Origin of the sequence: Amycolatopsis sp. CA-126428 (assembly GCF_002904335.1) — a bacterium.
Taxonomy (GTDB): domain Bacteria; phylum Actinomycetota; class Actinomycetes; order Mycobacteriales; family Pseudonocardiaceae; genus Amycolatopsis.
Genome location: NZ_PPHF01000157.1, coordinates 56,403 through 112,374, shown reverse-complemented (window position 1 = coordinate 112,374; position 55,972 = coordinate 56,403). Strand labels below are relative to the sequence as shown.

The 55,972-nt window shown below is 71.3% G+C and carries 58 protein-coding genes (2 of these 58 only partly in view); 15 read left to right on the top strand and 43 right to left on the bottom strand.

The window, feature by feature from the left end; genetic code table 11:
- Both C2L58_RS40415 and C2L58_RS40410 read right to left on the bottom strand, forming a co-directional pair.
- On the bottom strand, window positions 1-125 hold the beginning of the coding sequence (locus tag C2L58_RS40415; RefSeq protein ID WP_103342899.1) for a CaiB/BaiF CoA transferase family protein. 1,012 nt of this gene lie to the left of the window's left edge; only the first 125 of its 1,137 coding nucleotides appear in the window; the start codon lies at window positions 123-125; the stop codon falls past the left edge of the window.
- 11 nt (window positions 126-136) lie between these two features.
- Entirely contained in the window at window positions 137-1,288 is a 1,152-nt protein-coding gene (locus tag C2L58_RS40410; protein ID WP_103342898.1) for an acyl-CoA dehydrogenase family protein, read from the bottom strand.
- Between the two features lie 95 nt (window positions 1,289-1,383).
- Between C2L58_RS40410 and C2L58_RS40405 the strand changes: the two genes are divergently transcribed.
- The 3 genes from C2L58_RS40405 to C2L58_RS40395 all read left to right on the top strand — a co-directional run bounded on the left by C2L58_RS40405 (window position 1,384) and on the right by C2L58_RS40395 (window position 4,696).
- Window positions 1,384-2,001 carry a TetR/AcrR family transcriptional regulator gene (locus C2L58_RS40405; RefSeq protein WP_103342897.1) on the top strand — a complete coding sequence of 206 codons (618 nt, stop codon included), beginning with the start codon at window positions 1,384-1,386 and terminating at the stop codon, window positions 1,999-2,001.
- An 84-nt stretch (window positions 2,002-2,085) separates the two neighbouring features.
- Window positions 2,086-2,982 (top strand): hypothetical protein, encoded by an 897-nt coding sequence (locus C2L58_RS40400; protein WP_103342896.1) that lies wholly within the window; start codon window positions 2,086-2,088, stop codon window positions 2,980-2,982.
- Between the two features lie 103 nt (window positions 2,983-3,085).
- A complete protein-coding gene (locus C2L58_RS40395; protein ID WP_103342895.1) occupies window positions 3,086-4,696 on the top strand; it encodes a succinic semialdehyde dehydrogenase in 1,611 nt (536 codons plus the stop codon).
- A 116-nt stretch (window positions 4,697-4,812) separates the two neighbouring features.
- Here the strand turns inward: C2L58_RS40395 and C2L58_RS40390 are convergent, their stop codons facing one another.
- The 8 genes from C2L58_RS40390 to C2L58_RS40355 form a co-directional block, all read right to left on the bottom strand.
- The gene (locus C2L58_RS40390) at window positions 4,813-7,851 is read right to left on the bottom strand and encodes a helix-turn-helix transcriptional regulator (RefSeq protein ID WP_103342894.1); all 3,039 of its coding nucleotides are present in this window, start codon (window positions 7,849-7,851) and stop codon (window positions 4,813-4,815) included.
- A 60-nt stretch (window positions 7,852-7,911) separates the two neighbouring features.
- Window positions 7,912-8,112: a hypothetical protein gene (locus C2L58_RS40385; protein ID WP_103342893.1), complete on the bottom strand. Its 201-nt coding sequence runs from the start codon at window positions 8,110-8,112 to the stop codon at window positions 7,912-7,914.
- A gap of 173 nt (window positions 8,113-8,285) precedes the next feature.
- Complete coding sequence (locus C2L58_RS40380; RefSeq protein ID WP_072480540.1) at window positions 8,286-8,489, bottom strand: DUF397 domain-containing protein; 204 nt, start codon at window positions 8,487-8,489, stop codon at window positions 8,286-8,288.
- 13 nt (window positions 8,490-8,502) lie between these two features.
- A complete protein-coding gene (locus C2L58_RS40375; RefSeq protein WP_103342892.1) occupies window positions 8,503-9,405 on the bottom strand; it encodes a helix-turn-helix domain-containing protein in 903 nt (300 codons plus the stop codon).
- A gap of 349 nt (window positions 9,406-9,754) precedes the next feature.
- Complete coding sequence (locus C2L58_RS40370; protein WP_103342891.1) at window positions 9,755-10,651, bottom strand: acyl-CoA thioesterase; 897 nt, start codon at window positions 10,649-10,651, stop codon at window positions 9,755-9,757.
- Between the two features lie 36 nt (window positions 10,652-10,687).
- Window positions 10,688-12,112, bottom strand: coding sequence for a pyruvate kinase (gene pyk, locus C2L58_RS40365; RefSeq protein WP_103342956.1), 1,425 nt, complete (start codon window positions 12,110-12,112; stop codon window positions 10,688-10,690).
- Between the two features lie 150 nt (window positions 12,113-12,262).
- The gene (locus C2L58_RS40360) at window positions 12,263-12,928 is read right to left on the bottom strand and encodes a DUF2461 domain-containing protein (RefSeq protein ID WP_103342890.1); all 666 of its coding nucleotides are present in this window, start codon (window positions 12,926-12,928) and stop codon (window positions 12,263-12,265) included.
- Between the two features lie 274 nt (window positions 12,929-13,202).
- Entirely contained in the window at window positions 13,203-14,417 is a 1,215-nt protein-coding gene (locus C2L58_RS40355) for a glycoside hydrolase family 18 protein (RefSeq protein ID WP_103342889.1), read from the bottom strand.
- A 157-nt stretch (window positions 14,418-14,574) separates the two neighbouring features.
- On the opposite strand from C2L58_RS40355, the gene C2L58_RS40350 reads away from it, so the two are divergent.
- Window positions 14,575-14,883 (top strand): ArsR/SmtB family transcription factor, encoded by a 309-nt coding sequence (locus C2L58_RS40350; RefSeq protein ID WP_304532996.1) that lies wholly within the window; start codon window positions 14,575-14,577, stop codon window positions 14,881-14,883.
- Window positions 14,884-14,893: 10 nt separating this feature from the next.
- On the opposite strand, the gene C2L58_RS40345 is transcribed toward C2L58_RS40350, so the two are convergent.
- Complete coding sequence (locus C2L58_RS40345) at window positions 14,894-15,226, bottom strand: winged helix-turn-helix transcriptional regulator (protein WP_103342887.1); 333 nt, start codon at window positions 15,224-15,226, stop codon at window positions 14,894-14,896.
- A 68-nt stretch (window positions 15,227-15,294) separates the two neighbouring features.
- Here C2L58_RS40345 and C2L58_RS40340 point away from each other — a divergent pair, with 68 nt between their 5' ends.
- A complete protein-coding gene (locus tag C2L58_RS40340; protein ID WP_103342886.1) occupies window positions 15,295-15,777 on the top strand; it encodes a group II truncated hemoglobin in 483 nt (160 codons plus the stop codon).
- A gap of 37 nt (window positions 15,778-15,814) precedes the next feature.
- On the top strand, window positions 15,815-17,251 hold the full coding sequence (locus C2L58_RS40335; protein WP_103342885.1) for an aromatic amino acid ammonia-lyase: 1,437 nt from the start codon (window positions 15,815-15,817) through the stop codon (window positions 17,249-17,251).
- Between the two features lie 63 nt (window positions 17,252-17,314).
- Here the strand turns inward: C2L58_RS40335 and C2L58_RS40330 are convergent, their stop codons facing one another.
- Complete coding sequence (locus C2L58_RS40330) at window positions 17,315-18,340, bottom strand: 6-phosphofructokinase (RefSeq protein ID WP_103342884.1); 1,026 nt, start codon at window positions 18,338-18,340, stop codon at window positions 17,315-17,317.
- Window positions 18,341-18,625: 285 nt separating this feature from the next.
- On the opposite strand from C2L58_RS40330, the gene C2L58_RS40325 reads away from it, so the two are divergent.
- Complete coding sequence (locus tag C2L58_RS40325; protein WP_103342883.1) at window positions 18,626-19,708, top strand: 3-deoxy-7-phosphoheptulonate synthase; 1,083 nt, start codon at window positions 18,626-18,628, stop codon at window positions 19,706-19,708.
- A gap of 412 nt (window positions 19,709-20,120) precedes the next feature.
- Here C2L58_RS40325 and C2L58_RS40320 read toward each other — a convergent pair whose 3' ends face one another.
- On the bottom strand, window positions 20,121-20,609 hold the full coding sequence (locus C2L58_RS40320; protein WP_103342882.1) for a polyadenylate-specific 3'-exoribonuclease AS: 489 nt from the start codon (window positions 20,607-20,609) through the stop codon (window positions 20,121-20,123).
- 20 nt (window positions 20,610-20,629) lie between these two features.
- Complete coding sequence (locus tag C2L58_RS40315) at window positions 20,630-21,391, bottom strand: lysophospholipid acyltransferase family protein (RefSeq protein WP_103342881.1); 762 nt, start codon at window positions 21,389-21,391, stop codon at window positions 20,630-20,632.
- A 213-nt stretch (window positions 21,392-21,604) separates the two neighbouring features.
- Between C2L58_RS40315 and C2L58_RS40310 the strand changes: the two genes are divergently transcribed.
- The 3 genes from C2L58_RS40310 to C2L58_RS40300 are packed head-to-tail and all read left to right on the top strand — an operon-like array spanning window position 21,605 to window position 24,034.
- Entirely contained in the window at window positions 21,605-22,372 is a 768-nt protein-coding gene (locus tag C2L58_RS40310; RefSeq protein ID WP_013224329.1) for an alpha/beta hydrolase, read from the top strand.
- Entirely contained in the window at window positions 22,369-22,884 is a 516-nt protein-coding gene (locus C2L58_RS40305; protein ID WP_103342880.1) for a hypothetical protein, read from the top strand. Before C2L58_RS40310 ends, C2L58_RS40305 begins: the two co-directional genes overlap by 4 nt.
- Before the next feature lie 10 nt (window positions 22,885-22,894).
- The gene (locus tag C2L58_RS40300) at window positions 22,895-24,034 is read left to right on the top strand and encodes a glutamate--cysteine ligase (protein WP_103342879.1); all 1,140 of its coding nucleotides are present in this window, start codon (window positions 22,895-22,897) and stop codon (window positions 24,032-24,034) included.
- On the opposite strand, the gene C2L58_RS40295 is transcribed toward C2L58_RS40300, so the two are convergent.
- The 7 genes from C2L58_RS40295 to C2L58_RS40265 all read right to left on the bottom strand — a co-directional run bounded on the left by C2L58_RS40295 (window position 24,031) and on the right by C2L58_RS40265 (window position 29,350).
- A complete protein-coding gene (locus tag C2L58_RS40295) occupies window positions 24,031-24,873 on the bottom strand; it encodes an NUDIX hydrolase (RefSeq protein ID WP_103342878.1) in 843 nt (280 codons plus the stop codon). The two genes, C2L58_RS40300 and C2L58_RS40295, sit on opposite strands and share 4 nt — an antisense overlap.
- A gap of 251 nt (window positions 24,874-25,124) precedes the next feature.
- The gene (locus C2L58_RS40290) at window positions 25,125-26,063 is read right to left on the bottom strand and encodes an ROK family protein (protein ID WP_103342877.1); all 939 of its coding nucleotides are present in this window, start codon (window positions 26,061-26,063) and stop codon (window positions 25,125-25,127) included.
- 15 nt (window positions 26,064-26,078) lie between these two features.
- Window positions 26,079-26,525, bottom strand: a complete 447-nt coding sequence (locus C2L58_RS40285; RefSeq protein ID WP_103342876.1) for a hypothetical protein — start codon at window positions 26,523-26,525, stop codon at window positions 26,079-26,081.
- Window positions 26,522-27,655: an ArsA family ATPase gene (locus C2L58_RS40280; protein ID WP_103342875.1), complete on the bottom strand. Its 1,134-nt coding sequence runs from the start codon at window positions 27,653-27,655 to the stop codon at window positions 26,522-26,524. Before C2L58_RS40280 ends, C2L58_RS40285 begins: the two co-directional genes overlap by 4 nt.
- Before the next feature lies 1 nt (window position 27,656).
- Window positions 27,657-28,091 carry an SRPBCC family protein gene (locus tag C2L58_RS40275; protein ID WP_103342874.1) on the bottom strand — a complete coding sequence of 145 codons (435 nt, stop codon included), beginning with the start codon at window positions 28,089-28,091 and terminating at the stop codon, window positions 27,657-27,659.
- Between the two features lie 27 nt (window positions 28,092-28,118).
- Entirely contained in the window at window positions 28,119-28,913 is a 795-nt protein-coding gene (locus tag C2L58_RS40270) for a metallophosphoesterase family protein (RefSeq protein WP_103342873.1), read from the bottom strand.
- A gap of 11 nt (window positions 28,914-28,924) precedes the next feature.
- A complete protein-coding gene (locus tag C2L58_RS40265; RefSeq protein WP_103342872.1) occupies window positions 28,925-29,350 on the bottom strand; it encodes a polyketide cyclase / dehydrase and lipid transport in 426 nt (141 codons plus the stop codon).
- A 127-nt stretch (window positions 29,351-29,477) separates the two neighbouring features.
- On the opposite strand from C2L58_RS40265, the gene C2L58_RS40260 reads away from it, so the two are divergent.
- Entirely contained in the window at window positions 29,478-31,274 is a 1,797-nt protein-coding gene (locus C2L58_RS40260) for an AMP-dependent synthetase/ligase (protein WP_103342871.1), read from the top strand.
- A 1-nt stretch (window position 31,275) separates the two neighbouring features.
- Here the strand turns inward: C2L58_RS40260 and C2L58_RS40255 are convergent, their stop codons facing one another.
- From C2L58_RS40255 to C2L58_RS40230, 6 genes are all read right to left on the bottom strand, one after another.
- On the bottom strand, window positions 31,276-31,743 hold the full coding sequence (locus C2L58_RS40255) for a peptidoglycan-binding domain-containing protein (protein ID WP_199191672.1): 468 nt from the start codon (window positions 31,741-31,743) through the stop codon (window positions 31,276-31,278).
- A gap of 93 nt (window positions 31,744-31,836) precedes the next feature.
- Window positions 31,837-32,787, bottom strand: a complete 951-nt coding sequence (locus C2L58_RS40250; RefSeq protein ID WP_103342870.1) for a helix-turn-helix domain-containing protein — start codon at window positions 32,785-32,787, stop codon at window positions 31,837-31,839.
- Between the two features lie 110 nt (window positions 32,788-32,897).
- On the bottom strand, window positions 32,898-34,259 hold the full coding sequence (locus tag C2L58_RS40245; RefSeq protein WP_103342869.1) for a GH1 family beta-glucosidase: 1,362 nt from the start codon (window positions 34,257-34,259) through the stop codon (window positions 32,898-32,900).
- Window positions 34,260-34,274: 15 nt separating this feature from the next.
- The gene (locus C2L58_RS40240; RefSeq protein WP_103342868.1) at window positions 34,275-35,162 is read right to left on the bottom strand and encodes a carbohydrate ABC transporter permease; all 888 of its coding nucleotides are present in this window, start codon (window positions 35,160-35,162) and stop codon (window positions 34,275-34,277) included.
- Between the two features lie 9 nt (window positions 35,163-35,171).
- On the bottom strand, window positions 35,172-36,104 hold the full coding sequence (locus C2L58_RS40235; RefSeq protein WP_103342867.1) for a carbohydrate ABC transporter permease: 933 nt from the start codon (window positions 36,102-36,104) through the stop codon (window positions 35,172-35,174).
- Window positions 36,104-37,384 carry an ABC transporter substrate-binding protein gene (locus tag C2L58_RS40230; protein ID WP_103342866.1) on the bottom strand — a complete coding sequence of 427 codons (1,281 nt, stop codon included), beginning with the start codon at window positions 37,382-37,384 and terminating at the stop codon, window positions 36,104-36,106. Before C2L58_RS40230 ends, C2L58_RS40235 begins: the two co-directional genes overlap by 1 nt.
- A gap of 160 nt (window positions 37,385-37,544) precedes the next feature.
- Between C2L58_RS40230 and C2L58_RS40225 the strand changes: the two genes are divergently transcribed.
- Window positions 37,545-38,588: a LacI family DNA-binding transcriptional regulator gene (locus C2L58_RS40225; protein ID WP_103342865.1), complete on the top strand. Its 1,044-nt coding sequence runs from the start codon at window positions 37,545-37,547 to the stop codon at window positions 38,586-38,588.
- Window positions 38,589-38,643: 55 nt separating this feature from the next.
- On the opposite strand, the gene C2L58_RS40220 is transcribed toward C2L58_RS40225, so the two are convergent.
- From C2L58_RS40220 to C2L58_RS40210, 3 genes are all read right to left on the bottom strand, one after another.
- A complete protein-coding gene (locus C2L58_RS40220; RefSeq protein ID WP_103342864.1) occupies window positions 38,644-39,750 on the bottom strand; it encodes an FAD-dependent oxidoreductase in 1,107 nt (368 codons plus the stop codon).
- A gap of 64 nt (window positions 39,751-39,814) precedes the next feature.
- Window positions 39,815-40,792 (bottom strand): ferritin-like domain-containing protein, encoded by a 978-nt coding sequence (locus tag C2L58_RS40215; RefSeq protein WP_103342863.1) that lies wholly within the window; start codon window positions 40,790-40,792, stop codon window positions 39,815-39,817.
- Window positions 40,793-40,908: 116 nt separating this feature from the next.
- Window positions 40,909-42,150, bottom strand: a complete 1,242-nt coding sequence (locus C2L58_RS40210) for an aminotransferase class I/II-fold pyridoxal phosphate-dependent enzyme (RefSeq protein WP_103342862.1) — start codon at window positions 42,148-42,150, stop codon at window positions 40,909-40,911.
- A 63-nt stretch (window positions 42,151-42,213) separates the two neighbouring features.
- Between C2L58_RS40210 and C2L58_RS40205 the strand changes: the two genes are divergently transcribed.
- Window positions 42,214-42,693, top strand: coding sequence for a hypothetical protein (locus C2L58_RS40205; protein WP_103342861.1), 480 nt, complete (start codon window positions 42,214-42,216; stop codon window positions 42,691-42,693).
- 90 nt (window positions 42,694-42,783) lie between these two features.
- Here C2L58_RS40205 and C2L58_RS40200 read toward each other — a convergent pair whose 3' ends face one another.
- From C2L58_RS40200 to C2L58_RS40140, 13 genes are all read right to left on the bottom strand, one after another.
- A complete protein-coding gene (locus C2L58_RS40200) occupies window positions 42,784-43,266 on the bottom strand; it encodes a hypothetical protein (protein WP_103342860.1) in 483 nt (160 codons plus the stop codon).
- Window positions 43,263-43,751 carry a hypothetical protein gene (locus C2L58_RS40195; protein ID WP_103342859.1) on the bottom strand — a complete coding sequence of 163 codons (489 nt, stop codon included), beginning with the start codon at window positions 43,749-43,751 and terminating at the stop codon, window positions 43,263-43,265. The genes C2L58_RS40200 and C2L58_RS40195 overlap by 4 nt, the downstream gene beginning before the upstream one ends.
- Window positions 43,748-44,977, bottom strand: a complete 1,230-nt coding sequence (locus C2L58_RS40190; RefSeq protein WP_103342858.1) for an MCE family protein — start codon at window positions 44,975-44,977, stop codon at window positions 43,748-43,750. The genes C2L58_RS40195 and C2L58_RS40190 overlap by 4 nt, the downstream gene beginning before the upstream one ends.
- Window positions 44,974-46,137, bottom strand: coding sequence for an MCE family protein (locus tag C2L58_RS40185; protein WP_103342857.1), 1,164 nt, complete (start codon window positions 46,135-46,137; stop codon window positions 44,974-44,976). Before C2L58_RS40185 ends, C2L58_RS40190 begins: the two co-directional genes overlap by 4 nt.
- On the bottom strand, window positions 46,134-47,327 hold the full coding sequence (locus C2L58_RS40180) for an MCE family protein (protein ID WP_103342856.1): 1,194 nt from the start codon (window positions 47,325-47,327) through the stop codon (window positions 46,134-46,136). The genes C2L58_RS40185 and C2L58_RS40180 overlap by 4 nt, the downstream gene beginning before the upstream one ends.
- A complete protein-coding gene (locus tag C2L58_RS40175; protein WP_199191671.1) occupies window positions 47,324-48,355 on the bottom strand; it encodes an MCE family protein in 1,032 nt (343 codons plus the stop codon). The genes C2L58_RS40180 and C2L58_RS40175 overlap by 4 nt, the downstream gene beginning before the upstream one ends.
- Complete coding sequence (locus C2L58_RS40170; RefSeq protein ID WP_103342854.1) at window positions 48,352-49,389, bottom strand: MCE family protein; 1,038 nt, start codon at window positions 49,387-49,389, stop codon at window positions 48,352-48,354. Before C2L58_RS40170 ends, C2L58_RS40175 begins: the two co-directional genes overlap by 4 nt.
- The gene (locus C2L58_RS40165) at window positions 49,386-50,720 is read right to left on the bottom strand and encodes an MCE family protein (protein ID WP_103342853.1); all 1,335 of its coding nucleotides are present in this window, start codon (window positions 50,718-50,720) and stop codon (window positions 49,386-49,388) included. The genes C2L58_RS40170 and C2L58_RS40165 overlap by 4 nt, the downstream gene beginning before the upstream one ends.
- Complete coding sequence (locus C2L58_RS40160; protein WP_199191670.1) at window positions 50,717-51,565, bottom strand: MlaE family ABC transporter permease; 849 nt, start codon at window positions 51,563-51,565, stop codon at window positions 50,717-50,719. Before C2L58_RS40160 ends, C2L58_RS40165 begins: the two co-directional genes overlap by 4 nt.
- Window positions 51,565-52,353: an MlaE family ABC transporter permease gene (locus C2L58_RS40155; RefSeq protein ID WP_103342954.1), complete on the bottom strand. Its 789-nt coding sequence runs from the start codon at window positions 52,351-52,353 to the stop codon at window positions 51,565-51,567. The genes C2L58_RS40160 and C2L58_RS40155 overlap by 1 nt, the downstream gene beginning before the upstream one ends.
- 100 nt (window positions 52,354-52,453) lie before the next feature.
- Entirely contained in the window at window positions 52,454-53,212 is a 759-nt protein-coding gene (locus C2L58_RS40150) for a glucose 1-dehydrogenase (protein WP_103342851.1), read from the bottom strand.
- Window positions 53,209-54,066, bottom strand: a complete 858-nt coding sequence (locus C2L58_RS40145) for a 3-oxoacyl-ACP reductase (RefSeq protein WP_103342850.1) — start codon at window positions 54,064-54,066, stop codon at window positions 53,209-53,211. Before C2L58_RS40145 ends, C2L58_RS40150 begins: the two co-directional genes overlap by 4 nt.
- Window positions 54,067-54,149: 83 nt before the next feature.
- Entirely contained in the window at window positions 54,150-54,341 is a 192-nt protein-coding gene (locus C2L58_RS40140; protein ID WP_103342849.1) for a ferredoxin, read from the bottom strand.
- Window positions 54,342-54,444: 103 nt separating this feature from the next.
- On the opposite strand from C2L58_RS40140, the gene C2L58_RS40135 reads away from it, so the two are divergent.
- Entirely contained in the window at window positions 54,445-55,608 is a 1,164-nt protein-coding gene (locus C2L58_RS40135) for an acyl-CoA dehydrogenase family protein (protein WP_103342848.1), read from the top strand.
- A 23-nt stretch (window positions 55,609-55,631) separates the two neighbouring features.
- A protein-coding gene (locus C2L58_RS40130) for an acyl-CoA dehydrogenase family protein (protein WP_103342847.1) crosses the window boundary here: on the top strand, window positions 55,632-55,972 show its beginning. 685 nt of this gene lie beyond the right edge of the window; 341 of the gene's 1,026 nt are visible here — the first part of the coding sequence; its start codon is at window positions 55,632-55,634; the stop codon falls past the right edge of the window.

Sequence of the window (55,972 nt, the reverse complement as noted above, 5' to 3'; positions counted from 1 at the left end):
GGTTGCGCGCGGTCGACGCGGACGACGTCGGCGCCGAGGTCGGCGAGGATCATCGTGGCGAACGGCCCGGGCGCGAGACCGGCGAGCTCCACCACCTTCAGGCCGCCGAGCGGACCTGCCTTCATAGTCGGTCCCTTCAGAGCGAGCGGGAGATGATTTCCTTCATGATTTCGCTGGTGCCGCCGAAGATCCGGGAAATCCGGACGTCGGCCCAGGCGCGGGCGATCGGGTACTCGGTCATGTAGCCGTAGCCGCCGAAGAGCTGCAGGCAGTCGTCGATCACCTTGTTGACGCGCTCGGTGGTCCACAGCTTCGCCATCGCCGCGCCCTGGACGTCGAGCTCGCCCTTGAGGTGCCGTTCGATGCACTGGTCGAGGAACGCCCGCGCCACCGCGGCCTCGGTCGCCGCCTCCGCGAGCTTGAACTTGGTGTTCTGGAAGGAAAAGATCGGCCGGCCGAACGCCGTGCGCTCCTTGGTGTACGCCAGCGTGAGGTCGACCGCCGCCTCCAGCCCGGCCACCGCGGTGACGGCGATGATCAGCCGTTCCTGCGGCAGCTGCAGCATCAGCTGGATGAAGCCCTGGCCCTCGGCGTCGCCGAGGAGGTTGCCGACCGGCACGCGGACGTCGTCGAAGAACAGCTCGGCGGTGTCCTGGCCCTTCATCCCGACCTTGTCGAGGACGCGGCCGCGCCGGAAGCCCGGCGTGTCGGTCTCGACCACGATCAGCGAGACGCCCTGGGCGCCGGCGTCCGGGTCGGTCTTCACCGCGACGACCACGAGGTCGGCGTGCAGGCCGTTGGTGATGAAGGTCTTCGCGCCGTTGAGGACGTAGTGGTCGCCGTCGCGGATCGCGCGCGTCTTGATGCTCTGCAGGTCGGAGCCGGTGCCGGGCTCGGTCATCGCGATCGCGCCGATCATCTCGCCGCTGGCCAGCTTCGGCAGCCACTCGCGCTTCTTGTCTTCCGCGGCGTAGGCGAGCAGGTAGTGCGCGACGATTCCATTGTGGACGGTGACGCCCCACGCGCTGTCGCCGGCGCGCGCCTGCTCTTCGTAGAGGACGGCTTCGTGGGCGAAGGTGCCGCCGCCCCCGCCGTACTCCTCGGGGATGGACAGGCACAGCAGGCCGACGTCGCCCGCCTTCGTCCACAGCTCGCGGTCGACCTTCTTCTCCGCCGCCCAGCGTTCCTGGTGCGGGACGGCTTCCTTCTGCAGGAACGACCGCGCGAGTTCACGGAGGTCGTCGAGCTCGGTCGTGCTCCACGGGCTCTTCGGCAGTTGCAGTGGCACGGGGACCCTCCTGCTGGAAAACATGACGATCAGCATGTAAGTTCTGATCGGAATGTACATCCGTACCGGCCTGTAGGCAAAGCAGGGAGGCCGCGGTGACCGAGACGACGCACCGGACCCAGGCGCAGCGGCGCGAGCAGACCCGCACGGCGCTGCTCGACGCCACCATCGACTGCCTGGTCGAGGTCGGCTACGCGCGCACGTCGGTGCAGGAGATCTGCGCCCGCGCGGGCGTGTCGAAGGGCGCGGTGCAGCACCACTTCACCGCGAAGGCCGAGCTGATGGCGGCCGCGGTCGAGCACTTGACGACGAAGCTGCGCCGCCGGCTCGCGGAGTCGCTGGACGAACTACCCGGTGGCGGCAGCGGGGTCGCCGCGGCCATCGACCTGCTGTGGGCCGGGTATTCCGGCACGCTCTCGACCGCCGTCACCGAGCTGTGGGTCGCCGCCCGCACCGACCCCGAACTGCGCGCGGCCATCCGCCCGGTCGACCGCGCGCTCGGCCGCGCCACGCTCGAGCACGTCACGCAGGTCGCCGGCGAACTCCCGCCGGAGCGGGCGGAAATGCTGTTCTGGCTCACCGTGAACCTCACCCGAGGACTGGCACTGGACGCCGAACTCGGCGGCGACCCGAAGCGGCGCCGGCAGCTCCTGGAGGAGTGGAAGCGCATCGCCGTCCTGCTCTACGAGGACGCCACCGCTGCGCCGAGCTGACCAGCGCGCCACCACCAGGGCGCTTTGCCCCTTATCCGCGGGCGGATTTCGTGGTCCAATCCCCTCCGAACGAGGGGAGTTCCCATGACCGCCGCCCCGTACCAGTACCCCTACGGCCCGCCACCCGTCCAGCCGCCGGCCGACCCGGGTGCCGTTTTCCGGCTCTTGGCCGCGATCCTCGGCGTCCTCGCCGCGGTGCTGGTGATCACCGGGTCGTTCCTGCCGCAGACGTCGTTCGACCAGGTGGTGGACGGCAAGACCGAGAGCAGCCAGACGATCAGCGCCTGGTCGCGCTCGTTCGCCGTCGAGCCGACGGGCGAGGCGAAGAAGTTCTACGACAACACCCACGTCGCCCGGTACGGGATCCCGCTCACGACCGGCGCGGTGGTGCTGCTGGCCGGGGCCGGGCTGGCGCTCGCCGGCGCCCGCCGCTCGGCGGGCCCCGGGCTGCGCTCGGGCGCGCGGACGGCGCTGGTGGCCGGCGCCGCCGGGGTGACCGCGGCGGTGTGGATGCTCGGCATGGACGTCTCGTCGACCCTGAGCTACGAGACCGACGAAGGGACGATCAAGTCGCACTACGCGACCGGGCTCGGGTTCTGGGTGCTGATCGGCGGCGGGGTCATCGCCCTGCTGGCGCTGGTGGCCGCGGCACTGGCCGGGCGACGCGCCCCCGCCGCGGCGCCGGCCGGCCCGCCACCCGGGCCGTACCAGCAGCAGTCCCGGCCGTACCCGGTGCCGCCCCAGCAGTACGGGCCGCCGCACCCGGGTTATCCGGCGTCGCAGCCGTTCCCCGCTCAGGCCCCGCCGCCGCAGACCGGCCCGCAGCCGCCTCCGTACGGCGGCCCGCCGTCGCAGCCGTTCCCGGCGCAGCAGGCCGACGACCCCTACGGCGGCGTCACGCAGGCCCAGCAGCATCCGGCGCCGCAGGAGCCGACGGAACCGAACTACCAGCTCCCGCCGCTGCACCCGCCCAAGACGTGAATCTTATTCACATCACGCTGGACATCTGACGTACCGACGGTATGGTGTACTCGTCGGTAACCCCTGCGCGTCCTCGCGCGGACTCCGCCGGAACGGAGACGTCATGACCAGCACGACCCCCGCGAACGCGGTCGAAGACACCACGCTGCCGCCCACCGTCGGCGGCGTCGCCGGGGCGCCGGGCTCGGCGCGGGCGGCCCAGCTCGTCGCCCGCGTGACGGGCGGCGCCGACTCCGCGCCGATCCGGATGCGAGCGCCCTTCACCGGGCTGCCGATCGCGACCCTGCCGCAGGCCACCGACGCCGACGTCCGGGCGGTGTTCGCGGACGCCCGCACGGCCCAGGCGGCGTGGGCGGACCGCTCCCCCGCCGAGCGCGCCCGCGTCCTCACCCGCCTGCACGACCTGGTGCTCGCCCGCCAGGACGAGGTGCTCGACCTGGTCCAGGTCGAGGCCGGCAAGGCGCGGCTCGACGCGTTCGACGAGGTCAGCGCGACCGCGCTGGTGGCGGCCTACTACGGCAAGCACGCGGCGAAGCTCCTCGCGCCCCGCCGGGTCGCCGGCGTCATCCCCGGCCTGACCCGCGCGGGCGAGATCCGGCACCCCAAGGGCGTCGTCGGGATCATCTCGCCGTGGAACTACCCGCTGGCCCTGACGGCGATGGACGTCCTGCCGGCGCTGGCCGCGGGGAACGCCGTCGTGCAGAAGCCGGACAACCAGACCGCGCTTTCGGCGCTGTGGCTGCACGAGCTCGCCGAGGAGGCCGGGCTGCCCGCCGGGACCTGGCAGATCGTGCTCGGCCGCGGCTCGAAGATCGGCACCGCGCTGGTCGAGGAGTCGGACTACCTGTGCTTCACCGGCTCCACGCCGACCGGCAAGGAGCTGGCCGGCCAGGTGGCGAAGCGGCTGACGTCGTACTCGCTGGAACTCGGCGGCAAGAACCCGATGGTGGTGCTGCCCGACGCCGACGTCGCGAAGGCCGCGACGGGCGCGGTGACGGCGTGCTTCTCCTCGGCCGGGCAGCTGTGCGTGTCGGTCGAGCGGATCTACGTCCACGAGGACATCCGCGAGGAGTTCACCCGCGCGTTCGTCGCCCGAACCGCCGCGTTGCGGCTCGGCGGCTCGCTGGACTACCACGCCCAGATGGGCTCGCTGACGTCGGAAGACCAGCTCGCGACGGTGTCGGCGCACGTCGAGGACGCCCGCGCGAAGGGCGCTTCGGTGCTCACCGGCGGCCGGGCGCGGCCCGACCTCGGCCCGCTGTTCTACGAGCCGACCGTGCTGTCCGGCGTCACCCCGGACATGCTGCCGTTCGCGGAGGAGACGTTCGGGCCGGTCGTGTCGATCTACGGCTACACCGACGTCACCGACGCCATCGAGCGGGCCAACGACACGCCGTTCGGGCTCAACGCCAGCGTCTGGTCGCGCAACGGCCGCGCGGGCTGGGAGGTCGCGGCGCGGCTGAAAGCCGGGACGGTCAACGTGAACGAGGGCTACGCGGCGACGTTCGGCAGCGTCGGCGTCCCGATGGGCGGCATGAAGGACTCGGGTGTCGGCCGCCGCAACGGCGCCGAGGGCCTGCTGAAGTACACGGAGTCCCAGTCGATCGCCCTCCAGCGCGGCCTGGCCCTCCGCCCGCCGCGCGCGATCCCGGGCTCCCTGTGGTCCCGAGGCATGACATTCGGCCTCAAAGCCCTCCGCCGCCTCCCCCGCTGACGTGATCGAAGAGTCAACTCCCGTGATTGAAGGGTCATCACTCGTGATTTGAGGGTCGACACGGCGAACTCCGCAGGCTCAGCCGTGTCGACCCTTCAATCACGCGTGTCGACCTCTCAATCACGTGAGTTGACCTTCTGATCACGCGGTGGGGCGGTAAGGAGGCCGCGGTCGTAGGCGATGGCGACTGCTTCCGCGCGGCGGCTGGCGCCCAGCTTGGCCATCACGCGGGAAAGGTGGACGCTCACCGTTTTTTCGCTGATGTAGAGCTCTTCGCCGACCTGGCGGTTCGTGCGGCCCAGCGCGACGCGCTCCAGGACGTCTCGCTCGCGGTCGGTCAGCGGGTTGGTGACCGTGCGGGCCGGGGCTGCCGGTTCGACGCCCGCCAGCTCGACGCGGGCCCGGTGGGCCAGGTCGCGGACGGCGTCGCGCAGCGGGATCGCGCCGAGCCGGACCGCCACCGCGTGGGCCGCTTCGAGTGCCGCGCCCGCGCCGGTGTCCGCGGCCAGCAGGGCTTCCGCTTCGTGCCAGCGGCAGACCGCCTGCTCGTAGACGGCGCCGTAGCCGAACGCCTCCGCCGCGGCCGCCCACAGCCGGGTGTCGCCCCGGCCGGTGAGGCAGGTCGCCGCCGCTTCCAGGCGGGCCAGCCACGCGCGGCCCTCCGGACCGAGCGTCCCCGACCGCGGCTGGCCGGCCACCGAGCACATCCGGCCGTGCGCCAGCAACCGCTCGCCGGCCGCCACGGCGGCTTCGGCCGCGGCCTGGTCGCCGCGGACGCGCGCCTCGGCAGCCAGCCTGGCCGCGGCGGACACGCCGAGCGCGGCGATCCGGATGCCGGCCAGCAGGGCGGGCTCGATCCGCTCGAGCCAGCCGATCAGGTCCTCGGCCTGGCGCACGGCTCCGGCGTCGTCGCCGCGCCAGTACGCCAGCTCGATGCCGGCGCCGCCGGCCGACAGCGGGATCTGCATGTCCGCCGTCCAGTGCTGCCGCAGGCCGGACAGCAGCTTCGCGCCCTCGTCGAACCGGCCGCGGGCGACGACGAACAGCGACCAGATGGCCAGGATCCGCGCGGCGACCGCGCTGGACACCCCGCGCCCGGCACGGCCGGCGCTCTCGTCCGGCCAGTCGCCCATCAGGTAGCGCAGCATCAGCTGCCGCGCCCGCAGTTCCAGCCCGTAGACGCTCCAGCTCAGCCCGGATTCTTCGGCGCGGGCGACGCCGTGTGAGGCGTGGTCCAGCGCCACGGCGAACTCGCCTTGGTCGTCGTGGCTGAGCGCGAGGAAGTAGGTCGCGCGGATCTCGGTGTTGTACGCGCCCACGTCGCGCGCCTTGCGCTGGGCCTGGCGCAGCCGCTCCCGGGCCTCGGCGGCGTCGCCCCGCGAATCGGCCAGCGTGCCCAGGGTGACCAGCGCCGACGCCTCCGCCCCCGTCGCGCCCACGGCCTGCGCGTCGGCGACCGCGGCGAGCGCGCTGTCGAGCGCCGCCTCGGGCTGGTCGAGGATCCGGAGGAACCCGGCCCGGCTGGCCAGCACCCAGGCGCGTGCCGAGCTGGGCTCGGTGTCCTCGACCAGGTCCCAGGCCCGGTCGATGGCGGCGACCGCCTCGTCCAGGGTGCCTTCCAGCGCGAGCAGCGCGTCCGCCAGCCGCCGCCACACCTTCGCGGCCCGGTCGTTCGGGATGTCGGCGGTCAGTGCCTGGGTGGCCGAGCGGGCGAACGCCGCGGCCCGCTCGGGCTCGCCGGACGTCCCCGCGAAGTACGACGCTTCGTACAGCAGCTTCAGCTCGTCGACCCCGTCCGGCCGGTCCGCCGGGGTGACGGCGTCCCAGATGGACAGTGCCTGTTCGACGTGCTGCAGCGCCGAGCCGGGCGCGCCGAGCTTCTCGGCTTCGTCCATCGCGCGCAGCAACGCCGGCAGCGCCGTGGCCAGATCGCTGCTCTGCATCGAGTGGTAGGCCAGCTTCGCGTCGTGGCCGCGGCCCTGCGGCCGCGCCTTGATCCGCGCCGCGTACGCCGCGTGCGTGCGCGACCGCTCCCCCGGCAGCAGGTCGCCGTACACCGCTTCCTGCAGCAACGCGTGCCGGAACGTGTACGAGCCGTCCGAAAGCACCACCAGCACGTGGTGCTGGACGGCTTCCCGCAACGCTTCGTCGAGCTCCAGCTCCCCCAGCCCGGAGACCTCGGCGAGCGCGGCGTGCATGACCGGCTCGTTGGCGACCGAGATGACCCGCGCGACCCGGCGGGCGTCCGGCGAGAGCCGCTCGAGCCGGGACAGCAGCACCTCGGCCAGCCCGGCGGGCAGGTCGTTGCACTCGGTCTTGGTGGCGAGCAGCTCCTCGGCGAAGAACGGGTTGCCCTCGGAGCGGGTGACGATGTCGCCCACGACGTCCGGCGGCAGCGGCTCGTCGGCCAGCGCCTCGACGAACTTGCGGGCGTCGACCGCGCCGAAGGGCTGCAGGTCGACGCGCTCGACGGTGGCCAGCCGGACCAGCTCGGACAGCAGGCCGCGCAGCGGGTGCCGCCGGTGGACGTCTTCCTCGCGGTAGCTGCCCACGACCAGCAGCCGCTGCGCCCGCAGCCGGCTCAGCAGGAAGGACAGCAGGTTCCGGGTCGAGGCGTCGGCCCAGTGGAGATCCTCCAGGAGGATCACCACGGGCCGCGCCTCGGCGATCTCGGTCAGCACCCCCAGTACCGCGTCGAACAACTGCAGCTGACCGAGATCCTGCTCCGGCCGGGGACGCACCATGGTTTCCCGGTCGTTGGACGTCATCGGCGGGTGTTCGGCCGGGCGCGGTTCTTCCACGCCCTGCCCCTGCGGCAGCAGCCGCCCCAGGGCGGGCCGGGCCCGCACCGCGGCGGCGACCGCCGGGTCCGTCGCGCTGCCCAGCGGGGCGAGCGCCTCGGCGAACGGAAGATAAGGAAGACCGCCCTCGCGGACGTCGATGCAGCGGCCGGTGAGCAGCAGCGCACCGCACGCTTCGACGTGCTCGCCGAGCGCGGTCAGCAGCCGGGTCTTGCCGACCCCGGCGTCCCCCGAGAGCAGCGCCGCGCCGGCTTCGCCACGTTCAGCCCTGGCGAAGGCGGCGCGGAGCCGCCGCATCTCGTGGGTACGGGCGACGAGCGGGATTCCGGAGCCGAGTCGGGGCACGAGGAGCATTGTTGCTCAGACCCCCGACAGTTTCCGACCGCTTATCGCCTTCGACACCATCTCGCTGCCCTACCGGGCGGTGTCGGCGGTCGCCCGCGTGGCCTCCCGGCGCTGCTGTGCCGGTACCTCGACATCCGTCCTCGACGCCCTGAGGTGGCGGACGGCGCGGCGGGCGCGGGCGGCCCAGGCGCTGCGCCCGGCCTTCCGCAGTTCCTCGGCCCGGTAGGCCGCTTCGGCTCGGACCGCGTCGAGCATGAGATCGCTGTGCATCGTGTTCCCCTGTCCCTGGGTTCTCCGTCTGGTAGCACTCAGGTTCGTCCTGAGGGGGAGACCCGGGCATCGGGTGATCACGCAGGCATCGCGCGAAAAGACCCCTTACTCCCGGCCGAGCCCAGCTCGGCGGGGGTAAGGGGTCTTCTCCAAGCGTCTTTTCCCTAAGCGCCTCAGTCGCGCGCCGGGCCACCGGTCCGCACCGCGGCCAGCAGCCCCCGCCAACCCGACGCGGGCAGGCGGAACGCACCCCCTTCGGGGTCCTTCGAGTCGCGCACCGCGGCCCCGCCGGCGACGAACGCGACCTCGACGCAGTCGTTGCCGCCACCGCTGTGGCTGCTCTTGCGCCACCGCGCTCCGGAGAGTTCTGCTTCCATGGTCCCCACTCCCTTACTGTGTCCGCGGATCCGGATGGTGCACCGGACCCGGTACGGCCGCCTGTTCGGCGAACCGTCCGGCCGCCTCGGCGATCAGGTCCACCGAGTCGTCCGGTTTCAGTGCGGCCGCGCGCAGATGGTCGAACATCAGCCCGTAGCGCCGCACGTCTGTGGGTTCCTCCAGGTAGAGGCCGCTGGACGTGCTGTCGTCGACGTAGACGACGTCCGGGTCGGCCTGCTCGGGGAAGCCCATGATCAGGAAGGGGCCTTCCATGCCGGGGTGCGCGCCGGCACCGAACGGCACGACCTGGACGGTCACGTTCGGTTTCTCGGCGACGGCGACCATCCGGTAGAGCTGCTCGGCCATCACCTCGGGCCCGTCGACCACGCGGCGCAGCACGGCTTCGTCCATCACCGCCCAGTACTCGGGTGGCGGGGTTTCGGACAGCAGTTCCTGGCGGGCCATCCGGGCGGCGACGCGGCGGCGGATCTCGGCGTCGTCGGCGTCCGGCCGCAGCGCGCGGATCACCGCGCGGGCGTAGCGCTCGGTCTGCAGCAGCCCGGGCACCAGGAGGGCCTGGAACGCGCGCAGTGAGCTGGCGTCGGCTTCGAGCCCGACGAAGGTACCGGTGAAGACCTCGTTGTACGCGTGCCACCAGCCGCGCTTGCGGGCTTCCCTGGCCAGCTGGACGAGCGCCTCCTGCTCGTCGCCGGTGATCCCGTAGAGGGCCAGCATGTCCCGGGCGTCACGCGGGGTGACCCCGACGTGGCCGGTCTCGATGCGGCTGATCTTCGAGGCGGAGCACTCGAGCTTCTCGCCCACCTCGTCGATGGTGAGGTCCGCGGCCTCGCGGAGCCGGCGCAGCTCGCCCGAAAGCCGCCGCCGGCGAACGGTGGGGCTCTGTCCCCTGGCCATCGCGGTACCTCCGGATGTCGACGTACTTCCTGCATCTAACCAGCCGGGCGCGGAGTTGGTGGAACATTAACGCGAGGGGATTCCGGCACCGGATCTGCAATTTGCAGAATGCTCTTGTATCCTCGCACCCTGCACTGCGTCGGGCGCCTGACAGTCGGCCAGCCGTGGCTTCGACTGGCCTCTGAGCAGGGTAGACGATGACCGCGCGGAATGCCGCGCGATCATCACACGGAGGGGTCCGGGGCCGTCCCCCGATCGGTCCCGGCCCCCTCACCCGGGCCGAATGCCCTTTTCCGGCGACGGATATTCGGACCATTCGTCGCCCGTGCGGGTGATTTCCCGGCGAACTTCACAGGACGCGCAAGAGTCCTTCTTGGACGACCGTCGCGATCAGCGTGCCGTCCTCGGCGAAGAACCGGCCGGTGGCCAGACCGCGGGCGCCGGACGCCGTCGGCGAGGCGCTGTCGTAGAGGAACCACTCGTCCGCGCGGAACGGGCGGTGGAACCACAGTGCGTGGTCGAGGCTGGCGCCGAGCACCTTGTCGGTGTCCCAGTAGACGCCGTGGCGCGCGAGCACCGAGTCCAGCAGCGTCATGTCCGAGGCGTAGGTCAGCACGCAGACGTGCAGCAGCTGCTGGTCGGGCAGTTTCCCGTCGGCGCGCATCCACACCTGGTTGCGCGCGGGCCGCTCGCCGGTCTCGCGGGTGACCCACGGCGGCTCGTTGACGTAGCGCAGGTCGATCGGCCGCGGCCGGGCGTGCGCGCCGATCGCGTAGCCCTCGGCGCGTTCCATCAGCGTCGGCAGCGTCTCCGGCGCCGGGACGCCCTCGGGCATGACCTCGGCGTGCTCGATGCCCGGTTCGTCGGTCTGGAACGACGCCGAGAGGGAGAAGATCGCCTTGCCGTGCTGGATCGCCACCACGCGGCGCGTGGTGAACGAGCGGCCGTCCCGGATCCGGTCGACTTCGTACACGATCGGGACGCTCGGGTCGCCGCCGCGGATGAAGTACGCGTGCAGCGAGTGCACCCGGCGTTCCTCGGGGACGGTGCGCCCGGCCGCGACCAGCGCCTGGCCGGCGACCTGCCCGCCGAACACCCGCACCGGCGAGTGGGCGGGCGAGACGCCGCGGAAGATGTTCTCTTCGATCTTTTCCAGGTCGAGCAGCGCGATCAAGCGGTCGAGCACCGGCTGGCCGCCACCGGGGATGTCCAGTTCGGTGGCGGCCGTCCTGGCCAATTCAGTCATGGCCAGACCTTATGTGCTGAACGGGTGACGCGTCCCTTATGCGTGGTCGTCTTCACCGAGGCGGTGCACGTGGATGAGGTTGGTCGAGCCCACGGTGCCCGGCGGGGAGCCCGCGACGATGACGACCAGGTCGCCCTTCTGGTACTTGCCCATGTCCAGCATCGCGTGGTCGACCTGCTGGATCATCTGGTCGGTCGACTCCACCCGCGGCACGATGTGGGTGTTGGTGCCCCAGGTCATCGACAGCTGGCTGCGCACGCACTCTTCGGGGGTGAAGGCCAGCAGCGGCAGCCGGGTGTGCAGCCGGGCCAGCCGGCGCACGGTGTCACCGGACTGCGTGAACGCGACCAGGGCCTTCGCGTTGAGCCGCTCGCCGATGTCGCGGGCGGCGTAGGAGATCACGCCGCGCTTGGTGCGCGGGACGTGCGTCAGCGGCGGCACGATCGGCGAGTCGGTCTCGACCGCCTCGATGATCCGGCCCATCGTCTCCACGACCTCGATCGCGTACCGGCCGACCGAGGTCTCGCCGGACAGCATCAGCGCGTCGGCGCCGTCGAGGACCGCGTTCGCGACGTCGGAGGCCTCGGCGCGGGTCGGCCGGGAGTTGTTGATCATCGACTCGAGCATCTGCGTCGCGACGATGACCGGCTTCGCGTTCTCGCGGCAGATCTGGATGGCGCGCTTCTGCACCAGCGGGACCTGCTCCAGCGGCAGCTCGACGCCGAGGTCGCCGCGGGCGACCATGACCGCGTCGAAGGCCAGCACGATCGCTTCGAGGTTGTAGACGGCTTCGGGCTTCTCGACCTTGGCGACGACCGGCAGCCGGCCCTTGCCGACCCGGTCCATCACCTGGTGGACCAGGTCGATGTCGGCCGGCGAGCGGACGAAGGACAGGGCGATGAAGTCGACGCCCAGCTCGAGCGCGAACTCGAGGTCCTCGATGTCCTTCTCGGACAGCGCCGGCACGGAGACGTCCATGCCCGGCAGCGAGACGCCCTTGTTGTTGCTGACCGGGCCACCCTCGGTGACCTCGCAGACCACGTCCTGGCCCTCGACCTCGCGGACCACCAGGCCGACCTTGCCGTCGTCGACGAGCAGCCGGTCGCCGGGCTTGGCGTCCCTCGCCAGGCCCTTGTAGGTGGTCGAGACCCGGTCGTGGGTGCCGGCGACGTCCTCGACGGTGATCCGGACGACGTCGCCGTTGTGCCACTCGACCGGGCCACCGGCGAAGGTGCCCAGGCGGATCTTCGGGCCCTGCAGGTCGGCGAGGATGCCGACCGCGCGGCCGCTCTCGGCGGCCGCGGCCCGGATCAGGTCGTAGACCTGCTTGTGGTCACTGTGGCTGCCGTGGCTGAAGTTCATTCTGGCCACGTCCATGCCGGCATCCACCAGGGCCCGCATCTTCTCCGGGGTCGCGGTGGCAGGGCCCAGGGTACAAACGATCTTCGCGCGTCGGCTCACGTCCACATAGCGTAGACCCTCTTCGCTCGTACGTCTGTACCGATCCCGAATGTTCAAGAAAGTGTTCAGAAACCTGCCTGCTCAGGTTCACTGGGGGTCCGGGTGGCGGAGCCCCCGGCCCGGGGCGAAGCCCCGGATGTCACTGTCCCCTCAGCGACGCGGTTGTTCACTTGGGCCGACCCGGTCGCGGGCCCACTCGTTGAACTCGCGCAGCTGCCGCCAGGCCTTCCGGACGCGCTCGAGGGCGCCCCGCTCGTGCAGGACGTCGTCGGGCTCCCAGCCGCGCACGGCGTACACCGAGCGGTGGCGCAGCAGGTCGAGGCGCGGGTGGTCGGCGTCGAACCCGCGCGGCTTGGACTTGAGCCGGTCGCCCTTGACCTCCCAGCCGGCGCGTTCGAGCTTCGCGAGGATCTTCCGCAGCGCTTCCCCGTGCAGCTCGGTGTCGACGGCCTGGCGGAACCGCGCGATCTGGTCGGACGCCAGGTGGAAGCAGCCGCCGCCGACGCGCAGGCCCTCCGGCCCCACCTCGACGTAGTAGGCGCCGCCGCCGCGGCCCTGTTCGATGACCGCCCCGCAGTGGGTCTTGTACGGCGTCTTGTCCTTGGCGAACCGGACGTCCCGGTAGGGGCGGAACACCTTGGGCTCGCCGAAGCCGTCGGAGAACTCGGGCGCCAGCTCGGCCAGCAGCGCTTCCATCGGGGCCCGGACGTCGGACTTGTAGGTCTCGACGTGGTCGTCCCAGTAGGGCTTGGAGTTGTCTTCCACGAGGCCGTCGTAGAAGTCGACGGCGTACTCGCCGAATCCGCTGAACGTCACGCGGACGACCCTAATCGCGCGGCCCGGCAGGGCGAGCTGCGGGCGCTGCCCGCGCTCATCCGGGAGCCGGCGCCGGACCTCGAGCCGACGATGGAGTTCGGCATGCCCGGCTCCGGCCGGTACCACTACCGGGACGCCTCGGCCGGGAAAGCGGCTGTCCGATGTGGACCTCGCGGTGCTCGGCGACCTCCTGCGCGCGGCAGCGGAGCACCCACCCGCGGGAGCGGTGTGAAACCCGGTGCGGCCGGCGTCCGGCCGGCCGCACCGGGAGCCGTCACTTCGCGACGGCCGTGATCAGCTCGCCGTTCGTGGTGTCGCCGGAGAGCTCCCAGAACATCGCGCCGCCCAGGCCCTGGGTCTTGGCGTAGGAGATCTTGCCGGCGATGGTCGACGGCGTGTCGTAGCTCCACCAGTTGCTGCCGCACTTGGCGTACGCGGTGCCGGCGACCGTGCCGGTCGCCGGGCAGGACGTCTTGAGCACCTTGTAGTCCTCGATGCCCTGCTCGTACTTGCCGGGCGCCGGGCCGGTGGCGGTGCCGCCCGGGGCGCTCTGCGTGACGCCGGTCCAGCCGCGGCCGTAGAACCCGATGCCCAGCAACAGCTTGCCCGCCGGGACGCCCTTGCTCTTGAGCTTCTGGATCGCCGCGTCGGAGTAGAAGCCGGCGGTCGGGATGCCCGAGTACGACGTCAGCGGCGAGTGCGGAGCCGTCGGGCCCTGCGCCGCCCAGGCGCCGAAGTAGTCGTAGGTCATCACGTTGTACCAGTTGACGTACTGCGCGGCGCCGCCGTAGTCGGCCGCGTCGATCTTGCCGCCGCTCGTGCCGTCGGCGGTGATCGCCGCGGTGACCAGCTTCGAGCCGAACTTCGCCCGCAGCGCCTGGAGGAGGTTCTTGAACGCCGCCGCGCCGCTGGTGTCACACGACAGGCCGCAGGCGTTGGGGTACTCCCAGTCGATGTCGATGCCGTCGAAGACGCCGGCCCAGCGCGGGTCGTTGACGAGGTTGTAGCAGGAGTTCGCGAACGCCGCGGGGTTCTTCGCCGCCTGCCCGAAGCCGCCGGACCAGGTCCAGCCGCCGAAGGACCAGATCACCTTCAGGCCGGGGTGCTTGGCCTTGAGCTTCTTGAGCTGGTTGAAGCTGCCCGCGAGGGGCTGGTCCCAGGTGTCGGCGACGCCGTCGACACTGCCCGCGGCGTCGTAGGTCTTCTGGTAGTCGGCGTAGGCGTCGCCGATCGCGCAGCCGCCGTTCGTCACGTTGCCGAACGCGTAGTTGATGTGGGTCAGCTTGCTCGCCGAGCCCGACGTCTCGATGTTCTTGACGTGGTAGTTGCGGTCGTAGACCCCCCATTCGGTGAAGTAGCCGACCACCTTGCCGACGGAAGCGCCGGTCGCGGCGGCGGCCACCGGGGCGGTCGCGCCGCCCGCGACGAGGCCCGCGGCGGCCGCCACGGCCAGCAGGGCCGAGAAGCTCTTCCTGCGCAAACGGGACATGCGTTCTCCCTCCGGGGAATTCCTCACGGCCACGGTGCCGGAGTGGTGGGGACCACACCTACCGTAAGTGGACTAGACCACTAGGTCAATGGTTCAGACCATGCAAGGTCCACATTCCTTGACAGGAATATGCCCGGCGGAGCACATTTCAGGAGTGATGCAGACTTTCGACGTCCTCGCCGAACCCCGGCGCCGGACCATCCTCGACCTGCTGCGCGAGGGCGAGCGCTCGGTCGGCGAGCTGGTCGAGCGGCTGGAGCTGAGCCAGCCCGCGGTGTCCAAGCACCTGCGGGTGCTGCGCGAAGCCGGGCTGGTGACCGTGCGGGTCGCGGCGCAGCGGCGGTGCTACGCCCTGCGCCCCGAGCCGCTGGCCGAGGTCGACGCCTGGCTGGCCCCCTACCGCCGCTTCTGGTCGGACCACCTGGACGCCCTGGAGCGGCGGCTCGACGAGACGGATCCGGGCTGACCCCGGGCGGTCAGCCCGGCTCGAAGGTGATGCCCCGCTCGGTCGCGCGGCGCTCGCCCCACTCGTACAGCGCCGTCAGCGCCGGGCGGAGCTCCTCCCCCACCTCGGTCAGGTGGTACTCGACGTGCGGGACCCGGCCGTCGAACTCCTCGCGGCGGACGATGCCGTCCGCCGTCAGCTCGCGCAGCTGCTGGGTCAGCATCTTCTCGCTCACGCCCGGCATCCGGCGCCGCAGCTCGCCGTAGCGGTGGGCGCCCTCCTTGAGGTGGGCCAGGATCACCGGCTTCCACTTGCCGCCGATCAGGTCGACCGCCAGCTCCGTCGCGCAGTGGTACCGCTTCATCCCGCTCTCCCCTACGCACCGGAAAGTACGTGGTTGCCCGGCCGGGCCGCCCCTGGTTGCCTGATCCGGTGATCGTGCCAGAAACCCCGCCGACCCCCACCCTCTACGACTGGGCCGGGGGCCGCGAAGCCCTCGTGAAGCTGTTGACGATCTTCTACGGCCACGTCCTGGAAGACCCGCTGCTCGAGCCGGTCTTCCGCGGCATGGACACCGACCACCCCCAGCACGTCGCGGTGTGGCTCGGCGAAGTCTTCGGCGGGCCGGCCGAGTACTCGGCGAGCCACGGCGGCCACGCCCACATGATCGGCCGCCACCTGGGGCGCGGCATCACCGAAGAGCAGCGGCGGCGGTGGGTGAACCTGCTGCTCGACGCCGCCGACGAGGCCGGCCTGCCCGCCGATCCCGAGTTCCGCGCCGCCTTCGCCGGCTACCTCGAATGGGGCAGCCGGCTCGCCGTCATCTTCTCCGCGCCCGGCGCCGAGCCGAACCTCCACGAGCCCGTCCCGCAGTGGGACTGGCCGCTCCCTCCCTGGCAGCCGCCGTCGCCCTAGCCGCATAGTGAGGGCAGTCGGAAGGAGACTGCCCTTGATGATCCGGGTGGACGGCCGGACCCTGCGGTGCGCGGACGTGGTGACCGCGGCGCGCACCGGGGGGCCGCTGGGTATCGACGTCTCGATCGCCGCGCTGCGAGCGGCCGAGCACGCGTGGAAGCTGGCCGAAGAACTGAGCACGCGGCGGGTGGTCTACGGCCGGACCACCGGCGTCGGGGCCAACAAGGACGACACCGTCGAAAGCTCGGTCGAGCACGGCCTGCGGCTGCTGCGCAGCCACGCGGGCGGCAGCGGCGACGAGATGCCGCCCGGCCAGGTGCGGGCGATGCTGCTGATCCGGCTCAACCAGCTGCTGTCCGGCCGGTCCGGGATCAGCCCCGAGCTGATCGGCACGCTGGCCGAAGCGGTCCGCACCGGCGCGTTGCCGCTGGTGCACCGGCTCGGCGCGATCGGCACCGGCGACCTGGCGCCGCTCGCCGAAGCGGCGCTGGCACTCACCGGCGAGCGGCCGTGGGTGATCGGGCACGTGCCGCCGGTGGCGGTGCAGGCCGGCGACGCGCTGGCCTTCATGAGCAGCAACGCCGCGACGCTCGCCGAAGCGACCCTCGCGGCGATGCGCCTGGACACGCTGACCCGCGCGAGCCACGCCGTCGCGGCACTGACGTACGTCGCGCTCGACGGCAACCCCGAGGCGTACGCGACGCCGGTGCACGAAGCGCGTCCGCACGCGGGGCAGGTCGCCTGCGCGGCCGAGATGCGGCGGCTGCTGGGCATGCACCAGACGCCGAAGCCGGGACGGCGGATCCAGGACCCGTTCGGGCTGCGCGCGTTCCCGCAGGTCCAGGGCCCGGCCCTGGACGCGATCCACTACCTGCGGGACGTCCTCGCCGTCGAGATCAACGCGAGCACGGAGAACCCGATGATCTCGACGGTCCACAACGACGCCTACCACCACGCGCACTTCCACACCGCGTACGTGTCGACGGCGCTGGACCAGGCCCGGGCGACCGTGCACCAGGTGGCGGAGCTGTCGGTGGCGCGCCTCGGCGACCTGGTGGAGCCGGAGTTCACCGGGCTGCGGCCGTTCCTGGCGGCGGGGCCGCCGGGCAGCTCGGGCGTGATGATCCTGGAGTACGTGGCGCACGACGCCCTGACCGAGCTGCGTCAGGCGGCGCTCCCGGCCACGCTCGGCACGGCGGTGGTGTCCCGCGGCATCGAGGACCACGCGAGCTTCTCGACCCAGGCGGCCCGCGCGGCGACGGCAGCGTGCTCGGCCTACCAGCAGGTGCTGGCCTGCGAGCTGGTCGCGGCGGTCCGCGCGCTGCGGATGCGGGAGGCCGACCTGGTGGAGCTGCCGGTGCGGGACGCGTTCGAAACGGCGTCGGCGGTGCTGGAGGAGAGCCTCGACGACCGGCCGCTCACCGGCGACATCGCCGCCGCCGTCGGCGTCCTGGAGCAGCTCGCGCGCATCTGACGCCGCCGTGAACGCGCGAAGGGCCGCTCCGGGCATCCCGGAGCGGCCCTTCGAACGGGGAACTCAGCCGAAGAAGACTTCGGCTTCCTGGTAGCGCTCGACCGGAACCGTCTTCAGCTCGGCCGTCGCCTCGGACAGCTTCACGCGGACGATGTCCGTGCCCTTCAGCGCCACCATCACGCCGAAGTCGCCGTCGGCCACCGCGTCGACCGCGTGCAGGCCGAAGCGGGTCGCCAGGACGCGGTCGTAGGCCGTCGGGGTGCCGCCGCGCTGGACGTGGCCCAGGACCACCGCGCGGGACTCCTTGCCGGTGCGGTGGGCGATCTCGTCCGCCAGCCAGGTGCCGATGCCGCCGAGGCGGACGTGCCCGAAGGCGTCCTTCTCCCCGGTCAGCAGCTTCTCCTCGCCGCCCTCGGGCAGCGCGCCCTCGGCGACGACGATGATCGGCGCGAACTCCTTCTCGAAGCGGCGCTCGACCCAGGAGACGACCTGGTCGACGTTGAAGTGCCGCTCCGGCACCAGGATGACGCTGGCGCCGCCGGCGAGGCCGGAGTGCAGCGCGATCCAGCCGGCGTGGCGGCCCATGACCTCGACCACGAGCGCGCGGTGGTGCGACTCGGCCGTGGTGTGCAGCCGGTCGATCGCCTCGGTCGCGATGGAGACCGCGGTGTCGAAGCCGAAGGTGTAGTCGGTCGCGCCCAGGTCGTTGTCGATCGTCTTGGGCACGCCCACGACGCCGATGCCGTCGTCGGTCAGCCGCTTCGCGACGCCGAGGGTGTCCTCGCCGCCGATCGCGATCAGCGCGTCGACGCCTTGATCGGCGAGGACCTGCCTGATCTTGTCGACACCGCCGTCGACCTTGTAGGGGTTGGTGCGCGAGGACCGCAGGATGGTGCCGCCGCGGGTGAGGATGTCCTCGACGTCGTTCAGGCCCAGCGGGCGGCTGTCGCCGGTGAGGGGGCCGTTCCAGCCGTTGCGGAAGCCCACGAAGTCCCAGCCGTGCACCTCGATGCCCTTGCGCACCACCGCGCGGATCACCGCGTTGAGTCCCGGGCAGTCGCCGCCGCCGGTCAGCACACCGACACGCATGAGAAGCCTCCGTCTGTTCTCGGGAGATGACAGTCACATTTCGTCAGACGCCAGCGTAGCGGCTCTCGTCTTGATCGGTGCAGGCCGTACCACCTGCCGGATCGGTCCTCGGTGACGGCTGTGCTACGTTGATGCGCATGCAGCGCTATTTCTGGTTTACGAAGCCGGCCCCGGGTGGGCACGGCGGCGTGAACCCGCGCTGACTCCCACCCCCGAGCCGGATTTCTGAACCGGCTCGGCGAGTCCCCCGCGGGTCGGTGTCCACCAGGAAGGAACACCCCCGCCATGACGCTCTCCGCCGGACCGGCCACCATCGGTGACCTCGACGCCGCGCGCACCACGTCGATCAGTCCGCTCATCCCGCCCGCGCTGCTGCGCGAAGACCATCCGGTCGACGCCGCGGTCGCGAAGGTGGTGCGCCACGGCCGCGCCGAGACGGTCGACATCCTCGAAGGCCGGGACGACCGGCTGCTCGTCGTGGTCGGCCCCTGCTCGGTGCACGACCCCGAAGCCGCCCTCGACTACGCCCGCCGGCTGGCGGCGAAGGCCGAGGAGCTGCGCGGCGAGCTGCACATCGTGATGCGCGTGTACTTCGAGAAGCCGCGCACCACGCTGGGCTGGAAGGGCCTGATCAACGACCCGGACCTCGACGGCACGTTCGCCGTCAACAAGGGCCTGCGGATGGCGCGCCGGCTGCTGCTCGACGTGTCGGCGCTCGGCCTGCCGGTGGGCTGCGAGTTCCTCGACCCGATCACGCCGCAGTTCATCGCGGACATCGTCACGTGGGGTTCGATCGGCGCCCGCACGGCGGCCAGCCAGGTCCACCGCCAGCTGTGCAGCGCGCTGTCGATGCCGGTGGGCATCAAGAACTCCACCGAGGGCGACGTCCAGGTGGCGATCGACGCCACCCGCGCGGCGGCGGCCAGCCACGTGTTCCCGGGCATCAACACCGACGGCCTGGCGGCGCTGCTCACGACGTCCGGCAACCCGGACTGCCACGTGATCCTGCGCGGCCACAACACGGGCCCGAACTACGACGCCGCCACGGTGGCGGACACGCTGGCCCGGCTGGCGAAGGCGGGGTTGCCGGAGCGGGTGATCATCGACGCTTCGCACGGGAACAGCGGCAAGGACCACGTGCGGCAGGCTTCGGTGGTGCGGGAGCTGGCGGCGCGGCTGGCTTCGGGTGAGCGCGGGATCGCCGGGCTGATGATGGAGAGCTTCCTGGCCGGTGGGCGGCAGGAGCTTTCGCTGGGGCGGGCTTCGGAGCTGACCTACGGGCAGTCGATCACGGACGCGTGCCTGGCTTGGGATGACACCGCGCCGCTGCTGGACGAGCTGGCTTCGGCGGTGCGGGCGCGCCGCTGAGAGGTCCCCGGCCTGGGGGTCCCCCGGTTCTTACGTTACCGGGGACCCCCGACAGTTTCGGTGTCCTCGGATGTCGGCAGCGGCTCCGGGTGCCGGCGAAGCCCGTCGCCGCTGCGGTGTTCCGTGTGGGCGGGCTTCGTCCGAAGGGGCGGCTGACCTGGGTGGTTTCGGGTCGTCTTGGCGCGGTGACCACCACCCCGAAGCCGGATTGTGACTACGGCCGGTAGTGCCGCGTCAAGGCGGGAAAGCGTGCCTTGACCCGGCACTGCCGGCCGTGTTGTGGCTTCGGATCGGGGTGGCGGGGAGGTCTGGGTGGGGCGAAGTCAGGCTGCCGGCGTTCCGTTTCGCGCGGTGAGGCAACTGACAAGGGCGCTACGCGCCGTTCCGGAACCCTGCAGACACGGCCGGCGGGTCAGCGCCGCGGGAAGTAGTTCTCGATGATTTCCCACCTCGCCAGGTTGTGCTTGGCGTCCGCCAGCGCATCGTGCTGGTCGGTCGGCGCCGCGGGCAGCTTCGGCTTCCCGGCGTCCTCCCACCGCTGCCGCAGATCGCGGGTGAACCTCGGCAGCTGCCGCGGCAGGGCCGGCATCGGGCCCCACAGCTGGGCCAGCGCCACGTGGTCGTACGCCGCGAACCAGGCCCACAGCTCGATGCCGCCCGGTGGCTTGCCGAAGAACTCCAGCAGGTCGTTGCGGATCTTCTCCCTGCTCCGCCACGCCCGGTCGGCCGGTGAGGGCAGCTTGTCCAGGACGTTGTCCCGGACCCACGGCCCCGCCTTCGAAGGGTCGAACTCCGTCGAGACCGCGTAGAACTCGCGGCCCCGCTCGTCCACCACCCCGATCGACACCAAATCGATGGTCACGCCGTCTTCGATGAACTCGGTGTCGTAGAAAAAACGCACTGGTGAACAGTAGTGGTGGCTCAGCCGACCTTGGAATCCGGCACCCGGGCCGCGTCGCGCGCGCCGGGCTGGGCCGGCACCGCGGGCTTGACGCCGGCCGCCTCCGCCGCCAGCAGCTCCTTGGCTTTGGCCGCGTAGATGTCGACGTACTCCTGGCCCGAGAGCTCCATCAGCGCGTACATGATCTCGTCGGTGATCGACCGCTCGATGAAGCGATCACCCGAAAGACCTTCGTACCGCGAGAAGTCCAGGGGCTTGCCGAACCGGACCTCGAGGCGGCGGGGCCACCACATCTTCGAACCGATCGGGTTGACCTTGTCCGTGCCGACCATCGCCACCGGGACCACGACGCCGCCGGACTCCAGGGCGATCCGCGCCACGCCCGTCTTGCCCTTGTACAGGCGTCCGTCCGGGGAGCGCGTGCCCTCCGGGTAGATCCCGAGCAGGTGTCCCTCGCGGACCAGGCGGGTCGCCGTGTCGAGCGCGGCCTGGGCGGCGTTGCCGCCGGACCGGTCGATCGGGAACTGGCCGACGCCGGTGAAGAACCACTTCTTGAGCGTGCCCTTGAACCCGGGCTCGGTGAAGTACTCGGACTTGGCCGGGAAGGTCACCTTGCGCTTGACCCGCAGCGGCATGAAGAACGAGTCCGCGACCGCCAGGTGGTTGCCGGCCAGGATCGCGCCACCCGTCTCGGGGATGTTCTCCGCGCCGACGACCTTGGTCGGCCAGAGCGTCTTGAGCAGCGGTCCGAGGAACACCCACTTCATGAGCCAGTACAGCACCGGTGTCTCAGTCCTCCATCGCAGCCGCAGCCCCTGTTCACCCGAGACGAACAGCCTACGAACCCGGGTGGCCGCCGCACAACGGCGACCACCCGGTTACCACTTCGGCAGCGATCGATCTCACAGCGAATTCCGGGCCCGGGCGGACCCCCACAACGTCCACCGGCCGTGAGAGCATGGAGGGACTGCACCGCTCACACGGAAGGCGATCGCATGGGCGTGCTCGCCGGCGCGGAACCGTTCGGCCACACCGGTTCGGCCGAAACCGGGTTCCTGCTCTGCCACGGGTTCACCGGTACCCCGGCGAGCATGCGGGCCTGGGGTGACCACCTGGCCGGGGCCGGGTTCACGGTGCGCTGCCCGCTGCTGCCCGGCCACGGCACCCGCTGGCCGGACCTCAACCGCACGACGTGGGAGGACTGGTACGGCGCCGTCCGCGAGGCCCTGCTCGCGCTGCTGGCGACGTGCAAGACCGTGTTCGTCGGCGGCCTCTCGATGGGCGGCACGCTCACCCTGCGCCTGGCCGAGGAGTTCGGCGACCGGATCGCCGGGATCGTGCTGGTCAACCCGTCGGTGACGCGGCTGAAGTGGGACACGCGGCTGCTGCCGGTGCTGGGCCGGATCGTGCCGTCGGTGCCGGCGATCGCGAACGACATCAAGAAGCCGGGCGAGACGGAGCTGGCCTACCCGCGGACGCCGGTGCGCGCGGCGGCGAGCCTGGCGAAGCTGTGGGCCGTCGTGCGCGCCGACCTGGCGAAGGTGACCCAGCCGGTGCTGCTGCTGCACTCGTCGGTCGACCACGTCGTCGAGCCGGTGAACTCGCAGCTGGTGCTCGACGGCGTCTCGAGCACCGACGTCACCGAGGTCGTGCTGGAGAACAGCTACCACGTGGCGACGCAGGACAACGACGCCGAAGTGATCTTCACCCGCAGTGTCGAGTTCGCGAAGGCGCACGCCGCCCAGCCGGAGGAGACCGCATGAGCCGGGGGAAGGACGGGCCGGAGGACGTCGACGCGACGTTCGCCGAGATCGTCGCCGACCTGCGGGCCGACGGGTTCGGGCTCCCGGAATCGGACACTGCCGACACTGCGGACACCGCCGGCGCGGCCGGCGCGGAGCCGGAGCCGCGCCGGGCGCCCGAGCGGCCCGCCGACCCGCCGGCCGTGGAGGCCCCGCCGGAGCCCGGCTGGCGGTCCGGGGGCACGTCGTGGGACGCCACGATGTTCTCCGACGACCCGGCGGAGGACGACGAGCACTACGTCCCGCCCGACCCGCCGCCGCTGCCCCGGCCGAAGCTGGGCGCGTTCCTCATCCTGCTGCTGTTCCTGGCCGGGCTGTTCCTGCTGATCCTGCCCGGCGCGATCGGCGTCGGCCCGACGGTGGCGACACCGCTGGGCATCCTCGCGCTCGCGACCTCGATCGCGCTGCTGCTGCTCCGCGTGCGGCAGGGTCCGCCGCCCGGCGCGGACCCCAGCACCGGCGCCCAGGTCTAATCGGACGGCGATGCACATCGAGTTCAGTCCTTCGCGGCGATCGACCGTCGGCGCGGAATGGGAGCTCGGCCTGGTGGACCGCCGCAGCGGCGAGCTGTCCTCGGTGGCCGAGCGGATCCTCGAGGCCGTCCGGCCCGACGGGCAGCCGGAGCACCCGAAGATCAAGCAGGAGCTGCTGCTCAACACGATCGAGATCATCACCGGCGTCTGCGGCACGATCGCCGAGGTCAAGGCCGACCTGAACGACTCGCTCGACGTCGTGCACGGCGTCGCCGACCCGCTCGGCGTCGAGATGTTCTCGGCGGGCACGCACCCGTTCTCGAACTGGTACCAGCAGAAGGTCACCGACAAGGAGCGCTACGCCAAGCTGATCGACCGGACCCAGTGGTGGGGACGGCAGATGCTGATCTACGGCGTCCACATCCACGTCGGGGTCGACCACCGCGAGAAGGTGCTGCCGGTGCTCGACGCGCTGCTCAACTACGCGCCGCACCTGCAGGCGCTGTCGGCGTCTTCGCCGTACTGGGGTGCCGAGGACACCGGGTACGCGTCGAACCGGGCGCTGATGTTCCAGCAGCTGCCGACGGCCGGGCTGCCGTTCCAGTTCCGGAAGTGGGCGGAGCTGGAGAGCTACGTCGAGGACATGTTCACGACCGGCGTGATCGACAGCTTCTCGGAGATCCGCTGGGACATCCGGCCGTCGCCGAAGCTCGGCACGATCGAGATGCGTGTGTGCGACGGCCTGCCGACGCTGGAGGAGGTCGGCGCGATCGCGGCGCTGACCCAGTGCCTGGTGGACGACTTCGTCGAGCGCCTGGAAGACGGCGAGATCCTCCCGACGCTGCCGCCGTGGCACGTCCAGGAGAACAAGTGGCGCGCGGCCCGCTACGGCACGGACGCGATCATCATCCTGGACGCGGCCGGGCGCGAGCGGCTGGTCACCGACGACGTGGCCGACCTGCTGGACCGGCTCGAGCCGGTGGCGCGGCGGCTGGACTGCGTCGCCGAGCTGCGGGACGTCGAGACGATCCTGCGCTACGGGCCGAGCTACCGGCGGCAGCGGGCCGTCGCGGAGCGGCACAAGGGCAGCCTCAAGGCCGTCGTCGCGTCGCTGGTGGCCGAGATGCGCGACGGGATCGCGAAGGACTAAAGCTCGTCGAGCTGCCGGCGGAGCGTGCCGGGGCCGAGGATCGAGGCGCCGAGCGCTTCGACGCGCCTCTTCAGCTCACGGTCGGCCGTCGCGACCAGGACGCTCGCTGTTTGCTGCGCGACGACCTCGACGATCTTCGAGTCACCGTCGGTGTCGGCGGCGACGACCTCGACACCCGCGGCCGACGTGACCCGCTTGGCCTGCCCTTCGACGACCAGGATGATCCGCGGCCACCAGGTCACGGTGGCGTCGTCCGGGTCGGGCACGCCGGCTTCGGCGAGCTTGGCGAGCCGGTCGCGGAGCCGCTCGGCGGCGCCGTGCCGGTCGCGCCACCAGCCGTCCGGACGCGAGCCGACGACGTTGGCGGCGTCGACGACCAGGACGAGTTCGCGGCCGACCCGGTCGCGCAGGTCCGGCCACGCGGCGGCGAAATCGCGGTGAAGGGGGTAACCGGGGACGTCGTCGGGATCCACCCAGCGCACCTCCGCACTTTCGGTGTTGGCGACCCGCGCCTCGGCGCCGTCGGCGAGGGCCAGGACGGTGGTGTAGCTCCAGTCGCCATGATCGACGACGGAGGCGGAGACCGCACGGAAGGCCTCGGCGGGGACGGAGGCCTCTTCGAAGGCTTCCCGCGTGGCCGCGCCGACGGCGGTTTCGCCGGCTTCGATGGCCCCGCCGGGCAACGCCCAGGTGCGGCCGTGGTGCACCCACCAGGCGCGGCGCTGCAGGAGCACACCGCGGGCGGGATCGACGAGCAGCAGACCCGCGGCACCGTAGCGACCCCAGTGCAGATGCCCGCAGGAACAGCGGACGAAGACGCTGGCGGACGGCAGGCTCACGTGTCCAGCGTGTCACAGGTCGGCCGCGGACCACCTCTCAACGGAAGCCGAGGCTAGCTCCCGACGACCGCCGGGGCTCCCTCCCGCCGGCCGCCGGCGAAGAGCGGGTGAGTCCAGCTCGCGGGAAAGGCCACGGCAGCAGACGGACCGGAACGTGAACGGGGCCCACACCCCCCGCAACCCCGATCCGAAGCCAGAACACGGCCGGCGGCACCGGGTCAGGGCACGCTTTCCCGCCTCCCCAGACCAGGTCAGACCAGAGTCTTCGCCGCTTCCAGAGCCAGAGCCGCCGCACCGACGATCGCCGTGTCGTCGCCGAGGTGGGCCGTCCTGATCCTTGCCAACGGCCGGTGCCGCGCCCCGGTGATCGTCGCCGCGTAGTGTTCCCGAGCCTCGTCCAAGAACAGCGGCGCCGACTCCGACACGCCGCCCCCGATCACGATGATCTCCGGGTCGAACACGTCCGCCACCAGGGCCAGGCCCTCGCCCAGCCACTTGGCCAGCTCCGCCATCGCCAGCTGGGCGATCGGGTCGCCGTCGCGGGCCGCGCCCGCCACGCGGCGGCCCGTCACCGAGCCCGGGTCGCCCGCGACCTGCGGGGCCAGCACCGTCGACCGGCCCGGGTGCCGCGCCAGCAGCTCCACCGCCGTGGCCGCCAGGGCCGTTCCGCTGCAATACCGCTCCCAGCAGCCGTACTTGCCGCACGGGCACGGGCGGCCGCCGCGGACCACCGTCAAGTGGCCCAGCTCCGGCGCGACGCCGTACGCGCCCCGATACAGCTTGCCGTCCAGCAGCAGCCCGGCGCCGATGCCCGTGCCCAGTGCCACCAGGGCCGCCACCTGGGCGCCGCGGGCCGCGCCGAAGCGGTGCTCGCCCACGATCGCCGAATTGACGTCGTGCTCCAGCAGCACCGGCAGGCCGACGCGCTTTTCGATCCGGTCGGCGACCGGGGCGCCGCGCCACGCCAGGTGCGGGGCGAACATCACCGACCGGCGGTCGCGCGCCACGAAACCCGCCACCGCGAGCCCGACCCCGGCCACTTCGTGCCGGTTGCGCAGGTCCTCGACCACGCCGGCGATGGCGTCCTCGAGGGCGCCTTCCTCGGTCGGCGTCGCGACGCGGGCCGTGTCGAGCAGGGAGCCGCGTTCGTCCACCACGCCGGCCCGGATGCTCGTCCCGCCGACGTCCACCCCTATCGTCCGCACTCAGCTCTCCCACTCGTCGCGCCTGCGGACGGCGATGTGCTGCACCCTGGCCGGCGCCGTGGCGTCCGGCGCGGGCCGCGCCGCGGGCCGGAACCCGGGCATGTGCACGCCCTCCTCCGGCTCCCACCGGTCCGCGAGCACCGCGCGCAGCAGGGCGACCAGCTGCGCGAGCTGCTCGGCCAGCCGCGCGACCAGCTCGGGCCGTTCCCCCCGCACCACCGCGACGATCGCACAGAGCGGACACCAGCCGCACGCCGAACCGTCCGGTTTCGCCTCGTCAGGGGGGCTGTAACCACCGGGGGCTTCGCCACCCGGAACCCCCGAAAAGAAGCTGCCGTGCCCGGCCGCGAGCAGCCCTTCGAGCCACGGCGCCGCCTTCTCCGCGACCAGCTCGGCGAGCAGGCGGATCTCCTCCGTCAGGCGCGGCCCGTGTTCCTCTTCGCTCACCCGCGTCCCCGGTTCCCGGCCAGGTGCACGACCAGGCCGTCGGCGTCGGATTCCGCGCCGGTGATCCGGCACGGCCGCAGCGGCTCCGGCAGGGCGATGAGCCTGCGGAAGCCGTCCACGGTGATCGCCAGGTCGTCGTCGACGCGGGCGAGGTCGACCTCGGCGTCCCGCGCCAGCGGGAGCGCGACGCGCAGGGTGTACCCGCCGGTGGCCGGCCGCACCCTCAGCAGCGGGGTGACGGGAGCGCCGTTGCCCGCGAGGGGGTCTTCGCTCCCGTAAAGCTCGGCGGCGATCTCCAGCAGCGCGGGCAGCCCGACCGGCTCGACGGCGCGGTGCTCGACCCGGGCGACCGGCGCGATCCCGGCCGCGGCGAGTTCGGCGAGCACGGCGTCCTGCTGCGTCCGCCGGGTGCGCAGCCAGGACGCGGCGCCGCCGCGCCAGATGCCGGGCGCGGGCATCAGCCGGTTGGCGATCAGCCCGTCGACGGCGATGCCGCGCAGGGCCAGGGAACTGAGCGTGCGCCGCGCCTCGGCGACGACCACCCGCTCCGGCGTCAGGACCAGCCGGACCGTCGTCACCGACGGGTCGGTGAGCAGCCCGCGCAGGCCGTCGAGGTGGGCGCCGAGGCGGCGCACCGAGTCCGTGACCCGGCCGCGCGGCCCGAACACCCGCGTCAGGTAACCGGAGACGGCCTCGGGCAGGGCGAGCAGGCGCAGCGTCTCGGCCGTCGGCCCGCAGTCGACGACGACGGTCTCCCACGGCCCGTCCTCGGCCAGCCGGCGGACCTCGGTGAGGGCGAGCAGCTCGTCGACACCGGGCAGCACGGTGAGCTCTTCGGCGTCCACCATGTCGAGCCCCGCACCGGCCAGCACCGTCCGCAGCTCGCCGCGCAGCCGATCCCAGCTCGTGTCCACCAGGGTGCGCGAGTCGACCTGCACGCCCGAAAGGAGGGTGTCCACTTCGGACGGTTCGGCGCCGAGGCGGTGCCCGAAGGCGTCACCGAGCGAGTGCGCCGGGTCCGTGGACACGACGAGGGTCTTCCTGCCGCGAGCGGCGAGGGCGGCGCCGGTGGCCGCGGCCAGCGTGGTCTTCCCGACACCCCCCTTGCCGGTGCACAGCAGGATCCGCACGTCAGCCCTCGGCCCGCTTCTTGAGCTCCTTCAGCGCGGTGTCCATGACCATCTTCTCGGCCTTGCGGCGCAGCAGGCCGATCATCGGCAGCGCCAGCTCGACCGACAGCGTGTAGGTGACCCGCGTGCGGCCGCCGAGGTCGGCCAGCGCGTAGCGGCCGTTCTGCGCCTTCTGCATCTGGCCCTTGACCAGGTGCCAGCTGACGCCGAGGCCGTCATCGTCCCAGTCGTACTCGAGGGTGTAGACGTCCTTGATCGGCCCCGCGTCCAAGGTCAGCTTGACCTGCTTGGCCCGGCCCTCGGCGTCGGTGTCGAGGACCTCGGCCTGCCGGACGGCCTTGGCCCATTCCGGGTACGCGGGGAAGTCGGCGATCACGGCCATCACCCGGCTGGGCTCGGCGTCGACCTCGATGGACTGTGTGGACTGCTCGGCCATGGGTCGAAGCGTAGCCGCCGCGGTTGGTCACCAGCGCAGCACGTAGGGCTGCCCGGTCTCCTTGAAGTGACCCACGTTACGGCACTCGGTCAGGCCGACCCGGGCGCGCGCCGCGAGGGGCTGGTGCACGTGCCCGAACACCGACCACCTCGGCCGCTGGGCGCGGATCAGCTCCAGCAGCGCCGTCGAGCCGATCTCGCTGCGGCGCGCGACGACGTCGTAGGTCAGCTCCGGCAGCGCGGGCGGGCCGTGCGTGCAGAGGACGTCGACCTGCTCGAGCGCGGCCACGCTCCGGTCGTAGTCCGAGCGATCCCGCAGGTAGGGCCGCCAGGCGGCGCCCTTGCGGGGCCGCGGGACGACGCCGTCGGGCAGCAGCGCGCCGCCGACGAACCCGAACCGCAGGCCGCCGATCTCCGCCACCTCGCCGTCGAGCACCCGGACGCCCTCGCCGGCGAACTCCGGCCACAGCGCCGGGGTGTCGACGTTGCCCGGCGTGGCGTAGGTGGGCGCGGTCATCGCCGCGAACAACGTCGCGTACTGGGCGCGGATCGCCTCGTCGACCGCGGCTCCCGGGTCGTCGAGGGTGGCCCAGAGCGTGCGCGAGAAGGCAACGGTTTCGTCACGGGTGCCTTCACGGCGCAGGCGGGCGAACTCGCCGACCTTCTCCGGGCCGAACAGGGCACCCATGATGCCCTTTTCGTAGTCGTGGTAGTCGACGAAGTCGATCAGGTCGCCGAGCACGACCAGGGCGTCCGCCCCGTCGCCCGCCCGCTTCAACGCGTCCGCGTTGCCGTGCACGTCCGAGACGACGTGTACCCGCACCGGTGCTCCCCCTAGCTTTCGACGTCACTGCCTTCGCCGCGCGGAGGGACGCCGGGCTCGCGCCCGTCCTCCAGGATCTCCTTGAGCCCGAGCGCGATCGCCTTGGCCGCGCGGGCCCGCCGGTCGAACTCCCGCCGCAGGTCGCGTGGCGCCAGCTCCCGGGGCGTCCCGGCCGCGTCGGCGGGGGTCGCCCGCAGGAAGTAGTGCAGCAGGGTGCCGTCGAGCACCGGCTCGAGCCAGACCTCCATCGTACCGACGAGCGCCCCCGTCACCGTCCAGCGCAGGCCCTTGTCCCCCCGGTCGGTGTAGACCTCGAGGACCAGGTCGGGCCAGTAGCGCCGCCAGGAGGCCGGCTCGGCGAAGACCGCGGCCACGGTGGCGGGCGGAACGGCGAGGAACGTCTCGTCGACGATGTCGAGTGAGGGTGGCGCGTTCACGTGCGAAGAATGTCACGCCCTCGCCTCGCGGCGCCGATCAGCATGGTCTTAAGGTGCTCACCACGCTAAGTTGACTGGCGGGTAACAGCGGTGTCACCTGCCGCACGCGTTGAACACGGAGGTCCACGTGCGCGAATACAGCGCTCCCGCCGGCAAGCCGGTGGCCGACGACGAAAACATGTCCGACGTCGTCTGGGCGAACGCCGAGCGGTTCTCCGACGTGGTGAGCTTCCGCCGCCAGGTCGAGGGCAGCTGGCTGGACGTGACCGCCAAGGAGTTCGCGGCCGAGGTACTGGCCGTGGCCAAGGGCATGGCCAAGGCCGGGATCGGCCGCGGCGACCGCGTCGCGATCATGTCGAAGACCCGCTACGAGTGGACGCTGATCGACTTCGCGATCTGGGCGGCCGGCGCGGTCACCGTCCCGATCTACGACACGTCCTCGCCCGAACAGGTGCACTGGATCCTGTCCGACTCGGCCGCCAAGGGCGTGTTCGTCGAGACGAACGGCCACGCCGCGGCGCTCGAATCGATCCGGGACCGGCTCACCGACCTGGCCAGCACGTGGCAGATCGAGGGCGACTCCCCCGCCGTCGAAGAGCTGTCCGCGCTGGGCGCTTCGCTGTCGGACGACGAGCTGCACGACCGGCGGCGCGAGGTGTCCGCGGACGAGCTGGCCACCATCGTCTACACCTCCGGCACCACCGGCCGCCCCAAGGGCGTCGAGCTGACCCACCGGAACCTGCTGGCCGAGATCCGCGCCGACATCGAGGCGTTCCCGCAGCTGATGGAGCAGGGCAACTCGCTGCTGTGCTTCCTGCCGCTGGCGCACGTGCTGGCCCGCGCGATCGCCGTCACCGCGCTGACCGCCCGCGTCACCCTCGGGCACACCCCGGACGTCAAGAACCTGGTCGCCGACCTGGGCACGTTCCGGCCGACGTTCGTCGTCGCGGTGCCGCGCGTGTTCGAGAAGGTCTACAACTCGGCGAAGCAGAAGGCCCACAGCGAAGGCAAGGGCAAGATCTTCGACGCCGCCGAGGCCACCGCCGTCGCCTACAGCGAGGCGCAGGACTCCGGCGGCGCCGGGCTCGGGCTGAAGCTCAAGCACCTGGTGTTCGACAAGCTGGTCTACGGCAAGCTGCGCGCGGCCCTCGGCGGCCGCTGCGTCGCGGCGGTCTCGGGCGGCGCGCCGTTGGGTGCGCGGCTGGCGCACTTCTTCCGCGGCATCGGCGTCCCGGTGTTCGAGGGCTACGGCCTCACCGAGACGTCCGCGGCGGCGAACGTCAACACGCAGACGGCGTTCCGCGTGGGCACGGTCGGCAAGCCGGTCAACGGCACCTCGGTCCGCATCGCCGACGACGGTGAGGTGCTGCTCAAGGGCGACGTCGTGTTCCGGGCCTACTACAACAACCCCGTCGCCACGAAGGAAGCGCTCACCGACGGCTGGTTCCACACCGGCGACCTGGGCGAGCTCGACCGGGACGGGTTCCTGAAGATCACCGGCCGCAAGAAGGAGATCATCGTGACGGCGGGCGGCAAGAACGTCGCCCCGTCCGGCCTCGAGGACACGATCAAGGCGTCCCCGCTGATCAGCCAGGCCATGGTCGTCGGCGACCAGCGCCCGTTCATCGCGGCCCTGGTGACGGTGGACGAGGAGTACTTCCCGTCCTGGAAGTCCCAGCACGGCAAGCCCGCCGCGGCCACGGTCGCGGAGCTGGCTTCGGACGCCGACCTGCTCGCGGAGATCCAGGCCGCGGTGGACGAGGCGAACAAGTCGGTGTCCAAGGCCGAGGCGATCAAGAAGTTCACCGTGCTGGCGAACGACTTCACCGAGGCCGGTGGCGAGATCACGCCGAGCTTGAAGCTGAAGCGCAACGTGGTCACGAAGAACTACGCCGACGACATCGAGGGCCTGTACCGGAAGTAGGTCAGTGGCGGTAGTCGCACCAGTGTTCGTGGTGCCCGGCGTTCGCGTGGTCGTACGCCTGGAACTCGAAGCGGGCGCTGGTCTGCGGGCCGAACCGGCCGTCCTCGGCGAGCGCGGGTTCGGTCAGGTAGCTGTTGATCGTGTGCTGGGCGTTGCGCACCGCCTGCTCGGTCAGCGGACCGAAGCGGGAGTCCGGCGTCAGCCCCTGGCCGTAGCAGGCGTTCAGGCTCTCCTGCAGGGCCAGCACGGCGACGTTCTCGTGTCCCCGCACCACGACGCAGTCGTGGTTGAACGAGTTCCAGGCCGTCGACGGCACGTGCATGTAGTACGACGCGCCGATCCACACGTTCGAGAAGCTGGTGCAGGCGACCTCCGCGGCCGCCGCCGGCGCTGCCGCGGCGGGCGACACCGCCGTGACCAGCATCGCCGGCACCACCGCGGCCAGCAGGGCGTACAGGGGCTTGCGCATGGCGTTCCTCCCTCGCAATTCGGACCCGCCCAGTCTGGGTGACCGCGCGGACCCGGGGTTCGGCATTGCGCGTCACGGAGTTGGCGGCCGGCGTCACCCCTGTGCGCCGGCGCGCCAGGCCCGCGGGGTGGTGCCGTAGGTCCGGCGGAAGACGCGGCTGAACTGGGCCTGGTCCGGGAACCCCCAGCGGGCGGCGATGGCCCGCACGGTGAGGCCGGCCAGCGCCGGGTCCCGCAGGTCTTCGCGGCAGCGGGCCAGGCGCCGCTGGCGGATCCGGGCCGCGACGGTGGCGTCGTGCCGGGCGAAGAGCCGTTGCAGCGTGCGCGGTGAAATGAAGTGCGCCGCGGCGACGGCGTCCGGGGTCAGGGCCGGATCGGCCAGGTGCGTGTCGATGAACTTCCCGATCCGGAGGAACAGCGTGCGGTCGGCGGCGTCGCGGGCCGGGACCGGGTCGAGCAGGTCGCCCAGGTGCACGGTCAGCAGGTCCAGCCAGGCGCAGGCGAGCCGCTGCCCGGCGTCCCGGCCCGCGACCGCGGCGCCCGCGACCTCGGCGAGGAAGGTGCGGACCAGCGTGCCCACGCCGCCCGCCGGCAGGCACTCGCCCCGCAGCTCGCGCGGGTCCACCGGGAGGGCGCTGCGGGGGAACGTCGCCGCGACGATGTGCTCGGTGCCGCCGGCCCCGGGTTCACGGCGGCCCTCGAACGTCCGGGAACTGTCGTACAGCGCCATGTCGCCGGGCCGCACGACGGTGCTGCGCCCGCAGTGCCGGAACACGTTGCGGCCGTCGACCCCCAGCAGGACCCGGAACGCCTCGGGGTCCGACCGGCCGATCGAGGCCCGCGTCCGGGCGACCTCGAAGGCCCCCGACGCCGACCGGACGGACATCAGCACCACGCCGCCGAGGTCGACCGCGCACAGGCGCGCCCGGAAGTCCGCGGGCCGGTCCGTGCGGAGCTCCATCCCCATGGCCGCGCCGGCCAGGGCGTGCCGGTAGTAGTCGAACGCCTCGGCCCGGTCCACGTCGTCGGTGTCGATCACCAGCATCGCGCGCCCTTCCCCTCGGAGCGGCCGGAATCGTCCTGCCCGGATTGTCCGGCTCCCCGGGGCGGGTCGACACCGCCCGATGGCGGACGGGAGGGGGGCGCCTTTCGGCGTCAGCCCCGCTGGGCCGCGATGAAGTCGCGGTACCAGCGGTAACTCGACCTCGGGGTCCGCTCCTGCGTCCCGTAATCGACGTGGATCAACCCGAACCGGTGCTTGTACCCGTGCGCCCACTCGAAGTTGTCCAGCAGCGACCAGCAGAAGTAGCCGCGCAGGTCCACCCCGGCCGTCGCGGCGGCGCGGGCCGCCTCGAGGTGCTCGCTCAAGAAGCTGATGCGCTCGTAGTCCGCGAAATCGCTCCGGTCCGCGTACACGCACCCGTTCTCCGTGACGTACACCGGGGGCAGCCCCGCGTAGCGGTTGTGCAGGCCGACCAGCGCTTCCGTGAGGCCCTCCGGCTCGACCGGCCAGCCCATCCCGGTGCGCGGGACGTCGTCCGGCAGCTGCGTGGTGTCCACCCCGATGTCGGTCACCGTCCGCCGGGCCGGGTCCGGTTCGCGGTGCGGGGCGTCCGCGACGTGCAGGCGGTAGTAGTAGTTCACGCCCAGGTAGTCCAGCGGAGCCCCGATCGTCTCGAGGTCGTCGTCGTGGCGGAACGAGAAGTCCGACACCCCGTCGAACATCGCCGGCAGGCCCGGTGCGTAGCGGCCGCCGAACAGCGGGTCGGTGAACTGGCGGCGCAGCAGGGTGTCCTGCCGCGCGGCCGCCGCGGTGTCGGCGGGCGAGGACGACACCGGCACCACCGGCGACTGGTTGAGGACGATGCCGAACTGGTGCGGCAGCGCCGCCCGCTCGCGCATCGCCCGCACCGCCAGGCCGTGGCCCAGCAGCAGGTGGTGGGCGGCCGCCAGCGCGCCGTGCCCCTCCCGGGCTCCCGGCGCGTGACGGCCTTCGCCGTACCCGGCCACCGCGCACGGGTACGGCTCGTTCAGCGTCGTCCAGTGGTCGACGACGTCGCCCAGCTCCTCGTGCACCAGCGCCGCGTACTCGGCGAACCGGAACGCCGTGTCGCGGGACCGCCAGCCGCCCACGTCCTCCAACGCCTGCGGCAGGTCCCAGTGGTACAGCGTCAGGAACGGCTCGATCCCCCGCTCCCGCAGCCCCTCCACGAGCTGCCGGTAGAAGCCGAGGCCCCGGCGCTCCAGGCGGTGCCCGTCCGGCTGGATCCGCGGCCAGGACACCGAAAACCGGTAGGAGTCGACGCCCAGGCCGGCGAGCAGGCCGAGGTCGTCGCGCCAGCGGTGGTAGTGGTCGGCCGCCGGTTCGCCGGTGTCGCCGCCGGCCACCGCGCCGGGGACCGCCGCGAAGGTGTCCCAGATGGACGGTCCGCGGCCGTCCGCGGTGGTGGCGCCCTCGATCTGGAACGCCGAGGTCGCGACGCCCCAGCGGAAGCCGGGCGGGAAACTGCTGGTCACGGTGAACTCCGGGGGTCAGCCCTTGAGCGCGCCCTGCATGATGCCGCCGACGATCTGGCGGCCGAACAGCAGGAACACGATGAGGACGGGGACGGTGCCGATGGTGGCGGCGGTGAGCACGAGCGTGTAGTCGGTGGTGTAGCCACTGGCCAGTGTGGACAGTGCGGTTTGGACGGTCGGGTTCTCCGGCACCAGCACCACCAGCGGCCAGAAGAAGTCGTTCCAGGCCTGCATGAAGGTGAACAGGCCGAGCACCGCCGCGGCCGGGCGGGCGGCGGGCAGGGCCACGTGCCAGAACAGCCGCAGCGAACCGCAGCCGTCCATCCGGCCGGCTTCCAGCAGCTCCAGCGGCAGCGCCCGCTCGAAGTACTGGCGCATGAAGAACACGCCGAACGCGGTGACCAGGCCGGGCACGATCACCGCCTGCAGCTGCCCGGCCCACCCGAAGTCGGCCATCATCATGTACAGCGGCACGACGCCCAGCTCGGTCGGGATCGCCTGGGTGGCGACCACGACGAGCAGCAGCGCGGTCCGCCCGCGGAACCGCATCTTGGCGAAGGCGAACCCGGCCAGCGTCGAGAACAGCACCACCGACACGGTGATCGTGCCCGCGACGATCAGCGAGTTGCCCAGCGCCAGCGCGAAGTCCGTCTGGTCGAAGACGCGAGCGATGTTCTCGAACAGGTGCCCGCCCGGCACCAGTACCGGCGGCACGCTCCCGACCGCCTCCGTCGTCTGCGAGGAGACGACGAACGACCAGTACACCGGGAACGCCGAGCCGGCCAGGATCGCGATCAGCGCGGCGTAGGTCCACGGGCTGGTGACACGCTGCCCGATGCGCCGCATCCGGCCGGGCGAAGCGCCGGGCGGTGCGGGCGCCGCCGGGGTCAGCACGGTGGTCATGTCCGCTCCTCAGTCCGTTTGGATGCGCCGGGTCACCAGGTACGACAGGCCCGCGACGAGCATCGTGGCCACGGCCAGGATCAGCGCGATCGCCGAGCTGTAGCCGAAGTCGTACTTGGTGAAGCCCTGTTCGTAGAGGTAGAGCGCGGCGGTCTGGAACTGCCGGTCCGACCCGCCGGTCGCCGCCGCGGTGCCGGGGTTGAACAGCAGCGGCTCGGCGAGCAGCCGCATGTTGCCGGTCGTCGCGATCACCGTGGAGAAGATGATCTGCGGCCGCAGCAGCGGCACGGTGATCCGCCAGAACTGCTGCCACCCCTTGGCGCCGTCGAGGGTGGCGGCCTCGTACATGCTCGACGGGATCGCCTGCATCGACGCCAGGAAGATCAGGGCGTGGTAGCCGGTCCAGCGCCACACCACCATCGACGCGATGGCGGTGTGCGAGCTGGCCGTGCCGGCCTGCCAGTCGACGTGCCCGCCGCCGAACCAGCTCAGCACCCAGTTGATCAACCCGAAGTCCCGGCCGAACAGCTGCGCGAAGATGATCGTCACCGCCGCCACCGAGGTGATGTTGGGCAGGATCATCCCCATCCGGAACATCGTCCGCCCGCGCAGCCGGCGGTTGAGCAGGTGCGCGATGCCGAGCGCGAACAGGATCTGCGGGATCGTGGTCAGCAGCCACAGGCTGACCGTGTTCCCCATCGCGTTCCAGAAGTACGGGTCGTGGAACAGCAGCTGCTCGTAGTTGCCGAACCCGATGAACTGCGCGCCTTCGGCGTCGATGAGGTTCCGCTTCTGCAGCGACACGAAGGCCGTGTACAGCAGCGGGAACAGCCCGAAGACGCCGAAGATCAGGAAGTACGGGCTGATGAACCCGAACGGCGACAGCTTGACGTCCCACTTCTGCCGCCGTTCGGCGAAGGTCAGCGTGGTGGTGCCGGCCATCACTTGATCTTCGCGACGTCACCGACCAGCTGCTGCCACGCCGCCGCGCCGTCCTGCTTGCCCTGCTCGACGCGCTGCATCGCGTTGCCGAACTCGGTCTGCACGTCGCCGGCCTTCGGGCCCTGGTACTGCGGGTTCAGCTTCTTCGCCGCGTCGGTGAAGAGCTTGCCGACCGGGGCGTTGTTGAAGAACGGGTTGGTGTAGCCGGTGATCTTCGGGTCGTCGTAGAGCGACGGCGCCGACGGCAGCAGGCCCTTGCTGGTGAAGACCTTCGCCTGCTGCTCGGGCGCGGTCAGCCAGGCGGCGAGGTCGGCGGCTTCCTTGGTGTGCTTGCCCTGCTTGGGCACGGTCAGGTACGAGCCGCCCCAGTTGCCGCCCCCGCCGGGCACGCTCGCGATGTCCCACTTGCCCGCGGTGTCCGGCGCCTGGTCCTTGATCTTGGTCATCATCCACGCGGGGCAGGTGACGGTGGCGAACTGGCCCTGGGTGAAGCCGGTGTTCCACTGCGGCGTGCTGTAGAGCAGGCCGGCGCTCAGGTTCGCCTTGACCGCGTCGGCGACGAGGTCCCAGCCCTGGCGCAGGGCCGGGTTGCTGCCCACGATGACCTTGTCGTTCTGGTCGTAGTAGCCCTGCGGGGCCTGGCCGACGATCGCGTTGAGCACGGTCGGGCCGCCGTCCATGAACTTGACGCCGTTCGGCGCCTTCGCCTGGAAGCGCTTGCCGGTCTCGAAGAACGCCTGCCAGGTGGGCCAGAGCGCGGAGACGGCGTCGCGGTCGGCGGGCAGCTGGGCCTGCTCGAACAGGTCGCGGCGGTAGCAGATGGCCAGGCCGCCGACGTCGGTGCCGTAGCCGATCTGCTGCCCGCCCTTGGCCAGCGACGCGGCCCACTTCCAGCCGAGCCAGCGGTCCTTGAGCTTGTCGCCGCCGACGGTGTTGAGGTCGACGAACTTGTCCGGCGTCGCCTTGAACTGGGCGACGTAACCGGTGTCGATGGCCTCGACGTCCGCGGCGCCGGCGCCGGTGGCCAGGTGCGCGGCGAGGTTCTTGTGGTGGTCGGAGTAGGCGGCGGTCCGCTCGGTGATCTCGATGTCCGGGTGCGCCGCCTGGTACTCCTTGATCAGGTCGGTGTAGCCGAAGTTGCCGAACAGGCCGAGGCTCAGCTTGACCTTGCCACCGGCGGCACCGCTGTCGCCGCACGCGCTCAGCGCGGTGAGCGCGACCAGGGCGGCACCCACCCCCGCGAGCAGGCGGATCCGGCGGGTTGTCGTTTTCGGGCGCATGAGATCTCCGTTGTTCTGCGGGCCGGTCGGAAAACGCGGGTCCCATGAGAGCGCTCCCAGCACGGTGCCGTCAAGTAACAAAACAGTAACGCCTCCCGGCGTTTACGCAGTCCCAGGTGGTGTGCTACAGATGTAACCGGTTACAAGAACGGAGATTGCCATGGTCACCGCCCGCGAGGTTGCCCAGCTCTGCGGGGTTTCCGTCGCCACTGTGTCGCGGGTGTTCAACCGCCCCGCCACGGTCAGCGCGACGACGCGCGAACGCGTCGAACGCGTGGCGCGGGACCTCGATTTCTCGCCGAACGAGTCGGCGCGCGCGCTGTCGCGGCAGCAGTCGGCGATGGTCGGGCTGGTCTGGGACACCGACCACCGGCGGCCCGGCTGGCGGCACCCGTTCCTGCAGGACCTGTTGCTGGGCCTCAAGTCCGCGTTGAGCTCGCACGGCTACCACCTGCTGATGCTCGCGACGAGCGACGACGCCCGCGAGCGCCACCCCGGCGTTTCGCTGGCCGACCCGATCGGCTACGTGAGCATGACCCGCCGGCACCACCTGGCCGGGCTGGTGCTCATCGACAGCGGGACGGACGCCGACGCGTTCACCGCGTTCGCCCAGTCCGGGTTGCCGTGCGTCGCACTGGACGTCGCCCTGTCCGGGCCGCGGGCCACCCACGTGACCTCGGACAACGCGGGAGGCGCGGCGGAAGCCGTCCGGCACTTGGCCGCGCTCGGGCACCGCCGGATCGCGACGATCACCGGTCCCCGCGGCAACGCGCCGGCCACGGCCCGCACCGAGGGGTACCGGCGCGGGCTGGCCGACGCCGGGCTGCCGGTGGCGGAGGACCTCGTGATCGGCGGCGACTTCTACCGCGAGAGCGGGTTCGTCGGCATGCGCCGGCTGCTGGCCCGCAAGGAGCCGCCGACGGCGGTGTTCGCGGCCAGCGACGAGATGGCGGTCGGCGCGCTGCTGGCGGCCCGCGCGGCCGGGCTGCGGGTGCCGGCGGACCTGGCCGTGGTGGGGTTCGACGACATCGAGGTGGCCTCCCTGGTGGACCCGGCGCTCACCACGGTGGCCCAGGACAAGCCGGGCTTCGGCACGGCGGCGGCCGGCGCGCTGCTGGCGATGCTCGAGAACGCGACGACCCCGGAACCGGTGCTGCTGCCGACGAAGCTCGTGGTCCGCGACTCCTGCGGCTCCCGGTCGTGAGTGGTAACGCGGGTTAGAACCCCCTTTACCACTCACGACAAGCCGCGGCAGACCCCTAAACGATGATCTTTGTTTGCCAGTCGATGTGGTGGGCGTACAGCCAGCCGCTTTCCTCGCCGACGTCCTGGCCCGCGCTCGCCGCCACCAGCTTCTCCACCCGCTCGCGGCGCAGGTTTTCGTACGCCGCGAACGCCGATGCCGGGTCCGGCCGGTCACGCAGGCACTGCGCGAGGACCACGCTGTCCTCGATGGCCATCGAGGCGCCCTGGGCGGCGGCCGGGGACGCGGCGTGCGCGGCGTCCCCGACGAGGACCAGCTCGGGCGTCGACCACACCCGCGTCTCCGGGACGTCGTAGGAGTGGCCGCCGAAGACCTCGTCCCCGGTGGCGGCGATGATGTCCGCGCAGGGCAACGGATCGCCGTCGAACGCCGCGTGCGCGAACTCGCGCCAGCCCGCCGTGGTGACCGCGGCGATCTCCTCGCGAGGCCGCTCGGCGTCCGGGATGCGGGCGAACCAGAAGGTCGCTCCGGCCGGGTCCGTGGTGAACCCGAAGGCCGCCCGGCTGCCGCGGACCATCCGGTAGATCCCCGGCGCCGCGGGCAGCCCGCCCGCGCGCGTGTAGCCGTACACGACGGTCAGCCCGGTGTAGCGGGGCTCGTCCGCGGCCGGGTCGATCAGCTTCCGGACGACCGAACGCACCCCGTCCGCGCCGACGAGGACGTCACCGGTCGCGGTGGTGCCGTCGGCGAACTCCGCCGTGACGCCACCGGCTTCCGGCGTCGCGCGCACCAGCCGGCGCCCGCGCTCCAGCGGGACACCGCGGCGCGCGGCCTCCTCCAGCAGGACGCGGTAGAGCGTCGCCCGGGTGAGGGTGCGCGGCCCGTCGAGACCTTCGGTTTCGAACTCGCGCCGCCCGACGGTCTCCCCCGTCGGGGCGACGAGCTCCACGCCGTACGCGGCGAAGGAACTGTCGATCACGGGCCCGTCGGCGCCGATGGCGCGCAGGGCGTCCATGCCGTTGTGCATGATCGTGAGGAACGCGCCGACGTCGTCCCCGCCGGCGGGATGGGCCTCGAACACGACGGGTTCGTGCCCGGCCAGCTTCAGCGCCATCGCCGTAACCGTTCCGGAGATCCCGCCACCCGCGACCAGTACCCGCACTTCGCGCCCCCTCGACTCCGCGTGCCGCCGCCGTTGACGTTACCGCGACGGCGGCACCCGGTGCCTACTGCTCCTTCGCACCGCTGGTGGCGATTTCGCCGTTGAGGCCGCGCGGGTAGAACCCGCCCGAAGTCACCTTGTCCGGGTTGAGGTAGGCGATGTTGAGCACGCGGTCGGCGGACCGCCCGAACGCGATGCCGTTCGCGTCCGCGGGGACGAGGTTCGCCTTGCCGTACTTCAGCACGCCTTCGTCGTCGTCGGCCTTGCCGTCGAGGCTGTCGCGGGCGTCGGAGATCTTGTTCGTGATGTCGCCGAGGCCGCGTTCGAACAGCTGGCCACGCACGATGCCCGCGTGGTACGCCTCGACCGCGAGGATGCCCGCCGCCGCGTCGAGGAACGTCTTGTTGTCCACCAGCGGCGCCGCGCCCTTGTAGGCCGACACGCCGACGTCCTCGAACAGGTAGGCGGCGAGCAGGAAGTTGTTCTCGCTCCCGAAGGGGTCGAACGTCTGGCCCTGCTTGATCACCCCCGCGGCCTGCATGGCCGCGGTGAAGCTGTTCTGGAAGTCGATCTCCGGCTGCGCGACGGCGGCCTTGTCCAGCGCCTTGCGCAGGAAGTTCACGTGGGCGACCTCGTCGCCGGCGATCTCCTGGACGATCTGCTTGGTGTGTTCGCTCTTGAACTGCACCGCGTGCCCGCCGGACACCTTGCCCAGGTTGCCGACACCGTTGACGTACTTCTCGTTCAGCCCGTAGCCGTAGACGGCGAACGAGTACAGGTTCGCCTCGAGGTACTCGAGGTTCAGGGCGAAGTTCAGCACGGCGGCATCGCTCGCCGCCTCCTTCGCCTTGTCACCTCCCTGCGCTCCGTACTGCGACGTGGCACCGGCCGAGCCGAGGCCCAGTGACAGCGCCGTGCCGAGCGCGCCGGCACCCGCGACGCCGAGCCCCGCCGCTCCCGCAGCCTTGAGGAAGCGGCGGCGGTCGGTCGCGTTCTCCGCGCTGCGCTCGATCAGCTGCTCTGTGTAGCGTTTTCCGAACACCGGGGGACGTCCTCTCGTGACGAGTTCGTCCACCTCACCCACCGGTCATACGTACCTGGGCGGCCCCCGGCTCGGTCAAACCGGAAAAAATTTTGATCGACTTCGGTTTCCCCAGGTCAGCCGCGTTGCGCGACGGCGAGCCGGACGCACACCGCCAGCGCGCGGACGGCCTCTTCGACCTCGGTGAGCTTCGGGAAGGTCGGCGCGATCCGGATCACGGCGTCCGCCGGGTCGTCGCCGTGCGGGTGGGTCGCCCCGGCGGGGGTCAGCGCGACACCGGCCTCCTTCGCCAGCCGCACGACCTCCTTCGCGGTGCCCTGCGGGACGGTCAGCGTGATGAAGTACCCGCCGGTCGGCTTGGTCCAGGACGCCAGGTCGGCCAGCTCCTCGGTGAGGATGCGGTCGACGGCCGCGAACTTCGGGCCGATGATCTCGGCGTGCTTGCGCATGTGGGCGCGGACGCCGGCCTCGTCCTTCAGGAAGTGCGCGTGCCGCAGCTGGTTGACCTTGTCCGGGCCGATGGTGCGCTTGCCGGTGTTGCCGGTCCACCAGGCGAGGTTCGCCTCGGAGGCGCCGAAGAAGCCGACGCCGGACCCGGCGAGGGTGATCTTCGAGGTGGAGCCGAAGACGAAGACGCGGTCGGCGTGGCCGGCCTCGGTGGCCAGGGCCAGCAGGTCGGCCAGCTCCGCCTCGGCGTCGGTGAGGTGGTGCACGGCGTAGGCGTTGTCCCAGAAGATCCGGAAGTCCGGCGCCGCGGTGCGCATGGTGGCGAGCCGCTTCACGACGTCGTCACTGAACGTGACACCGGTGGGGTTGCTGTACTTCGGCACGCACCAGATGCCCTTGACGGCCGGGTCTTCGGCGACCAGCGTCTCGACGACGTCCATGTCGGGGCCCTCGTCGGTCATCGCGACGCCGACGAGCTCGATGCCGAAGCGCTGGGTGAGCGCGAAGTGGCGGTCGTAGCCCGGGACCGGCGCGAGGAACTTGACCTGCGGCTCGTCGGCCCAGCGGCGCTCGGCGCCGGGCAGCTTGCTCAGCAGGGCCTGGACGACGGCGTCGTGCATCAGCTCGAGGCTCGAGTTGCCCGCGGCGAGCAGCTGCCCGGCGGGCACCTGCAGCGCGGGGGCGAAGATGCGGCGCAGCTCCGGCAGGCCGTTGAGGCCGCCGTAGTTGCGGACGTCGGTGCCGTCCTCGGCCTTGAAGGTGCCGTCGCCCGGGAGGGACAGCAGCGCGTTCGAGAGATCGAGCTGCTCGGGGGACGGCTTGCCGCGGGTGATGTCCAGGGAGAGGCCTCGGCCGACCAGGGCCGCGTAGTCGCTGCGGGCCGTGTCGACGTCGACGGAAGCAGTGGTCATGGCCTCAACGCTAAACCCGCCGTCGATACCATTTCGGGGCGGGTCCTGGCTAGGGTGGTAAGGGTGCATCTCGTCGTCCACGCCGACCAGCGTCAGTTCTCGGTGCGGGACTCCCGTTCCCGCTTGACGGGCAGCGGGTGGACTTCGGACGCGGTGGAATCCCACCGGATCGGGGTGGAGCCCGGCGGTCTCGCGATCGCGACGGCCCGGTCGGACCTGGTGGAGTCGTCGGTGACCCTGCTGCCCTCGCCGCCTGCTCTGCTGTCCGACGCCGAGCACGTGGTGGAAGCGGATCTTCCGGTTCCGAGCGGCCGGCTGGTGATTTCCGGCCCGGCCGACTACCCGTCGCAGGAGAAGTACTTTTCGGTGCTGCCGGGGCGGTACCGGGCGCGGGTTTCCTACGTGCCGGCCGGGCCCCCGTCGGTGGACTGGAACGACCACGAGTACGGGGAGCACTACCGGTACGTGGTGGAGCTGTGGCCGGTCGAGGAACAGTCCGATGTGGAGGTTCTCCGCCAGGGCGCCACCGTCTGGGACGGCTAGCGCAGGCGGCCCGGTCCGTCGGATTCAGGAGTGATCAGCGGCCAAGTGTCAGTCCTCGTTCCTGTCGTCGGACGCAACCGGCTAGCAGCATCAGAGCGCCGTCAGGGTGGCCAGTTTCCAGCGGCCGTCGACCCGTTTCGCCGTCACCGCCAGCTGGGCCACCGAGGACGTCGGTGCTCCGCCGCCCTGGGCCACCGTCTGCTGGTCCAGGAACAGGAGCAGATCCGCGGAGTCGCCTCGCAACGACCGGACCCCGATCGCCCGGACCGTGGTCGTGCGGGTCAGCTTTTCCGCCGTCGCGCGGGTGCGGGCCGAGGCGAACTGGGCCTGGTACTGCCGGACCGCGTCCCCCGTCAGGACCTCCGAAGCCGCCCGCTCGGTGCGCGGCAGGTTCGCGTAGTCGTACGAGAACACCGCCTTGACCGCGTCACTCACCGAAGACGAGACCTCGGCGGTCGCCGGAACATCCACCAAAGCCTGGTTGTCGTCCGGGGTCAGGGAGGCCGCTTCGATGCCGAACCACGCCGTGCAGCCCAACGCGAGCGCCACCACCAGAACCAGTACCCGGGTCATGAGCCCGCCGCCTGGACGCCCGCGATCTTCCACCCGTCCGGGGCGCGGGACACGTCCACCGTCAGCCGGTTCAAGCGCGGTGCGGCGGGAGATCCGCCCGTCGACACCCGGACGTCCACCACGGCCAGGAGCCGCGCTGTGCCGCGTGGCACGTCGATCTCCGTCACCGCCGCCTGGACCAGCGACGCGGACGACACCGTGCGGGCCGTGGCGGCCCGGTCGATCTGCAGCCGGCGGTCTCCGGCCAGGTCTTTCCCGTACTGGCCCGTGGTCGCCGTGATCCAGCGGTCCACGTCCGCCGCCGCCGTGCGGTAGTCGATCGTGTTCAACGTGACCAGCTGGGGACCCGCCGCGGCCAGCGCCGCGTCACGCTCGCGGCCGCGGGCGTAGGAATCGTCGGCCGCCGCGCGCCACCAGGACCAGCCCGAGAACGCCGCCGCCAAGACCGACAAGACCGCCAACACCACCAGGAACCGCAGCTTCACGGCGCGCCCAGCAACCGGGCCAGCCCGCCCGCCGACGGCCCGGTGAGCAGGCTCAGCATCCCGGGCAGCTGCTGCGGCGCCGGCGCGGCCTGCTGCTGCGGCGCAGCCGGAATCGCCGGCGGTTTCCCCGCGTAGGGCGCGTTCTGCGCCCCGCGCACCCCGGTCGGGCTGCCCGGCGGCTCGGCGCAGTAGGCGTTCATGTTGACCGGCGCTTCGGTCTCGTCGTTCGCCGGACGCTGCTTCGTCCCCTCATACCCCTTCGTGCACGACGCCGGGTCGAAGAAGTTGAACACCACGCCCAGGTGACCGGTGCCGTCCGGGGACGTCGACGGCGAGAACGCCGAAATGATCGGGTACGCGACCAGCAGCTCCTCGAGCGAATCCTTCCGGGACGTCGTGATCTGCGCGGTGGTCAGCAGGTTGGCGAACAGCACCCCCAGATCGGTCCCGGACGCGGCCAGCACGTCGCTGATCTGCCGGCTCAGCCGCGGCGCTTCCGCGATCACCCGCCGCAGGTCCGGATCGGACTTCTTGAGCTGACCGGCGATCGTGCGCAGCCCCGAAGCGAAGTCGGTGATGTTCGCCGCCTGGCGCTCCTGGGTGCCGAGCACGATCCGCGAGTTCGCCAGCAGCCCCTGCGTCTGCGGCACGTACTGGGCGGCCACCGCCGTCAACGACCCCGTGCTGTCCAGCAGCTGCTGCAGTTCCGGCCCCGCGCCCGCGAACGCGTTGTACGTCTCGTCGACGACCGTCCGCAGCGAATCCGGGTGCACGCTGGCGACGAGGTCGTCGAGGTGGGTGAGCACGGTGTCCGGCGACGGCGGCAACGACGTCCTGTCCGCCGTGATCACCGAGCCGTCCTTGAGGAACGGCCCGCCGTTGTGCTGGGGCAGCAAGTCCACGAACTGCTCCCCGACCGCCGACCGGTTCGCCACCTGCGCGTGCGCGTCGGCCGGGATTTCCGGGGCGCCTGAGTCGATGTCGAGGGCGACGTCGACGCCGTGCTCGGTCAGCGTCATCGACGTCACCCGCCCGACCGTGACCCCGCGGTAGGCGACCTCGGAGTTGACGAAGACGCCGCCGGAGTCGGTCAGCTGCGCGGTGACGACGTAACCGCGGTTGCCGAAGAGCCGGTCCAGCCCGGCGTACCGGCCGCCGGCGTAGACGACCGAAACCACCGCGATGACGACGAACGCGAACAGCTGGATCCGGATCTTGCGGGTCACCGGCCGCCCCCGATCAGGCCGAGCAGCCCGCCCAGCAGCCCGGGACCGGCCGCCGGCGGGACCGAACCCAGGTCGGGCAGCGGCAGGGGCGGCGCGACGGCGGCAGGCTGGCCGCCGATCCCGGACGGCAGCGCGATCGGCGGCTGCGACGAGTTCGTGAAGTTCGAGATCAGCGTGTCCAGGTCGAGGTTCACGTTCGCCTCGACGTTCGCGTAGTCGCCCTTGATCACGTTGCCCGCGTAGTCCGGGAACGGGTAGGTGAGCAGGATCTGCAGCGCGTTCGGCAGGTTCTGGCCGGCCTCGCCGAGGTTGGCCAGCGTGGGCTGCAGGGCCTTGAGGTTCGCGACGAGCTGGTCGCGGCTCTTCGTCACGGTGTCCACCGCGACGCCGGACAACGTGTTCAGCGCGGTCAGCATGCCCACGAGCTGGTCACGCTGGTCCGTGACGACCTTCAGGCCCGGCGCGAGGTTGTCCAGCGCGTTCGTCAGGTTCTGCGTCTGGCCCGTCAAGGTGTGGGACAGCTTCGCGAGGCCGTCGATCGCGCGGAGGATCTCGGTCTTGTGCCCGTCGAGCTGGGTCGCCAGTTCGTCCACCCGGGACAGCAGCGCGCGGATCTCCGGCTCGTTGCCCGACAGGGCGTCGTTGAGCTCGTGGCTGATCTTCTGGATCTGCTCGACGCCGCCGCCGTTGAGCAGCAGCGAAAGCGCGCCGAGCACCTCCTCGACCTCGGGGTTGCGGTTGGTGCGCCCGAGCGGGATCCGGCCGCCGTCGGCGAGGCGACCAGCGGCCGGCTCGGCGGCCGGCACGCTCAGCTCGACGAACTTCTCCCCCAGCAGGCTGGACTGCTTGAGTTCGGCGCGGGCGTTGGCGGGCAGCGCGATGTCGCCGTTGACGGTCATCGCCACCAGCGCCGACCGCGTGTCCGGGGTCAGCGTGATCTTGTCGACCCGCCCGACCGCGACGTCGTTGACCTTGACGCTGGACTGCGGCACCAGGTCGAGCACGTCGGTGAACAACGCGGTGACGTGGTACGGGTGGTCGCCGACGTCGGCGCCGCCCGGCAGCGGCGTGCCGTAGAGGCCGTTGAACCCGCCGTCGCTGCAGCCGGCCAGCACCAGCACCCCGGCCAGCGCCCCGGCGATCCGCCGGCGCCCCTTCACTTCGCACCGCCGGAGAGCTGTTCCATCACGTCGACCAGCGGGAGCGGCAACGGCGGCAGTGTCCCGTTCTGCAGGGAGTTGAGCACCTGCGGGATCGTCGGCAGCTTGAGCGCGCCGTCCAGGATCGGCGCGAGCTGCTTGCAGATGTTCCCGAGTGCGTCGGGGACTTCCTTCGGGGTGACCGCGCTGATCAGCCGGCACACGGTGAGGATCGGCGGGTTGGTGAGCTCGTTCAAATTGTCGCGGACGGCGATGGTGCCTGACGCCGCGTCGTAGGAGTTGATGAAGTTCGTGGCGCCGGTCGGCGCGATGTCGAGCACCTCGGCGAGCGCGGCGCGCTGGTCGACCAGCACCTTCGACAGCGACGCCAGCTTGTCCACATTGGATTCCAAGGCCGTCTTGTTGTCGTTGACGAATTGCTGGACGTCGCCGAGCGCGCCGCCGAGGGACTGCAGCGCGGCGCCCACCTCGGAAGAGTCCGCGGCGAGGAACCGGCTGACGTCGGCGACGCGGCCGTAGAACTCGTTGAGCTGCCGGTCGCTCTGAGCCAGGGCGCCGGTGAACGAGTTCAGGTTCTGCACGGTCGAGAACAGGTCGTCCTTCGAGCCGTCGAGAGTCTTCGCGAGGTCGGCCAGCTGCCCGACCGTCGAGTTCAGCGAAGCACCGTTGCCCTTCAACGTGTTCGCGGCGGTGTCGAGCACGCCGGACAGGGCGCCGTCCTTGTTGGCACCGTTCGGGCCCAGCGCGGTCGACAGCTTGTCGAGGCTCGAATACAGGTCGTCCAGCTCGACCGGAGTGGCCGTCCGGTCCTTCGCGAGCACCGTGCCCGAAGCGAGGACAGGCCCGCTGTCGTAGGCCGGGGTCAGCTGGACGTACCGGTCGCTGACCAGGCTCGGCGCGACGACGACGGCCCCGACGCCGGCCGGCAGCGGCACGTCGTCGACCCGCATGTCCACGCGGACCGCGTCCCCCTGCGGCGTGACGTCGGTGACCTCGCCGACCGGAACGCCGAGCACCCGCACCGACGAACCGGCGTACAGCCCGACGGTCTTGCCGAAGTACGCGGAAAGCTTGGTGCCGTTCGAAGAGCGGAACACCAGGTACAGCCCCGCGGTGACGACCAGCGCGAGGATGCAGGCGAACGCCAGCCAGGTCACCAGGCTGCGGCCGCGGGCCGTGTGGATGGTCATCGGCGGCCCACCCCCTGGTTCGGCGCCGCGATCGGCGGGGTGCAGCCCTCGGGGTTGATGTGCAGCCCGCCCACGGTGATCGTCGGCGGCAGCAGCCCGCACAGGTAGCCCTCGAACCAGCGGCCGTTGCCGGTGGCGTTCGCGCCGACGCGGGCGAACGGCGCCATCAGCTGCAGGCTCTGGTCGAGGTTGCCCTGGTTGCGCTGCAGGATGTCGGTCACCTTCCCGAGCTTGTCCAGCGTCGGCTTGAGCTGCTCGCGGTTGTCCTGGACGAGCCCGGTCAGCTGCGCCGAAAGCTGCTGGGTGCCGGTGAGCAGGGCGTTGATGGCCTGCTTGCGGTTCTGCAGCTCGGTGAGCAGCAGGTTGCCGTCGCTGATCACGCGCTGCAGCTGGGCGTTGCGGTCGGACAGCGTCTTCGAGACCTGGCTGGTGTTCGCCAGGAGCGTGTGCAGGTCGGCGTCCCGGGAGGACACCGTCTTCGCCAAGGACGACAGCCCGGTCAGCGTGTCCTTCAGGTACTGCGGGCTGTCCTTGAGGCTGTCGGACAACGCGTTGAAGCTGTCCGCGAGCTGTTTCGTGTCGATGTCGCCGACCGTCGTCGACAGCTGCTCGAAGGCGTCCTGCAGCTGGAACGGCGTGCGCGTGCGGGCCTGCGGGATGGTCTGGTCCGGCTCCTGCGCGCCGCCGCCCTTCGGGTCGAGCGCGAGGTACTTCTCCCCCAGCAGCGTCTTGATCTCAATTGATGCTGTCGTCGCGTCACCGACCCGGACGTCCTTGACGCGGAACTTGACCAGGACCTGCTTGCCCGCCAGCTTCACCGACGACACCGTGCCGACCTTGACCCCGGCGACCTCGACCTCGTTGTCCGCGGCCAGCCCGGCGGACTCGCCGAAGTACGCCGAGTACGTCGTGCCGTTGCCGAAGAACGGGAGCTGGTCGGAGAAGTACGTCGTGGCCGTGACGAGCACGATCAGCACGAGCGCGACCGCGCCGACCATCGCCTGGTTGCGTTCCTTCAGCGGCTTCACGGCCCACACCTCTCCGCGCGCTGGGTGCCGGGGATCGGGATGATCGGCAGGGTGATGTCGAGCGAGGAAATGCCGATGGTGCCGGTGATCCCGCACAGGTAGTAGTTGAACCAGCTGCCGTAGCTCAGGGTCCGGGTGAACTTCTGCAGGTTGCCCGGCAGCACCTCGAGGAGGTGGTTGAGCAGCTCGCCGGAGTCGCCGAGGTTCTGAGAGAGCACGCCGAGCCGGGCGACGTCGTCCTTGAGCGCCGGGCGTGCGTCGGCCAGGAGCCCGGTGGTCGACACGGCGAGGTCGCCGAGCGCGCTGACCGCGTCGCCGATCGGCTTGCGCTGCTCGGCCAGCCCGCTGACCAGCTTCTGGGTCTGCTCGATGAGGTCGCCCAGCTGCGGGCCGCGGGCGTTGACCGTGCCGAGCACCGTGTTGAGGTTGGCGATGACCTGGCCGATCACCTGGTCCTTGCTCGCGATCGCCGACGTCAGCGACGCCGTGTGCCGCAGCAGGCTGGTGATCGTGCCGCCCTCGCCCTGGAAGACACTGATGATCTCGGCCGAGAGCTGGTTGACGTCCTTCGGGCTCAGCGCCTTGAACAGCGGCTTGAAGCCGTTGAAGAGCACGGTGAGGTTCAACGCGGGTTTCGTGCGCTCCGGCGGGATCGTGCCGCCTTCGGGCAGCGCCTTGTCCCCGGGGACGTCGGTGCCGAGCGCGAGGTAGCGTTGCCCGACCAGGTTGCGGTACTTGATCGTCGCGGTCACCGTTTCCGGCAGCCGGTAGGCGTGCTCGACGTCGAACCGGACCTCGGCGAGGTTCCGCTCGCCCTCGACCACCTCGATCGTGTCGACCTGGCCGACCTTGACCCCGGCGATGCGGACGTCGTCGCCTTCCTTGAGCCCGGACGCGTCGGTGAACTTCGCCAGGTACCCCGACGTCTCACCGAAGTTCGTGTTCGCGATGGTGGCCGCGAGGATCCCGGTGAACAGCACGGTGACGACGGCGAACACCGCGAGCTTGATCAGCGACGGGACGAAACTCCTCACTTCAGCTCGACCTCCGCCCCGCGGTAGAGCGGCCCGACGAGCAGGCCGGCCCAGCCCGGCACGGCACCCGGCGAGGTGCCGAGTGCGGGCGAGGCGAGCAGGTCGATCAGGTCGTTCTCGTAGGCCGAGCCGACGATCGTGCCGTCCCCGCCGACGGCCCCGCCGCCCGCGGTGATCGGGCCGGGCAGCTTCTCGGGCGGGTTCTTCGGCGGCGCCGGCTTGCTGGAGCCGTCCTTGATGGCGCCGTCGGGCGGGTACTGCGGCCACACCCCGGGCTTCGGCACGGTCGGGTAGCAGCGCGGGCCGCGCTTGTCTTCGTACTTCGGCTCGTCGACACCGGGCAGGTACTTCCCGCGGCCGGCGGCGAACTCGATGGTGACCCGGCTGACCTCGGGGTGCGCGGTGCCCTTGCCGAACGCCAGCTCCGCCCGCGGCACCGACTCGGCGAGCTGCCGCAGCAGGCACGGGTACTCGGGCGCGTACTTGGCCAGGACGTCCAGGGTCGGCTGGATCGCCGTGGTGAGCCGGATCAGGTTGTCCTCGTTGACCTGCAGGAAGCTCGTGAGGTCCACCGAAGCCGCCGTGACCGTCGCGTAGAGGTCGCTCAGCTGCGCGCGCTGGTCGACGATCGTCCGGCTCGTGGTCGTCAGGTCGGAGAGCGCCTGCAGCAGGTCCGGCGCCGCCTTGTCGTAGGTGGCGGCGACGTTCGCGAGCCCGGTGATGTCGGCCTTGACGTCCGGCAGCGACGGGTTGAGCTTGCCGAGGTAGTCCGACAGCCCGGCCAGGGTCTCGCCGAGCTGCTTGCCGCGGCCGTCGAGCGCGGTCGCCACCGCGGTGAGCGTGCTCGACAGCTTTTCCGGCTGGACCGCCTGCAGCAGCGGCATCACGTCGTCGAGGACCTTCTGCAGCTCGATCGCGGCGCTGCTGCGGTCCTGCGGGATGACGTCGCCGGCCCGGATCGGGCGTTCCGCCTTCCCGGGCAGCTGCAGGGCGACGTACCGCTCGCCGAAGAGCGTCTTCGGCAGCAGCCGCGCGGACACGTTCGCCGGGATGACGGGCGTCTTGCCCGGGTCGAGGGCCAGCTCCAGCTCGGCGTGGTCGCCCTTCGCCAGCACCGACCGGACTTCGCCGACGAGCATGCCGCGGACCTTGACGTCGCCGCCGGCGCGCAGCTGGCTGCCGACCCGGTCGGTTTCGAGCTTCACGAGCGTCACCGGCGTGAACACCTTGTGGTACACGGCGAGGGTGAGCGTGATGAACAACGCGGCGACGAGCAGGAAGACGAGCCCCAGCACCTGGTACCGGAGCCGCTGCCAGAGCTCGCGCCTCATCCCGAAATCCTCACCGTGGTGTTCGCGCCCCAGATCGCGAGGGACAAGAAGAAGTCCAGCACCGAGATCAGCACGATCGACGTCCGCACCGCGCGGCCCACCGCGACGCCGACGCCGGCCGGGCCGCCGCCGGCGTTGAAGCCGTAGTAGCAATGGGACAGGATCACGAGCACGCTGAACACGATCACCTTCCCGAACGACCAGAGAACGTCGCCCGGTGGCAGGAAAAGCGTGAAGTAGTGGTCGTAGGTGCCCGCGGACTGGCCGTAGAGCCAGATGGTGATCTGCCGCGACGCGAGGTAGCTCGAGAGCAGGCCGACCGCGTACAGCGGGATCACCGCGGCGACGCCGGCGAGCACCCGGGTCGTCACCAGGTACGGCATGCTCGGCACGCCCATGACTTCCAGCGCGTCGATCTCCTCGGAGATCCGCATGGCGCCGAGCTGGGCGGTGAAGCCGCAGCCGACGGTCGCGCTGAGGGCGAGACCCGCCGAGAGCGGCGCGACTTCGCGGGTGTTGAAGTAGGCGGAGATGAACCCGGTGAGCGCGGCCGTGCCGAGCTGGTTGAGCGCGGAATAGCCCTGCAGGCCCACGATGAGGCCGGTGAACAGCGTCATCCCGATCATCACGCCGAGCGTGCCGCCGATGACCGCGAGGCCGCCGGTGCCGAAGCAGACCTCGGTGAGCAGCCGCAGCGTCTCCCGGCTGTAGCGGCGGATCGTGCGCGGCGACCAGGCGAGCGCCTTCGCGGCGAACGCCAGCTGCTTGCCGAGTCCTTCCAGGCTCTGACCGGGCCGCGCGATGTACTCGAGCGTCCGGTCCGCGTCGACTCCTCCGGCGGTCATCACATCGCCTTCGGCGGGACGATCCGCAGGTAGATCGCGGTGAGCACGACGTTGATCAGGAACAGCAGCAGGAACGTGATGACCACGGCCTGGTTGACGGCGTCGCCGACGCCCTTCGGCCCGCCCGCCGGGTTCAGCCCGCGGAAGGCGGCGACGACCCCGGCGACGAAGCCGTACAGCAGCGCCTTGATCTCGCTGACCCACAGGTCCGGCACCTGGGCGAGGGCGTTGAAGCTGGCCAGGTACGCGCCGGGCGTGCCGCCCTGCAGGACGACGTTGAAGAAGTAGCCGCCGAGCACGCCGACCACGCTGACCAAGCCGTTCAGCAGCACCGAAACGACCATCGCGGCGAGCACCCGCGGCACGATGAGCCGCTGGATCGGGTTGACGCCGAGGACCTCCATGGCGTCGATCTCTTCGCGGATCTTGCGCGCGCCGATGTCCGCGCAGACGGCGCTGCCGCCGGCGCCCGCGACGAGCAGCGCGGTGATCAACGGGCTGGCCTGCTGCACGATGGCCAGGGCGCTGGCCGCGCCGGTGAACGACTGGGCGCCGATCTGCGCGGTGAGCGAGCCGAGCTGCAGGGCGATCACCGCGCCGAACGGGATGGCGACCAGGGCCGTCGGGAGGATCGTGACGCTGGCGAAGAACCAGCACTGCTGGATCCACTCGCGGGCCTGGAAGGGACGCCTGAAAATGGCGCGCAGGACTTCCCAGGAGAGCGTGGCGAGGCGGCCGACCTGGGTCAGGGCCGCGGTTCCCGGGAGCGTGCCAGTGCCTCCGCTCACCACACCTCCCAGTAAGTCGCCGTTGACCTCCGAGTCTTCTCCACACCCGGTTACCGCTTTTCGTTAGCGGTGTTCACTCAACTTCTTCGGCAGTTCTCCTTCAGAAGTTGAGGGCGTGCGTCGCCGTCGCCCCGCCGTCGGCCACGAATTCCGCACCCGTGCAGTACGCGCTCTCGTCGCTGGCCAGGAACAGCACCAGCTTGGCGATGTCTTCGGGCTGCCCGACCCGCTTCAGGGCGACCTTCTTCCCGACGTACGACATGTCGACTTTCTGGCCGCCCGCCGCGGTCTCGACCATCTTGGTGTCGATCGCGCCGGGGTGCACCGAGTTGACGCGGATGTGCTTCTTGCCGAGCTCCATCGCCGCGACCTTGGTCATCCCGCGGATCGCGAACTTGCTCGCGGTGTAGGCGACGAGGTAGGGCATCCCGGCCAGACCCTCCACAGAGGACACGTTGACGATGGAGCCACCGCCGGCGGCGGTCATCGGTTCAACGACCGAACGCATCCCGAGAAACGCCCCGATCTGGTTCACCCGGATCACGCGTTCGTAATCGGCCAGCGTCGTCTGCGCCAGCTCCGAGAAATGGAGGATGCCGGCGTTGTTGACCAGCACGTTCGGGTGGCCGAACTCGGTGGTCGCGCGCTCGACCGCGGCGGTCCAGCCGTCCTCGTCGCCGACGTCGAGGTGCTGGTAGACGGCCTGCTCGCCGAGGTCGGCGGCCAGCTGCTTGCCCTCGTCGTCGAGGATGTCGGCGATCACCACCTTGGCGCCCTCGGCGACGAACGCACGCGCGGCGGCCTTGCCCTGCCCGCGCGCGGCGCCGGTGATCAGGGCGATCTTCCCGTCCAACCTCATGACTCTCCCAGGATCTCGGTGGCGGCGAACATCCGGCCGGGGTCGCGGTCGGCGAAGAAGGTGTTCATCGACGTCTCGAGCTCGTCGAGCTTCCAGCGCTGCTCGATCCTCGGGGGCTCGACCAGCGCAACCGTGCCGCCGTGCACGACGAACACCTGGCCGTTGACGTGCTCGGCCGCCGGGGAGGCGAGGTACGCCACGAAGGGAGCGACGTGCTCGACCGAGAGCGGATCGGTGCCCTCGGCGGGAGGAGCACCGAACACGCCCTCGGTCATCGCCGTCCGCGCGCGAGGGCAGATCGCGTTGGCGCGGACGCCGTACTTGGCCAGGCTCCGGGCGGCCGACATGGTGAGCGCCGTGATGCCCGCCTTCGCCGCGGCGTAGTTGGGCTGGCCGGGCGAGCCGATGAGGAACGCCTCGGACGCCGTGTTGACCAGCCGCCCGTACACCGGCGCGCCGTCCGCCTTGGCCTGGTCGCGCCAGTGCTTCGCGGCGTTGCGCGACAACAGGAAGTGGCCCCGCAGGTGCACGCGCAGCACGGTGTCCCAGTCGTCGTCGGACATCGAGAACAGCATCTTGTCGCGCAGCACGCCCGCGTTGTTGACCACGATGTCGAGCCCGCCGAGGTCGAGCGCGGCCTCGGTGAGCGCGTCGGCCGTGGCGCGTTCGCCGACGTCGCCCGCGACCGCGACGGCCTTGCCGCCGGCCGCTTCGATCTCGGCGACGACGTCCTTCGGCTCGCCGATGTCGTTGACGACGACCGTGGCGCCCCGCCCGGCCAAGGCGAGCGCCTCGGCCCGGCCCAGCCCCGCGGCGGCGCCCGTGACGATCGCCGTCCTGCCGGTCAAGCTCACCGCGGACCTCCTCGTCGAGTCCTGGATGTCGCGCCTACAGTAGAATCTGTTCTCGTTCAGGGCAAGCCCCTGAGTGAACGGTGCTAACTGGCGATGAACAGCGCATTCTTCGGGCAGCCCTTGACCGCACTCGAAACGCGTTCTACCTGGTCGGCCGGCACCCGCCCCGGCTGGATCACCAGTTCTTCCTCGTCATCGAGGTCGAAGACGTCCGGGGCGAGCCCCACGCACACCGCGTTCGCCTCGCACAGTTGCCGGTCGACGCCGATCTCCATGCTTCCTCCGCCGCTCGAGCCCTGGTACAACTAGAACAGGTTCTACTGTAACGCCGGGAGCCGGTACGGCACCACAACGAGCCGGACCGGGTGGAGGTGACGGGTGCGGATCGACTACACGCCGGAACAACGCGCGCTGGCCGCGGAGCTCCGGGAGTACTTCGCCGAGCTGATGACGCCCCAACGGCGGGCGAGCCTCCGCGCGGGCGGCGGCGAGTACGGCGATGGCCTGGTGTACAAGGAGATCGTGCGGCAGCTGGGCAAGGACGGCTGGCTCGCGCTGGGCTGGCCGCAGGAGTACGGCGGGCAGGCCCGGTCGATGCTCGACCAGCTCGTCTTCACCGACGAAGCGGCCGTCGCCGGGGTGCCGGTCCCGTTCCTCACGGTCAACACCGTGGGCCCGACGATCATGCGCTACGGCACCGAAGAACAGAAGGCGTTCTACCTGCCGAAGATCGCGGCGGGCGAGCTGCACTTCTCGATCGGCTACTCCGAGCCGGAGGCCGGCACCGACCTGGCGTCGCTGCGCACGCGCGCCGAGCGCGACGGCGACGAGTACGTCGTCACCGGCCAGAAGATGTGGACCAGCCTGATCGAGTACGCCGACTACGTCTGGCTCGCCGTCCGGACCGACCCGGACGCGAAGAAGCACCGCGGCCTGTCGATCCTCATCGTGCCGACGTCCGCGGACGGCTTTTCCTGGACCAAGGTGCACACGGTCGCGGGGGCCGGGACGAGCGCGACCTACTACGACGGCGTGCGCGTGCCGGTGTCTTCGCGCGTCGCCGAGGAAAACGCGGGCTGGCCGCTGATCACCAACCAGCTCAACCACGAGCGCGTCGCGCTGACGTCGTCGGCACCGATCCGCAAGGCCCTGGCCGACGTCACGGCGTGGGCGAAGGAGACCGGCGCCATCGACCACGAATGGGTGCGGCTGCACCTCGCGCGGGTGCACGCGGGCGCGGAGTACCTGAAGCTGCGGAACTGGCGGATCGCCTGGGCGGCCGCGGCCAGTGAGCTCGGCCCGGCCGAGGCGTCGGCGACGAAGGTGTTCGGCACGGAGTTCGCGATCGAGGCCTACCGGCTGCTGATGGAGGTGCTCGGCGCGGCGGCCGTCGTCCGCGAAGGCTCGCCGGGGGCGCTGCTGGCCGGGCGGATCGAGCGGCTGCACCGGTCGGCGCTGATCCTCACCTTCGGCGGCGGCACCAACGAGATCCAGCGGGACATGATCGCCGCCACCGCCCTCGGCCTGCCCGTCACGCGCTAGGAGCACCCCAGTCAGGAGAAAGTATGGACTTCACCCCTTCCGAAGCGTCGGCCGACCTCGCGGCGCTGACCCGGCGGTTGCTGACCGGCAAGGCCACCCACGACCCGCACGGCACCGGCGGCTTCGACACGGTCGCGTGGACGGCGCTCGGCCAGGCGGGCGTGCTGGACGCGGCCCTGCCGTCGTCGCTCGGCGGCGGCGGGTTCGGGCTGCTCGAGCAGTGCGCGGTGCTGACCGAGATCGGCCGCGCGGTGGCGGCGGTCCCGTATCTGCCGTCGATCACGATGGCGGCGTCGGCGCTGGCGGAGTTCGGCACGCCGGAGCTGGTGGATCGCTGGGTGCTACCGGTGCTGCGCGGCGAGCG

Coding starts and splice junctions, on each gene's coding strand:
- C2L58_RS40180 (WP_103342856.1), bottom strand. CDS start 47,327: ATGACCATCCACACGGCCCGCGGCCGCAGCCTGGTGACCTGGCTGGCG.
- C2L58_RS40230 (WP_103342866.1), bottom strand. CDS start 37,384: ATGCGCCCGAAAACGACAACCCGCCGGATCCGCCTGCTCGCGGGGGTG.
- C2L58_RS40160 (WP_199191670.1), bottom strand. CDS start 51,565: ATGACCGCCGGAGGAGTCGACGCGGACCGGACGCTCGAGTACATCGCG.
- C2L58_RS40165 (WP_103342853.1), bottom strand. CDS start 50,720: ATGAGGCGCGAGCTCTGGCAGCGGCTCCGGTACCAGGTGCTGGGGCTC.
- C2L58_RS40390 (WP_103342894.1), bottom strand. CDS start 7,851: ATGCTCCTCGTGCCCCGACTCGGCTCCGGAATCCCGCTCGTCGCCCGT.
- C2L58_RS40225 (WP_103342865.1), top strand. CDS start 37,545: ATGGTCACCGCCCGCGAGGTTGCCCAGCTCTGCGGGGTTTCCGTCGCC.
- C2L58_RS40395 (WP_103342895.1), top strand. CDS start 3,086: ATGACCAGCACGACCCCCGCGAACGCGGTCGAAGACACCACGCTGCCG.
- C2L58_RS40275 (WP_103342874.1), bottom strand. CDS start 28,091: ATGGCCGAGCAGTCCACACAGTCCATCGAGGTCGACGCCGAGCCCAGC.
- C2L58_RS40310 (WP_013224329.1), top strand. CDS start 21,605: ATGGGCGTGCTCGCCGGCGCGGAACCGTTCGGCCACACCGGTTCGGCC.
- C2L58_RS40385 (WP_103342893.1), bottom strand. CDS start 8,112: ATGCACAGCGATCTCATGCTCGACGCGGTCCGAGCCGAAGCGGCCTAC.
- C2L58_RS40200 (WP_103342860.1), bottom strand. CDS start 43,266: ATGACCCGGGTACTGGTTCTGGTGGTGGCGCTCGCGTTGGGCTGCACG.
- C2L58_RS40370 (WP_103342891.1), bottom strand. CDS start 10,651: ATGACTGAATTGGCCAGGACGGCCGCCACCGAACTGGACATCCCCGGT.
- C2L58_RS40330 (WP_103342884.1), bottom strand. CDS start 18,340: ATGCGTGTCGGTGTGCTGACCGGCGGCGGCGACTGCCCGGGACTCAAC.
- C2L58_RS40300 (WP_103342879.1), top strand. CDS start 22,895: ATGCACATCGAGTTCAGTCCTTCGCGGCGATCGACCGTCGGCGCGGAA.
- C2L58_RS40305 (WP_103342880.1), top strand. CDS start 22,369: ATGAGCCGGGGGAAGGACGGGCCGGAGGACGTCGACGCGACGTTCGCC.
- C2L58_RS40150 (WP_103342851.1), bottom strand. CDS start 53,212: ATGAGGTTGGACGGGAAGATCGCCCTGATCACCGGCGCCGCGCGCGGG.
- C2L58_RS40255 (WP_199191672.1), bottom strand. CDS start 31,743: ATGCGCAAGCCCCTGTACGCCCTGCTGGCCGCGGTGGTGCCGGCGATG.
- C2L58_RS40400 (WP_103342896.1), top strand. CDS start 2,086: ATGACCGCCGCCCCGTACCAGTACCCCTACGGCCCGCCACCCGTCCAG.
- C2L58_RS40345 (WP_103342887.1), bottom strand. CDS start 15,226: ATGAAGCGGTACCACTGCGCGACGGAGCTGGCGGTCGACCTGATCGGC.
- C2L58_RS40335 (WP_103342885.1), top strand. CDS start 15,815: ATGATCCGGGTGGACGGCCGGACCCTGCGGTGCGCGGACGTGGTGACC.
- C2L58_RS40380 (WP_072480540.1), bottom strand. CDS start 8,489: ATGGAAGCAGAACTCTCCGGAGCGCGGTGGCGCAAGAGCAGCCACAGC.
- C2L58_RS40325 (WP_103342883.1), top strand. CDS start 18,626: ATGACGCTCTCCGCCGGACCGGCCACCATCGGTGACCTCGACGCCGCG.
- C2L58_RS40235 (WP_103342867.1), bottom strand. CDS start 36,104: ATGGCCGGCACCACCACGCTGACCTTCGCCGAACGGCGGCAGAAGTGG.
- C2L58_RS40210 (WP_103342862.1), bottom strand. CDS start 42,150: ATGACCACTGCTTCCGTCGACGTCGACACGGCCCGCAGCGACTACGCG.
- C2L58_RS40350 (WP_304532996.1), top strand. CDS start 14,575: ATGCAGACTTTCGACGTCCTCGCCGAACCCCGGCGCCGGACCATCCTC.
- C2L58_RS40240 (WP_103342868.1), bottom strand. CDS start 35,162: ATGACCACCGTGCTGACCCCGGCGGCGCCCGCACCGCCCGGCGCTTCG.
- C2L58_RS40140 (WP_103342849.1), bottom strand. CDS start 54,341: ATGGAGATCGGCGTCGACCGGCAACTGTGCGAGGCGAACGCGGTGTGC.
- C2L58_RS40375 (WP_103342892.1), bottom strand. CDS start 9,405: ATGGCCAGGGGACAGAGCCCCACCGTTCGCCGGCGGCGGCTTTCGGGC.
- C2L58_RS40355 (WP_103342889.1), bottom strand. CDS start 14,417: ATGTCCCGTTTGCGCAGGAAGAGCTTCTCGGCCCTGCTGGCCGTGGCG.
- C2L58_RS40250 (WP_103342870.1), bottom strand. CDS start 32,787: ATGCTGGTGATCGACACCGACGACGTGGACCGGGCCGAGGCGTTCGAC.